Consider the following 57,592-nt stretch of genomic DNA (forward strand, 5'->3'; position numbering starts at 1 on the left):
GCAACTGCTGTATTCCTGATCTACCCCATCGGTCAAGGTTCCTTCTCTGACGGGATGCCCTTGGGTATCTCGGGTACCTTCAACTTCATGTTCGTGTTCCAGGCAGAGCACAACATTCTGATGCACCCCTTCCACATGCTGGGTGTAGCCGGTGTGTTCGGTGGTTCTCTGTTCTCTGCGATGCACGGTTCTCTTGTGACCTCTTCTCTGGTGCGTGAGACCACCGAGACTGAGTCTCAGAACTATGGTTACAAGTTTGGACAAGAAGAAGAGACCTACAACATCGTGGCAGCCCACGGTTACTTCGGTCGTCTGATTTTCCAATACGCTTCTTTCAACAACTCTCGCGCACTGCACTTCTTCCTGGGTGCATGGCCTGTAGTGGGAATCTGGTTCACCGCGCTGGGTATCAGCACGATGGCGTTCAACCTGAACGGGTTCAACTTCAACCAATCGATTCTGGATTCTCAGGGTCGGGTAGTGAACACCTGGGCGGACATTCTGAACCGTGCGAACCTGGGTATGGAAGTGATGCACGAGCGCAACGCTCACAACTTCCCCCTCGACCTGGCTGCTGGTGAGGCTGCTCCTGTCGCTCTGACCGCTCCTGCTATCAACGGTTAATTGCTAATCGTCTGATTGAAAAAGCGCCCCTAAGGGGCGCTTTTTTACTTTCTGATAAGCTCTACACACAGTTACAGCGCTTTGCGCTTGAATCAGCCACAGTTGTTTTTGTGAGAGCCGTGCGGAGCACGGCTCTCACAAAAACAACCAGATTTTAAGCATCTGAAAAGCGCTGTATGAAGCGATTTGGCGGTATGTACAAACAGGAGAGGGTCAGGGCTTCGCCTTGCCCCTCTCCTGTTTGTACAAGCTTTGCAACCACCTACCTAACCTGACGTTTTCTCGAGAGGTGCTCTGGGCTCAGCCCAGATTGAGGTTATTTAGAAACAGATATAGTGCATTAGTGACTCTGTGAGGGAAGGGGGAAGTTGAAGGCGCTGCTGTAGATCAGCCAGGTTGCGGTAAGCTCCTCGTTGGGTACGATTTTGAACGATCGCCCGCGCCAAAAATAGATCCACGGCTGGGATACGTCCCAACATTTCCACTGAAGCCGTGTTGAGATTGGTCAGGGGGATGGTACAGGGGCTACAAGGGTCGTAATAGCAAAACTGAAGCACAGGAAGCAGAGGCTGTATTCGCTGGGGTGAGAGACTTAGCGCCGCAGCGATGTCTTCCAGAGAATGGAACTGAATTCCCGACTTGCGCAGCGCTACTAGAGTTCGGGCTTGATGAATAGAAATTCCTGGTAACCGTAGCCAGTCGTCTACTTCTGCCCGGTTTACATCAATACCAATGCCTAACTCTGCGGCCAGGGTTACTTCTTCAAACGATTGGAAGCGGTAGTAAGGATCTTGCTGAAGGCGCGATCGCAGTGGTTGAAGTTGACGCCGGGTGGCTCCGTTAAGTTGAGTTAAGAAGTTAGACCAGGACATAGAGCGCAAAGCAGAAGGGGCTAGTGATGCGGTTTATATGCAGGGTTGGACAGTAACGCGGGGAGAACTTGAACTGCCAATTCTTCAGATAGCTTCCTCGATAATTTTTCTTTCCTTCAACCCTCGATTCTCTGCCTTTTTCCTCACCCAATTCGATCGAGTAACTGCCGACGCTTTTGTTCGAATTCATACTCAGAAATCAGACCATCCTGCCGGAGCTGGTCAATTTTTCGAAGAGCATCTGCAACAGCACCGATCTGAGCCGTATCAACAGGACGCGTTACAGAAGGTAAGGTTTCGCCATTAAAGTTACGATCAAAAGCTTCTTGCCCCTGAAAAAAATACCAGAGCGCTTCAAAAAAGCTAGCAGCTCTAGGAACCAGTCCTAAAGCTGATCCGCTTGAGACAATATAGGCTAGCCCCCATCCGGGTTGGCGCAAATAGAATTTATGCAGGCCAGGGAGGATGACACCTGCTAGAGCCAGGGCGATCGCCGTCCAACGGCTTTTTGCCTTTGTTTCCATAGAAGCGGGGGAAATGTAAAGGAGATTGTTACTGTCAGGAACTGGCTTTGATCATAGCGAAAATTCTAAAACTCTTTCCAAAAGGGATGTCTGGAGTTTTACGGTCGGCGTCAGGAAATAAATTTGACTGTTCTTCTGTTAAAAAATCCGTAAAATCCGCAATGTATTCAGTTTAATTTGAAAGCCCGCTTAGAATTTAGATAGGAATTCTGATTCTGGTATCAGGGATTATCTTTGTTGCAGGATTTTTCTGTATACTCCTATGTAGTTTTACGGTATGGATTCTGTCACTATCAGGGCAATCCATAAAGGTTATTTATCACCTCAAACCTTACTGACGCAGGTGTAATGTCGCAGGTCCCCTTTTCAACTGAATGGCTCAATCGCTTTCAAGACCCCTATGCGGTCTTGGGCTTGTCTGTGACAGCAGATGATCGCCGCGTATTGAAGCGCTACCGAGAAATTGCGAAACTGCTTCACCCAGACGGATATGTAGGGGCCGATGCAGAGGTTCGTAATTTGGCTACCCAACTCTTCGCCAAGATAGTTGGGCCTGCCTATCAGAAGCTAAAGCAAGATAAGGGGCGCGCCGAGAACCTGGCGATGCTTCGTTTCCGGGTTCGCCGCTCAATGCGCGAAACCCCTCTTGAGCCGAAAAGTGCGCTCGCCCTGGAACTGATGGGTACACAGCCATCCAACATTGACGTGTTTTACGAACAGGCGATCGCTCGTCTGGCGGAAACTCAGTTTATCCCGTTGGAGCGGTTTGATAGCGCCACCCTTCAGTTAGAGGAGCTGAACCTCGTTTATTTACGGTTGAAGATGGGAGAACCCATCATTCGTGAAAAACGCACGGGTCTGGTTTCTTCACCTCCGGTACAAGCACATCCCAAGGTTGCCTTTGTTGAGAAAAAGGAGGCCGAGGCCGAGGCCATCGATTATGCCGAGCGGCACTTCAACCGGGCACAATCTTACGCTCAAAATGCCAACTGGGCATCGGCAACCCGTGAACTGAAGGACGCTCTAAAAATTAACGCTAACCGCAGTAATTACCATGCGTTGTTGGCGATCGCTTACCTCAAACAAGATTTGCCCACGATGGCCCGGGTTCACTGCCGTCAGGCGTTAAAACTCAACCCTAAAGACACTCTGGCCCTAAAGTACGCATCCAAACTAGGCGTTGACGTTGAAGCAAGCAGCACCGGGAAGGGTACATCTGCGGCAAAATCCTCAGATAAATCTGCCAAAGCCTCTCCAGGAGGTGGTCTGTTTAGCTTTTTAGGCAAACGTCATTAAGAGAATGGTGGCTGATACCCTTCTAATTTGAAGCTGTATAGATTGGGCGGTATGTCGATGTGTGCGGCATACCGCCCAATCTATAGCCTTTCCGATGAGCCAGGGATATGCCTTTGCTCATCGGAAAACGTCCTTACACCGAACTGAATATTTGCAGCAATTCTCATTGGTTCAAATCGTATCGGTTTTGGTAACGCTGGCTGAATATTGCTGCAGCCGGATGAGAATCGACGTAAGCCATCTCTAGAGGTAGCCGTAATAGACTCCTTCCCTTACTGGATAGGAGTACCCAGAGATTTGATTCGTCAACCCATTCATTCCAGCATTTTCTATGAAACCGTCGCTTCGTTCTTTGTCACTCCTGGGCCTTCTCGTTATTCCTTTCGGGCTGATGGCCTGTGCTGATCTACAAATGCGTCCCCAACCCGCTCCACCTTCACCTGACGCCGTTTCGTCCCCCGGAAACACAGCTTCCGCTCCTGGGGCGGTTGCTCCGTCATCAGTTCCTGTTAGTTGGTCACAAATTTTAGGAGAAACTTCTGCTCCTGAGGGCTGGCGAGTTGAGCCCTGTGTAAACCCCACACTGCTCTGCGTCTATGAAGGAGATGAGATCGTCGGTACCGTCGAACTGTTTACGGAACCTGTGGAAGGATCACAATTTGGCAACATCCTGGCAGAGGAAGGAGGCCAACCTATCCCCGCTTTGCGGCGTTGGATTGAGTTGCATTATGAAATGATTCGGAGCGATCGCCAAATAGGGATGCCAACCACCCGTTTCACATCAGAGCCCCCGGAAGAGACCGCTGTTGGTAACCTACCAGGCTTACGATATGGTTTCACCACAACCCATGAAAATGGGGCATTGATTGATCGATCGATTGGATATATGGCAACGGATGGCACGACGTTATATGTCATTGCCACAGGGATGATTAGCCAAGACCCCGCAGGCTCCTTTTCTAGCCAAGAGAAGACCCAACAGTTTCTTCCCCACCTGGCTAAAATTATCAGTGGGCTAAATTTCAACTAACGCTACGTAACCTTAGTTCGGGATAAGCTGAAGTGCTCATTTTGGCGTGCACATAATGCACGCCAAAACGAGCCTTTTCGAGTGCCACGCAACGCGCGGCACTCGAAAAGGCCCTTAACCCGAACTCAAGTTATGCAACGATTCATGCAAGAGGTCTATTGTAAAAAAATATTAGGTTATGAAGGATCCTCCTCAGATTCCTGATGTTTGGGTGGTGGCAGCATTTTCAGGCGGTTTTGCCGGAAAAAACGCCCCGCCGAGAGGGGAAAACTACCTGGCAAAATAAACATGGCTACGGGCACCCCGAGCAACAGGAATGTGATGCCAGCATAGGTAAACGTCAGCACCCGAGCCTTTTGGGGCTGTTCGGGGCCAGGGGTGAGGGTCATTTGATCCAGGGGCATTGCCGCCATGTGCAGCCAGTTCGACAGCTTGGGTGGCACTTTAGTATTCAACCGCAGTTTTATGGCTTCGGTGGAAAAGGACTGGGCGTAAGCGGGGGTTAAAAAAGACCGATAGCGGGCAGCTTCGGGAGTTTCCTGCTTAGCAAAGGACAGGGCTACCCCTTGCAGAAGGCGTCGTAAAGCCTCGGTTTGATCGTTACCGCGCTCCCGAGCAAACAGACTGCGACTGAGAGCGGGATTTAGATTCTCTGGATCACCAACACTGAGATGGGTTGCGCCAATGGCCGTGAGCAAATAACGTTCATCTCCATGGAGATGGGTGTAGGGCAGGAGCTGCTGACTCACCGCAGGGGTAATGGCGTCGGCAGTAGAGGCCACCATCAGCACAGGAATGCGAACGTTTTTCTCCAGGCTAGATGTATCAAATAAACGGCCGATGAGGGGGTTGAGGGTGATAATACGGCGCACCCGGCGATCGCGCAGATCTGGTACATCTTTAGGCAAATCTACGGCTGTACATTGCAACCAATCGGCTACAGAAAGGCCAAACTCTTTCGACCCGTTGCAGAACTGGCGGAGATTATCCAAATTTAGTTCTGCCCCTGCCAGAGCCAGAGCTGTATACCCTCCCAGAGAGTGGCCAATCACAATGGTGTCATCGGTATTGAGCTTGCCCTGGAGATAGCCAGGGTTGTGATTGATGCGCTGTAACTCGCTGAGGAGAAAACTGACGTCCCGAGGGCGGTCAATGAATTCCGACGCGGGTAATAGATTAATAAAGCTATTGTTGAGGACGCGCCCACTGATAACGGCCGACAACCAGGTAACGTTACTACCGGGATGCTCCAAGGCCGCCACGGTAAAACCATGGGAAGCCAGATGATAGGCAAGGTAACCCATGAATCGGCGATCGGCCCCAAAGCCATGGGAAATGACCACGAGTGGCCCTGAACTGTGGCGTGACCAGTAAAGGTCAACGGGGATGGTGCGATGGCGATCGCGATCGCGCAGCACCATAGTTTGCCGCCGTACCCACAGGTAGCCGTTTTCAGTGGGGTCTAGTTCATGGGCAAAGGCCGCCGCCTGGGGCACCGTCAGTTCCCGCTCCAGAACCGAGCTGAGAGACTGGCTCTGCCAGTAGGGCAAGTTCATCTCAGAGGTGAGTGTGAACAGCGCCGTAAGGTCAACGGTTACCTCCTTCTGCGGGAGCTTTTGCATAAAACCCAGAAAGGTCAACCCTTCAGGCCGGGTAGCCGCTTCTGTCAGTGCCTTAAACAGATCAGCACGCTTGGTTTGGGGAAGAATGGTTTCGAGGGTTTTGAGGAGGCGATCGCCCGCAGAGGTTTGCAGCAAATCACTGACCACCTCACGCCCCACAGTCGGTTCTAGAGGAACCCGGCTGGTTAAAAGCTGCCGGGCCTGATCGTTCAAAAGCCAGCCATACAATCGCAGCGAATCGGGTACATCCCCCGTTTTGGCATACTGGCTTAGCTCTTTAACCGTCACGCTCTGTTGCAACGGACCCGCCTTGACCGTTAATCGTTCAGCGGCCCCAGCGGGTAGAGTGCCACCGAGCAACCACCCCAGCAACGTACTACAGGCTAGGGAACCGAGCGCCTTCACTCCCCACCGGAGTCGTCGCCTCGGGCAGGGCAATGTGCTGGAGGCTGCATCAGAGTCCGCAGCATGACAGGAGGTGTGAGAGTGAGCGTCAGGCCAGTTCACGGGCTTCTACTCGAATACGAGGGTGCGACAAATATCGGCCCTTGTGAGGCCGATAGCTTTTGCTCATTAAGAGCATTTGAGGATCAGCATTCCCCAGATTGTTTATGAACATAGCAGAAGTTCATTTCTGACCGGGGATGGGTTCTTTTACAAATAATTACGCCTAAGAGAGCAATTGAGCGTCTATCCCCTGAAGCATTAAGATTTGGCCTCTTGGGGGATAGCCAAATGCAAGGGTTAAAGCAGGGGGGAATCGGTAGCCAATCCCATCAATACTTTAACGCGCTCTGCTGTAGCTGGAGCTAAAAGTACCCCATTCCGGTAATGCCCTGTTGCCAGGATCACATTGGTCGCTCCCGGTATAACCTCGATTACGGGCGCAGGCTGCTGTGAGGGGCGAGGCCGTAGACCGGACCAAGTTTGCACAATCTCAGCCTGGGCTAAGGTAGGGCAGAGGGCGGTCGCCCCCTCCAGTACGGGTGTCAAATTCTCGGGATTGACAGCAAGTTCTCCCCCATCCGGGGGAAATTCCACTGTGGCCCCAACCCAATATTCCCCCTGCCCCAACGGAACGATATGAATGTCGTACCCGGTAATGACTGGCTGAAAGTCAGGATGGCCCATTGGTTGGGATAGCTTCAGGCGGGCGGCCTGTCCTAAGACTGGCCCTACAGCCAGGGGTGTCTCTAAATCCTGAGTTAATGAGGTTGTGCCCAGCCCTGACGCCAAAATAATCCAGTCTGCCTCCTGCAACCCCTGCCGAGTGTGTACCCCCCGACACTCGGATATATTCATATCGAGAGCCAGGGCCTCTACTGGAGTATTCAGCAGAAATGTGACTCCACGTCCTCTGGCTGCTGTTACCAGAGCCTCTGTCAGGTAAGCCGGATGCAGTTGTCGATCCTGGGGGGAGTAGACGGCTGGAACTATTGGGGCGACCTGAGGGCAATGGGTCTGCATTTGAGCCGCATCCCAAAGTTCCAGCGACCAGCCTTGTTGTTGGCGGGTTTCTGCGAGCGATCGCCAACCCGCCTCGTTGTCTTCGTCCAGGCGCAGCAGCACAATCCCTTGTCGGTTGTATGGGATATGCGTGCCGGTAGCGGTCTCTAATTCTGGAATTAACGTTTCATAACGACGCAGGCTAAACTCGCGCAACTGCCAGGCCCGTCCTCGCACCTTGTGGCTGATAGCCCCCATTAGAACACCCAGTGCGGCTCCAGTCGAACCTTGAGCAGGAGGCTGCTGATCCAGCACCGTAATCGTGAGGGAGGGAATCTGGGAAAGCTCGTAGGCGATCGTCGCTCCGATGATGCCGCACCCGACGATGATGACTCGTGTCATACACATGTCCTAACCAAACTGTGTAAGGCTATCTAACGATTAAAAAATCAGACAGGAGATGCCTCCTGCCTGATGGGAATGCCTTGCTGAACCGCAAAGGTCGGCTGCAAGACAATTAAGATGCTGGCCTAAGCTGTTGGAATCAAATTCAAGAAGGTATCAAAGTCACGAAGTGCTTCGTTGTAGTTCTTCAATGCCTTAATGCGATCATTGGAGACAGTTGCTTCATCAATGGTATTGAGATGCTCAAATACATCACGGGCTGCTTCCAGAGCTTCCTTTTGAGCTTTCTCAGGACGTAACTGACGAGCCAGACTGCTCATCTTAAATCGCAGTTCCCCTAAGGGGCCATGAATGTATGTTTGTACGTCATTCCAATCGCCCTTTTGCACCAGACTGGGAATTTCTAACATCCGTTCCCGTAAGTCTTGAACCGTTGCCAACGACGTCTCGATTTGGGTCAGTTGGTCGGTCGTATAAAGCGGGCCTTTAGCAACGGGCTGACCACTACAACTAACCATGAAGATGGCGAGTGCCGCCACCAGTAACATCAAAACTGACCGAAAACCTTTCATAGAACGAAGTCTATCCATATATAAGGTGTCACCCTTATAGGGTATCGGGTGGAGGGAATTGGGTAAAGGGGTGGATGAGTGGATGATTGGATGAGGTGAATTTAAATTCACCTCATCCAATCATTACACCTCCTCACTCGGCTTCTCCAATCAGGGTGAAGGCGGCCCATTCTCGGGAGGAGGGATATTGTTGCATTGTGGTGAGCATGGCCTGACGGAGGGCCTGTGCTTTGTCAGGGTTTTGCTGGAGATTGCGGTAAAACGCGGTCATTAGGACAGCCGTGGCGTCGTCAGGAACGGCCCAGAGGGACACCACGACGCTTGACGCGCCAGCAGCAATGAATGAGCGTGAGAGGCCCAGAACTCCATCTCCGGTGATGCGGCCTCGACCAGTGTCGCAGGCGCTGAGTACAACCAGATCGGCGTGCAGATTAAGATTGAGGATTTCGTTGGCGGTGAGCAGGCCATCATCGCCTGGATTGGGAGCGAGGGCGATCGCCCCCGGTACGCCCAACCCTTCTACGTCATCTAAAAACCCATGGGTTGCCAGATGAATGATGCGAGATTGCCCCATCTGTTGCACCACTCGCCCTTCTGTAGCCTGCGCCCCCACCAGTGCTGAATGGTGTAAGAGTTGGCTAATTTCCCGTGCTTCCGCTTCCGCGTTGGGAAGGGGGGGCAGGGTTTCTGGCGGGCTACCGACTGTGGGCATAACGGGATTGCCAACTACCAGGGCAGGATTAGCGGCGGGTTGGGAGGCTAACCGCTCTTGCTGGGTGTGAGTCAGTCCTAATACCTGAATGGCTGGGGCAGTGAGTAATGTATGGCGCTCGATTAGATAAGACAGGTTCTCATCCTGAAGGGCTGCAAAGGGGACGAGGAAGAGAGAACCCTGGGGAATAAAGATGACCCGTTTCTCGGGATCTGTGGGCAGTAGATCAACGATGGGATCGATCAGCAGTTGATGAAGCCGTTGCAGGCGTCGGCTAGAGCGGCGAGAGGTGCTTGCATCGGGAGGTGGGCCAGTAGCCCGGCTATTATCGGTGTTTTCCAAGACCGCTTCCCGCGTGCCCCGAACTAATCTGTCCAGGATGGGGGCTGTGGCAGCTCGACCACGCCCCTGAGCGGCGGCTACCCGGGTGTCTTCCACGAGTTCTTGAACGGAGGCATCCTCTGCATCTACTGCGGCCAGGCTGGTTTCCCGGTAACTTATGGTGCCGTCGGGCTGGATAACCCAGATGGCAATGCGATCGCCCACTAACAGCGAATACTGCACCAGGGTTGCGTCTGCTTGCCGGGCAATCTGCCGAATCTCCTCCAGGTTTGGGGGTGCCGTGTCTAGTTGTTCTGCGGCTTGGGCCGAGAAGCGGCGGGCAACCAGTTCGACAAAGGTACGGGCTCGTCCTCGCTCGGAAATTTCCAGAGCATCGTCGTAGCGTTTCAGGTCAATGAGTACCTGCTGCAACACCCGGTAGGCCGACATCTGCGTCTCAAACAGTGATACTTGATCCGCCTCATTTAGACCCGGCCGCAGAGATTCCCAAATCTCAACGGCGTCCAGTAACGAATTGGCTGCATCGGTTAAATCTCCCTGTTCGTACTGAGCAATGCCCAGGTTGCTGAGGCCCTGCCCTTCCCGAACACGATCGCCCACTCCCCGCGATAACTCTATACTTTGCTGATATAGCTCAATCGCTTTGGTATTGTCTCCAGCTATATCAGCGGCGAGGGCCAGGCTACCCAGGGCAATGCCTTCACCCCGGCGATCGCCCATTTGCCGCATCAGGCTAAGACTGCGCTCAAAGTAATCCTGAGCTGCGGGTAAATTGCCTTGATCGACAGCCACATTGCCCAGGCTAATCAGGGCTGTGCTCACCCCATCGCGTTCGTTAAGGCGCTCCAATCGTTCCAACGCACCTAGCAAGAGTTCCTGGGCTTTATCCAGTTCCCCCTCCTGCCGATATAGCTGACCCTGGCTACCCAGGATGTAAGCTTCCAGGCTAGTGTCGCGAATCGTTTGAGCCAACGTCAGGCTTTCGTCGTAATAGCTGAAGGCCCGACTAGGATTGCCCAGGTCTCCATACAGATTTCCCAGGCGTTGCAATACGGCGGCTTCCCCGGCTGTGTTCTGAAGGCCACGGAAGAGGGCTAAAGCGGCTTCGTAATGGTCAATTGCCTGCGGATAATTGCCGCGATCGGTGTAGGCGTTGGCCAGGTTGCCCAAGACGTTAGCCTCACCTTGACGGTTATTGTCCTGGCGGGCTAGTTCCAGGCTCCGCTCATAGGTGGCGATCGCCCGGTCATAATCTCCCGTGGATTTGTAAAGGATGCCCAGGGCATTTAAGGTGTACTGCTCTCCCTCGCGATCGCCCTGTTGCTCAGCCAGGGTGAGGGCTTCTTCCTGATAGGTTAGGGCCTCAGCGTAGTTCCCCATTCGCTCGTGGGTATGGCCCAGGTTATTGAGGGCGTAGACGATCCCCTCGTAGTCATCAATTTTGCGGGCAAGCTCCAGGCTCTCCTCAAAGGCGGCGATCGCCTGAGGGTAGTCTTGCAGGGCCTCGTACACCGCGCCCAGGTTTCCCAGAATGCGTCCTTCACCGACCCGATTACCCGATTGCCGATACAATCGCAGGGCTTCCTCCCAGGATTGTAGTGCTGCTTGCACCTGTCGCCGTTGCAATTGCTGAGCTCCCTGATTCATCAGGGTACTGGCTTGCTCATCAAGAGACGGCTGAGCTTGGGCTAGACGAATGGGAGTTTCCTCTAGGCTCCATCGAGAGGAGGCAAGAGCAGTTCCAGGTAGGCTTACGGTGAAGGCAAGGGCCAACCCACCGAAAAATAGGCGACGGACGCTGCAAGAACCCATACGCTTAATCCTGGAGAAAACGAGAGTCTGTTCTTTGGGGTCGAAGCGCACGAAGAAACACCTAAAGCACGCTCCAAAGTTAAAGTTCCCGGAACGGCAAATGGTTTATCGTGGGTTCTCAGTAGATGTACTAAACTTCAGTTCGGGTTAAGCTGAAGTGCTCATTTTGGCGTGCACTATGTGCACGCCAAAATGAGCGTTTTCGAGTGCCGCGCAACGCGCGGCACTCGAAAACGCCCTTAACCCGAACTCAGCGTTACTAAGGATTACAAATAAACAACCTGCAATTCTTTTGTGGGAGGGATGTAAAGCCATCACTCTTACAAAAAGAATTGCAGGTTATAGATGCAGGATCATTAGAGGAGAGAGCTCAGCTCTCACCTTCTCTCAACGAGCGATCGCAAGATTCAGGAAACAGGCGTGGCGTCCAGGTAGAAGCGCCGGCACATGGTGACGCCAGAATCTTCGCAGCCGTTTAGGGGACAGTCGTGGTTGGCACAGAGGGAGCAGTCGGCCCGGGTTTGGAGGGCAAGTTGTTGGGCGGTGTAGATACTAATGCCCTGGCTGATGAAACCTCGGGTTTCCAGCTCTGAAATTTCGTCACAGATCAGAATGGCATGGGTGATCCCCAGCTGAGTGCGTGCCAGGTTGATGTGATCTAGAGTTTTTCGGAAGCTGCGCTGTTCCGTTTTGATTTCAATCAAGACCCGTTCTTCCTGGCTGGTAAAGACGGTGGGTTTATTTTGAGCGAAAAAATCTTTATAGTGCAGCTCGAACGTGCCATCGGTGAAGCGGATGGTCCGCATCATCCGCATGAACGGTTCGGTGAAGTTACCAAACTCATCGGGGCCGTACCACCAGGAGCGGTGCCAGGCCTCAGCGGGTAAGTTGATAATGTCGTCTACCTGTTCCTGAGAGAAGCCGGACGTGCCAAGTATAGTAATCGCTTGAGCCAACGAAAGCTTTTTCCCTAAGCAATGAGTTTCTGACTCACAGCGGGTTAGCATCAGGTACTCGCGCTTCACCAGATGGGGGGCCGTCGTGGCAGCAATGTGCTCCTCAATTTCTTGAGGAGATTCCGCCAGGACGGAGTGAATGACTTCGAATTCGACCACTCCATCCACTGTGCGGCGTGCCTCAAAGGGCACCCCAATGGATGCTTTCACCGATCCCAGACGATGAGGCTGAGTAAGCGGTGGTGTGCAGTGGGTCAGCAGGGATTTGAGGAGAGGAGTATCGGCGATCGCCAGGGCTATTTGAACACGGTCATGAAGGGAAATGGCCTCTGGGCGATCGCTCGACAAATGGGTCAATGCGTGATCCAGCATGGGAAACCTGCCCCAGACTTTTAGATTCTTATTATGGAGAGTTCAACCTGAAAGCAGGTAAAATTCCGTGGATCTCTTAAGAAAAAGAGATATAGTCTTCACCAGCAAATTTCTAGAACTCGTTATACAGCACTGTGCAGATACGTTCATTACGGAAACGGTGGTGTAGGGCACAGAATGTCCTACACCACCATACTTAGTAAACTTGTGACCGATTGAACTATGCCTGAATGACAAAGTCAGCCGCTGTCAGTGCGGCCTGATTTTGTAGAAGGGCAAACTGCCCACCCGAGCCAAATCCGTTTTGGCGCCCGTTGGCGTTGTAGAACAACGCCCCCTCACTCCGTACGTAGGTGATGAGCGCCCGGCTACGGGCAGCTTCTTCAAGGTTTCGCACCCTTGTAAAGCTGGGAGTGTTGCTTCTGAAATTGGTAAAAGTCGTACGGTCGAGCACGATTTTATCGATACCCACACGGAAATCTACAACCCGGTCAATACCCATGCGAGTGCGGCTGAAGGCCTCTCTCATGCCGAAGCGGAAGCGATCGCTTCCCCCGTCGCCCTGGAGCCGATCGGCACCAATATCCCCCCATAACTTATCACTGCCAGCACCACCAACCAGGTTGTCGTTGTTGCTGCCACCAACCAGGGAGTCATTGCCATTTTCCCCAATCAGCTGGTCGTTACCTGTGTTGCCCCCAATCTGATCGTCTCCGGCGCCTCCGAAGAGGGTGTCAGCCCCAGCCCCACCAATCAGGCGATCATTATTGCCAAAGCCTCGGATGCGATCGCCACCGCCGTTGCCCGTAATAAAGTTACGCACGCCACTGCCCAGCAGCTGATCCTGGAAATTACTGCCCCGAATCCCTGTGTAATTCGCGAAGGCGCGGTCTATCAGACGGGAACCCACGAGAATCTGTAGCTTTCCAGTTTCCAGATTGACATTGATGCCCCGATCCAAATCTGTAGCATTGACGGTTGGTAATTCAAACACCAGACCTGCAATCGGTCCGGGCTGCCCATAAATGACATAGCTCTCGCCAGCGCTGGAGTTGCCGTCGGGATCTGCATTGGGGGCACCAATAATCAGATCGTCAACGCCGTCGCCGTTGACGTCGCCGATGCGGCTGAGCGATCGCCCCGACTCATCTCCTGCACTGATGCCGTTGATCTGAAACCCATCGGCACTATCTAAATCACTTAAATCAAGTTGGGCTGAGTAGCTACCAGTCCGTCCAAACACGACATAGCTTCGACCGGAGGATAACCCATTGGGATCTGCCCCAGGGGCTCCGATCAGAAGATCATCAAAACCATCATCATTGATATCCCCAGCAGACGAAATGGCAGCTCCCACCTGGTCTTCTCCAGCGGCACCATTTAACACAAAACCATTCGTGCCATTTAACTCCGATAGGTTAAAGGTGGCTGGAAAACCTCCCGATCGCCCAAAAACTACATAAACGCGCCCCGATGCCGTGGTGTTACGGTCAGCATTTGGGGCACCTACCATAAAGTCGTTGATACCATCGCCATTAAAGTCGCCAGCACCACTGACCGCAGAGCCCAGCCTGCCTTCCTCGCTGAGGCCGTTGATGCGGAACCCAGTGCTGCCGTTTAAGGCAGACAACCCCAGGTTGGCCGGAAAACCACCGGAGCGCCCAAATACAACATAGGCTTGCCCCGAAGAAAAACCGTTTGGATCGGCACTGGGAGCGCCAATGAGCAGGTCATCAATCCCATCGTTATTCACATCGCCAATTTGGCTTACCGCATAACCAGCCTGGTCTTCTGGGCTAATGCCTGTAATTCTGAATCCATTGGAGCCAGTTAATGCTGAGAACGTGAGGTTTGCTCCAAATCCAGCTTGCTGGCCGAAGACCACATAGCCCTGGCCAACGAGGGAGGAATTAGGATTGGCTCCATAGGCTCCGATGAAAAGGTCATCTAGACCGTCACCGTTCACATCCCCGGCTCCACTGACCGAGAAGCCAGAGAAGTCGTCGGCGTCAATACCATTCAAAACAAAACCGTTGGTGCCATTGAGGGTCGATAGTTCCAGGTCACCAGAAAATCCTTCACGCTGTCCAAATATGACATAGCTGCGGCCTGCACTGGCAGCCGTCGTATCGGCCCCGTAAGCTCCAATGATGATGTCGCCCAGGCCATCACCATTGACATCTCCTGCTCCACTAACGGAGTAGCCCGTTAAATCGAGTTCGGCGAGTCCGTTGATCCGAAACCCATTGCTACCGTTAAGAGCTGATATGTTGAAGTTATTGGGGAAGCCACCCTGACGACCAAATAAAACATAGGCCTGGCCTGAACTAAGGCCATTGGGATCGGCAGTACTGGCTCCCACGATAAAGTCTTGCAACCCATCACCATTGACATCCCCTGCACCGCCAACCGCAGTGCCGAGCTGATCGCCAATCTGAACGCCGTTGATAGCAAACCCGTTCGTCCCGTCGAGGTTTGCTAATTCAAGTACTAATGGAAACATAGGAGATACGTGCAGGAGGTGAAAAAAAGCAATGGATGAGGGAATCGCTCAACGCTTTCTGAATGGATGAAATAATTTCGACGAGTTTTGTAAAAATAAGTTGATCTGGAGTTCCCCCTGCCACAGGGGCTACGCTCCTTATGGGAGCAAGTTATTCTTACAAACCGTTTTTATCCAATAGCAGCACTTAAGCGAAAGGCTTAAAAGCACTGAACCAAAGTAAATGTCGTTACGCCATATACCCTGCTGCAAATGATAATCTGACACTCTCAAAAAGGCTCAACTTTTTCCCTATTGTTGAGAACGTATAGAGGGCTTTAGAGAGGTGGAGACTAAAACTGGAAACATGGTACTGAGTAAGGAAGATTACCTGATATTCAGTTTTTGGCACTGACTTTTCAGTATACTTATCCAGATGTTCAACTAGATTGAACTTTGTAGGCTGAAGAACCTGCTACGGCTGAATTACAGCTGAAAAATCAGAAAATTTACTGAGCTGGAAAATCCCAGACCTGAACTCTCCGCAGGGAGTATCCATAAAAACTGCTGCAAGCACTACAGCAATGTGCAAGTGCATTAAATACAGCGACGGTGTTTTGGGTGGGGGATGACGTGCCCCACAACACCGTACTTAACCTCAGTTCGGGATAAGCTGAAGTGCTCATTTTGGCGTGCACTATGTGCACGCCAAAATGAGCGTTTTCGAGTGCCGCGCGTTGCGCGGCACTCGAAAACGCCTTTAACCCGAACTCAGGTTACTTAATCAACGCGCACAGCGCTATAGGGTGACGGAGGTGCAAATTGGAAGGTTTGCACTTGCCAGGGCCGTAGCGAAATAGTGCTCTGAGTATCTGGCGTCTCGTCAGATGTTTCCAGGAGGGTGATAGGTTCTAGCGTGAGAGGTTGAGGATTCGAGACATCTGCTGTTCCAGTTGGTATAGCCCACTGTGCTTCTAGGCCAGCGCCGACCTCTCCGAGGCATTCATAACATCGTAAAATCCAACGATTTGAATGCTCCTCGCTCAGCTTCAGGGCTGACAGGATGAGATTTTCTCCAGGAAGTTTAAGCAGGGTATGGATGGATGGCAGGGTGGGGGAAACGGCTGGGGTGTTTTTCTCTACAAAAGCCACCATGGGCTGGTTTAATTCATAAGCCCGCTGAACAATTTGTGCCGTTTGCCAGGAGCCGGAGTGGGGGGCGATCGCATACGTAAACTGATGATGACCGCGATCCGCTATCGGGTTGGGAAACAACGGGCTGCGCAGTAAAGATAGCCGCATTTGCCCCGGCTTTACATCCACCCCATGCTTGTACCCGGTTAGCAGGCTGACGCCAGACTGTTGATCACTCATGTCTACCCAGCGCAGAGCCGGGACTTCCCACTTGGCTTGCTCCTCGGGAGTAACGGGCTGGGTGGGGTGGGTCATGGCCCCAAAAGGTATTTCGCGGGTGAAGCGATCGCCCACAACCGCAATTGGAAATGCTGCCTTCAGTAGCACATGAGTTTCCTGCCAATCCACCTCGGTGTCGATGTACAACACCGCCGAATGAACAGGTAAGCGATACCGTTGCTCTAATTGGGATTGGCCAAGCTTCCAGACGGCGCGAATGCTAGAACCTAAGGCCGTCTGATGCACCTCCTCCAGTTTTGCCAGTTGGGGGGCGGGGAGGCGGTGTTGTTCATAGGCGGGGTCAATGTTCCAGGCGTCCCAATACTGGCCACTGTCTTGAAAGGCTTGAAGTTCATTGCCGGGGCCGCTTAATACTTCCCGTCCCTGGCGTTTGTCGAAAATGCTTGCCAGGAAACCGGTACGGGGATCAACCTGAACCCGTAAATACTGATTTTCTAATTGAAATGAGGGAGGAAATCCAGAGGGCTGCGTTTCTGCTCCCTGCTGGCAGGGAATTAACCAGAATGACCGATAGCCGACACCCGGAACCGCACTGGCTTGAAAGGAGAGTGTTAGCTTGTCGGAAGATGGCTGACCGTGGGAGGCGATCGCTCGTCCCTCTAAATCCCACACTTGCCAGTCTTCTCCGGTTAAGGGTAGGTCCAGGGTAACGACCTCAGAACGTACCCAATTTAGCCCGTTGAATACTACAACAGGACGGGCTTCAGAATGAGGTGGGTCAGGTAGGGCAATATGCTGAGCGATCGCCCGCAAAGCTTCCTGTTGAATTTGGCTTGCTGTCTCCGCCGCTGCTGCCCACTCGGGGTTGGCATCGTCGTAAACCTGGGTAATGGCTGAACCTGGCAGAATGTCGTGGAACTGGTTGAATAAAACTTGTTTCCAGGCGGTTTCTAATGCCAGGGCAGGAAAGGGTTGGCGATCGAGGTAAGTGGCGATTGAAGCCCACAGCTCTGCTTCATACAGGCTTACTTCACAGTGAGTGTTCCAGGCTTTCTGGTCGCCGTGGGTGGTGTAGCAGCCACGATGGTACTCCAGGTAAAGCTCATCGTTCCAGAGGGGCAGGTTTTCTGGCTGGATGGCGGCCTGGGCGCGATCGAGAAACGCTTCGGCGGTATCGAACACGAGTTGGGGGAAGAAGGGCGATCGCTGCCAGCGGCGAGCCAGGTGCAGCATGTCCCGACTGGGGCCACCGCCATGATCACCCACTCCAATGAGCCAGAGGGCTTCTGTCAGCCCAGTCTTACGTTCCCATGTGCAGGCGTAGTCCGTCATTTTAATAGGGTCAATGCCTTCCCCAATGGGGGCAGAGTGCAGGCTAAAAATAGGGGTACCATCGGGAGCTTGCCAGATAAAGGCTTCGTGGGGAAAGGGGTTGCTGTCATTCCACCGCAGCTTTTGCGTGACGAAGTAACGGACGCCGCCCTGTTGCAGAACTTGGGGTAACTGCCAGCAGAACCCAAAACTGTCGGGCAGCCAGGCGATCGCACTCTTGCGCCCAAACTTCTGCTCCACATAGCGTTGCCCGTACAACACCTGCCGCACCAGGGATTCGCCACTAATGACATTAAACTCGGGTTCTACCCACAGTCCCGCAGCTACTTCCCAGCGGCCTGTCGTTACCTGCTGCCGAATTGCCTCAAACAGCGCAGGACGATGGGCCTCCAACCAGGCATACAAGGCGGGAGAGGAATGACTGAAGATGAGCTCAGGAAATTCTGACTGCAATTGCAGCACTGACTTAAAGGTGCGTTCGGCTGCATCCCAGGTATCGCTGACGGGCCATAACCAGGCGAGATCCAGGTGTGCGTGACCGAGCAGCGTGATCTGTCGCTGTTTCAGCGCCCCACTGAGGGGGAGGAGGCGATCGCGCAACCTTACCAATTCCTGATCAAATTTGTGGCGATCGCCCACACAAAGCCAATCGAGCGATCGTACAGCCTCTTCCAGATTTACCCGATCAGGGGCAAACGCTTCAGTGTAGCGCTGTAACACGGCCAGCTCATCGGCTACAAACCCAGGTTCCGGGCAGGGTTCCAGGCTATGGTCGGGCCGCTCGTATAAGCAAACGGAGCGCACCAGAGCGCCATCATCATGGCCTGGACTGATCAGGCGCAGGGCAACAGCGATCGACTCCCCCGGCCGCACTGCCTCCCGCAAAAGAATTCGGGCGGAGCAGTCAAATAAATCGCCCTCCTGTACCAACTGCCCATCGATAAAGATCTGAGCTGACTCTGCCCACCAGGTTAGGGCCAGGCGCAGGGTTAATCCTTGTAGGGGATACGCCGCCAGGGTTTCCGGTACCTGGAGCCGTAGCCCCAGCCACCGCACCCGACGTCCCTTTTCCCAGGCGACATGACGGCGGGCATTGAGAGTAACGGATGCCCACTCACTCCACAGGTCGGATTGAGTGGCCTGCTCGGAAGAGAGGTTCTGGCCACTCTCGCGCCAAAACGACTGGACGTCCTGTTGGGTGAGAGCTCGCAGGTGAGCGATCGCCTCCTCTACGCCCCGAGGGGAATTTGCGACATCAAGGTTCGGCTGTCCGGCAGTTGATTGAGTCATTAATCTTGTAGGGTTAGGGCATTAGGGTGGGTGGAGGTATTGCCCCACTCACGTCTGATGCCCTAACTAACCCGCCAAAGGTTATAAGATCAGGTCAGAATGCGCTGTAGGGCGCGGACTCGCACTCAAGGGAATGGTTGAAGCGTTGATCGTGGCTTTGCCCAACAAACAATCAACGCCCTGCTTGTTCAAACAAACTCTAAAGGGTTGCGGGAACCGTGTCTAGAGGCGAGGTCACCGCTCAGATTGCTTCCTATGCCCTCTTCTGGTCGTTTCCAAAGCCGTGTGCTGAGCGAGATTTCTCGCCAGAGTCTCAAGTTGCGCGATCGCCTCGAACGTTTGGTGCGTCATACTCGCATGGCTGCTACCTGGACTGCGCAGGTGTTGCTGTATCCCATTTATGTTGGCTTCCAATCCCTGCGCATGGCCTCTCGTCAGCTGAGCCAGGCGAGCCATAGTCCCCGCTCCCCGCTCAAGGCTTTGGTGGCAGCTTTTCGCCGTGTCACTGGGCAACCGACCTCTCCTCCGGCAAAACCCCTATCTGCTTCAACCCCCATTTTTAGAGCCCTGGCGGCCGTGGAAGAACTGGGCTTACCCCTGGCTTTGCCGCTTGCAGATGAGGTTTTAGGGCAACTTCCATCCAGGCAATCCCGAGCCCTCCCTGGCACTTTAGCTATGGCGAAAGGCCAGGGATCGTCTGCTGTGGCAGCCCCTACTGTCACAGTCCGTGCCCTTGCCTCTAGTCTGGAAACCCGTTCCCTGGTGTTGATTTCTCCGGAGAACGAAGTTCTGGATGTGTTGACTCCAGACCAGCATGATTTCTTGCGACGGCGCATTGCTGATGCCCTGGCAGATTATTGGCGCGATCGCCGCGAACTAACCCTGGCAGAAGCTCGAGTGCTCCCCCTTCCTCCGCCCTTGATATCGGACAACTTGCTGGCCCCGGTGAAGTGGTTTTATCAACTGATGACCTGGGAACAGCGGAGTGCTGTGGCGATCGCCGTTGATCTCTTTCAGGAAGCAACCTTAGCCTTTTATTTCTCCACCCTTGAGAAAGCAGAACTCGCCGCTTTACCCCATGAGCCTGTCCAGAATTCCCAAGCGCTAATATATTCGCCGTCCCGGTGGCCTGTGGTTGCTGCTGGCCCCGGTGCCTTGCTGAGCCAGGAGCCAGAACCATCGGAAACGGCATTGGTGTCGGCTACAGGGCAGGGAACGGTTATACCCCATAGCCGAGAAAGTACAACGGTTTCAACTCAAATCAACAATGCCCTGCAACCCTACATTGAGACGCAGGCTCAATTAGTCGCCTATGAGCAGCACCCTCTAGAGCGCCTGCTGCAATGGTTAGATCGGGGTATGTTGTGGCTGGAGAATCAGGTGACTCGATTGCAGCACTGGTGGAAACAATTTCAGCGCTAAAGCGTCCTAAAGCATGTCCTGCAAAATCAGGCCCATCTTCCTATAAGATAAGGGAGCCTGTTTTTTGAGAAGATCCCATGCTGACGCTCAAAGTCGTTGTTTATATCGTTGTTTCTTTCTTTATTGCGCTGTTTGTATTCGGTTTTCTGTCAAATGATCCGGCTCGCAACCCAAATCGTCAGGATCTGGAATAATTCCAGAGAGCTTGCGATCGCAGACCCCTAACCATGGTTCTGCGAAACTTCCAGGCCCTATCTTTAGGGCTATTTTGTTGTCTGTGTGTGTGAGGTATGCCCCATTCGGTTCCGCCGCCAGCGCCACCCCCTATTGTTCATGTCCTGTCCCCGGAGACGGCCAACAAAGCCTTTACGGCGGCCCATCAGCCTGCAGCACCAGACACTCCTATACAGGATCCTCTGGTGGTGGAGCGGGTGCATGTCCCTGAACCTTCAGCCCCAGCCAGTGCAGTATCCTCTGCTCCTGCTGAGACACCGGCTGCACCCCGTCCCCGCTACGATCGACCTGATACACCCCGTACGGTTGCGATCGCCCCTGAGATCGCCGCGCTAGACAAATCAACGAACACGCCGTCTGCTCGCGCTCGCTACCGCCGCCCTGAGGCTGTGGATGCGGCGATCGCGCCTGAAGTGGCCGCGCCTGAAGCCAGCACCTCCGGTGATAGGCTTCGGTCTCACCATGGCCAGGAGGCGGCAAATGCTTCGGTGGTCGCCCCAGCAGCACCTGTCATTCCAGAGGCACCTTCTGAGCCAGACGCCACCGTCCTGAACGAACCACCACCGCGCCGTCGCGATAACCGGGCTGAAGCAGTGCCTGCGCTGGCCACCTCTACAGAAAACCCGGTAGACATCGCATCAAGCCAATCGCAATCCGTTCCCCGGCAGTTTGGGAGCGGGCCCATCCCGTCCCTTTATTCTGAGGCAGGCGCTCCGGCCCCTGGGGAGCCGGTGCCGGCAGAGGAAGCTTCGCCACGTCAACGTCCTGTTTTTCGGCGGCGCGAAAGCTATCCCATTCCGCCCTTGTATTCAGAGCAGGCGAACCTGGCGGGCGATCGCAGTCGAGCCTCTGAGTTGGGTGGGCCCATTGGAATTAGCCTGGATGATCTTTTTCCAGTAGCGCCACCTCCCGAGATCTCTGTTGGGGTTACCCCCATTGCCGCCCCCCGCCAAGAGTCGCTGGGGGAGGAACAGGTGGTGAGCCTGGCTGGAAGCACAGTGTTATTACCGATGCTGCAGGAATTGCAGCAACTTTCGGGTGCTACGATTGTGGCCCAGAGCCGACAGGATGTATCCCAGCGACAAATCCTCACCATTCCAGAGGAGGATGAACCCGGTTCAGCAGAAACGGGGATTCCCGAAGATTTGCAGGTGCCCGATGACGAAACCTCCGACACGGAGACGCAGGAACCGAGTCCAGATGATAGCGAAACGGTCTCCCCTGACGGAGTAGATGACTCTCCCGAGGGAAATGCTTCAGAGGAAAATACTGCCCCTGATACCGATAATGCAGAGAATGAGGATAGCGATCCTACGGCCGCTTCACCCACGGGCGAGGCGACAGACGAAGTAACAGTCGCCCTCCCTCCCGATGTTCTAGAGATAGATTCCGACTACCTGGACTATGACACCCTGCGAGAGGTGTTTTACGCCGAGGGTAATGTGGAGATGCGCTTCCGGCAGGCAGTGCTGACGGCCGATCGCATGCGCATTAATATGAGCAATCGGCAAGCGGTAGCGGAAGGCAATGTCGTCTTTACCCGAGGGGATCAGATCCTGCTGGGCAATCGCCTGGACTACAACATCGTTCAGGGTGCAGGTAACGTTACCGGGGTACGGGGAGAAGTATACCTGCCGACCTCAGGGCAAGATCTGACAATTCTTCCGAATGACGTCGGCGCTCAGGCTCTGCCGAGTCGTCCGTTGTCGGGTACGATCACCCAGGGGCAACCCGATAATCCGGTTGCTGGGCAGGGTGGGATTCAGATAGGAGTTGGGACGGCAGGTCGAGGCAGCGGGGCTCTGGGGTTGGGCCAGTTTGGTGGAGAAATTCGGCGTTTTCGATTTGAGGCAGACACGGCAGAATTCTATCCCAATGGCTGGACTGCCACCAATGTACGCCTGACCAACGACCCCTTTTCGCCGCCCGAACTAGAGTTGCGATCGCCCTATGTCACCTACACACGGCTCTCACCTCTACGTGCTGAAATACGGGCTCGTAACCCCCAAGTTGTCTTTGACCAGAATTTTCGGCTACCTCTATTTCAAGACCGCATCATTATTTCCAGCGAACGGCGCAATAATACGCCTCTGGCTCAGATTGGCTATGACGATAACTTAGGCGGATTCTTCCTGGAACGGCCAATCAACCTCATATCTACAAGCCGCGCGAATTTTTCTATTTCGCCGCTGATTTTGGTGCAGCGGGCTGTTGAAGATAATGGCTTCAACATTTTCGACCCTAGCAGCTTGGGGCTGACCACTCGCCTTGATTATGAGTTTGGCCCCCAAACCATCCTCACTTGGCGAGCCGTATTGGAGAGCTTAGCCTTTGACAATCTGGAGGAACAGGTGCGCACTAGTCTGCGCTTGCGTCAGGGCATTGGCAACCACCAACTCAGCTTAGAGTATGCTTACCGCAATCGATTCTTCAATGGTTCTCTTGGTTTCCAGGAGGTCGATAGTAGTCTTGGCTTCGTCCTCACCTCACCAAACTTTGTGCTGGGGGACTCGCGTATCAACCTGAGCTATCAAGCAGGTGCACAATACATTAGAGCTAACACAGACAGAGACGATTTGATAGAAAGTCGCCGACGCATTGCTCCTGTTAGATTGTACCGGGCTCAGGGGAGTGTGGCATTGAGTCGAGGGTTCTCCCTTTGGCAGGGGCGGCCGTTACCCAGCACTCGGGACCAGGGGTTACGCTTTACCTCTGTGCCTGTTGTTCCGTTCCTGCGGTTAGTCGGTAGCGCGCGGGGTGTCTTTAGTGCGTACAGCAGTGATGATACTCAGGCGACTTTGACCGGTAGCCTGAGTCTGCGAGGGCAGTTTGGCCACTTCGCACGAAACACACTGGACTATACGGCATTTAATGTGACCTTCTCAGAAACTCTTGGGGAAGGGGAATCGCCGTTCCGATTCGACCGGGCTGTTGATCGGACCGTGTTGTCTCTTGGATTTTTGCAACAAATCTATGGCCCTTTCCGTTTTGGAGTTCAAGCTTCCTTTAACCTGGATCGGAGCGATCCTATCGACACCGTTTATACTTTGGAGTACAGCCGTCGAACTTATTCCATAACGCTCCGTTATAGCCCGATACGAGAATCGGGTTCCCTCAGTCTACAAATCAATGAATTTGATTGGAATAACCTACGGGATCCCTTCTCAGGGCCGACGGGGGCTGTTACGGTAGAGTCGGGTGTTCCGCTCTCGAACGATTAATCTGCATGGGCCATCGCAATTATGATGGAAGCATCCCAGGATCCAACGGCGATTGCGGCAGCCGATTTACTTGATCGGTATGGTTTTGATGTGGGCGCTTTTAGTGCCCAACAACTGGTCGGTTATTGGCTGCGCAGCTATCCGGCTATCTGGGTACGGGCAGCAGTGGTAGAAGCTCTGTATCAGGGCCGCTATAAGTCTGTTTCGGTGGGGCAGATCTTAGCCATTTGGAAGCGGCGCGGCCAGCCTATTTATCACTTCAACTTCGAATTTGAGCGGATGATCTGTGGGAATATTTCCCGTATTTCTACCCAAGAATTGCTATCTGATTTCTCTGCAGCTGATACAACTGGCACTCCTGCTGAATCGGGAGTTTCCGAAGAACCATCGGTTGTTAGCGAAATTGTAGCTAATGAATCTCAGCACTCTGAGCTACCAGAACCTATCGAACTACCCTTATCTGAGGGGGTCTCTCCACAGCGGGAGTTGGAGGCAATTTCTCTGGGAGCGTTAGAGCAGAATGCTGACAGCTCTATCCCAGCGACAGACGACTCGTCCTCTGGCCTGGAACTCTTAACCCGTGAAAATTCATGGGGGAAGAACCAGGAAGGGGTTCAACATCCGATTCACCAATTTGTGCCCGATCCCGAAATTTCGATGTTTTACGAAAAGTTACGGGCCGTTGCTCAGGATCAACAGAACTAATTCTCCTGAGTTCGCGTTCAGGACTTTTTCAAGGGGTGCGCAGACCGCACACTAAATGAGCACTCAGGATGCTTTAACCGAATTGAGGTTGATTCGGTTAAAGCATCCTGAGTGCAATGGGTATTCTGAAGACAGCCATTCCCCTTCGCCGATTCGGAGCCTTTTCCCTATGACGGTGCATGAGTGCCCAAAGTGCTCCCGGCCAATCGGAGCGCCTCTGTCGAGCGGGCGACAGGTATGTGCGGGATGTGGTTGGGCCAGCCACTCCAAGGTATCGGAAACTCAGAAGCGGGCAGCCGGGACGTCTATTTACCCCAATACCCCCCGGAATCTACTATTCTATGGCGTTGGCGTGTTGGTGGCCTTGCTGGCCGCGCTTTATTCATCAGATGGTTACCGGCTGACGTGTGAGAGGTCGCTCTCTACTCAAGGAGGGGTATGCCGGATAACTCAGTACAACTATTTAGGGAAGACCCAAATGGTACGTGGTTTTCCGTCCTCGTCCCTGGTGTCGGCCCAGCTCCATGAAGAACGACGGGTTCGCCGTCGAAGGCGTCGAAGCGATTCCTCTTACACGCTCTACCACCTGATTTTGACAACCAAGGGTGGGGAGATCACAACTCCCCTCAGTTCCCGTAATCGCCACGAGATTGAAACCGATGTTCAACAGGTGCAACGGTTTACAAGTGATCCCATTCAAACCCTTTTAAAGGTAGATGATCGCGGTACGCCCATGACCACTGCTGCAATTTTTATAGGGGGGGGCAGTTCTTCTGGTCCACTACGTCCTATTACAGGTTCAAAAAGGGAGCTTTCCATTTCTCAATCAAAGCAACTCCAATTAAACCCTCGCCATCTTTCTCAAGCCCTTGGTTTTGGGTGCGGGACGTGCATGCAAAATCAATGGCTTGAGAAAAATGGCGAGCATGTTCAAATAAAATAACCTGTAGTTCTTTTTGTAATTACAGGTCGTTAAATGCATAATCCTAAAAACCTGTTTGAAAAGCTTGAGTCTCTACCGAAGAGTATGAAAAACCTCACCTTTTCAAACACTTTTTAATCAGCTTTTTAGAGAGAAATGAATTTATGGATGAGTGGCAGGCGATCGCCCAATTTCTAGATGAATCTGGCTGTGTTACAGCGTGGCCTTCCAGACGCAATCGCAAAGCTCAACGCCTGGTTTTGCAGTATCTCATTTCCAAATTTGACCCGACTCTGTTCTATACCGAAAAAGAAATTAACTACATTCTCAACCGGTATCATCGCTTTCAAGATCCGGCTCTACTCCGACGAGAAATGTTTGAAGCAGGCCTATTAAATCGCAAATTGAACGGTTCTGCGTACTGGATTCCATTTGATATGTAATGCGACCTCTGGTTGAAGAATCATCCGCTTTGAAATCGAGTTATGGCAGTGGAGCTGCATCAAATCCTAGATGATTCGCTACAGGTCGTTCTCGCATAGGAATTTTGGTGTGAATGGGAGCATTTAGCACAACCGAACGCTCTCCTTCTGCCATAACCAATGTTGTAGACCCGCCACCATCTAAATTTAACGCTGTATCAACCCCCAATTCCATTAGCAACTCTGCCATTTCGGCGGAGGTTACCCCTTCGCTGTAGCGAGGTTGCTTATCGTCAATCGCCACCAACCACAGCGTTCTTCCTGCAGCATCCAACGCCACAACGGTTCGCGAATGTAATCCCTGGTCGATGTCATACTCGCTCAGTGGCATTGGCTGACCATCCTGAATAAGCAAATGACTGCCTGCAACCCCCTGATGTGTTCCTGTAGGACAGGTGTCGGCTTGGATCTGTGCGAGGTTATCGGCTGCAAAGCACAGAACGGGCCAGGATGGCTCGGCTTTGGAATAGGGGGTACCGTTGGCGATCGCCTCTCCCACCGCATGCACTCGCTGCCCTGACTGGGGATAAAAATTCCACGGGGTTGCCTCTCGAAACTGATAGAAGAAGTTGGCATTTATCGCCAGCTTCAAACGAAATTCCTGCAAAAATTCGCTGGTTGTGCGGGCCGTTACTTCCGTCCGATCCTCGGCTACATTCCCCGGCGTGACCTGCACGCGGATGCCTGGCTCCATCAGATCAATCTCAACAATGTGAACCATAAGCGGACGAGGGAGCGATCGCACTTCTCTGCGATAGGTTATTCCCCGAAATAATGGCCGCTCCACATTCTCCCGCTCGGGTCGTTGCCCGTGCTTCCAGGCAAACCCCATCAGCGGTAACACTGCTAGCAAGGCTCCCAACCCTAACCCAATCCAACGGCTCACCATAATCCTCACTTAGCTAGAAAAGGTAGCGGGCCAACGCTAAAGCTGCACTGCCTACTCTATATTGCTACTGTCCGGTTGATTAGGGCATCAGGAGCGATTGAAGGCATTGCCTTCAATCGCTCCTGATGCCCTAATCAACCGGGCCAAGGCTATTAGTCTCACCCCTCCACTACCTGATCCAACCCCTCCTCGATAGGCTAAACCCCTGCTCCCCTGCCCCACCACCCAATCCCTTGCTAAACTCAAATTCAGCACGTATCCCTAATTTCAGTACCATGCCAACGACTCGACGTATCCGCGACATCCTCCAGAACGGGCAGCCCGGCGAAACTCTGGCCATCCAGGGTTGGGTGCGCACGAAACGGGAGCAGAAAGAATTTAGCTTTGTGGAAGTGACTGATGGGTCTTCCATGAACGGATTGCAGGCCGTTGTTGGCCAGGATTTGCCGGGGTACGCCGATACCATCAAGCAGATCAACACCGGAGCTTCTGTTGAGTTGACTGGAACCCTGGTGGAGTCCCCTGCGAAAGGTCAACGGGTCGAGCTTAAGGCAGAATCCATCCAGGTATTAGGGGAAGCCGATCCCGAAACGTATCCCTTGCAGAAGAAACGCCATAGCTTTGAGTTTTTGCGGGATATTGCACATCTGCGATCGCGCACCAATACCCTCGGTGCCGTCTTCCGGGTTCGTAATGCCTGTGCCGCTGCTGTCCACCAGTTCTTTCAGGAGCGTGGTTTTCTGTGGGTACACACGCCCCTCATCACCGCCAGTGACTGTGAAGGCGCCGGGGAACTGTTCACTGTCACCAATTTGAATTTAGAGAAATTGCCTAAAACCAAAGATGGGGCCGTTGATTTCAGTCAGGATTTCTTCGGTAAGCGCGCTTACTTAACCGTGAGTGGTCAGCTGGAAGCAGAAATTATGGCGATGGCTTTTACCAACGTCTACACCTTTGGCCCCACGTTCCGTGCTGAGAATTCCAATACCTCGCGCCACCTGGCTGAGTTCTGGATGATCGAGCCTGAAATGGCCTTCTGCGCACTGGACGGCAATATGGAGTTGGCTGAAGACTTTCTGAAATACGTCTTCCGCTACGTGCTCGAACAATGCCCTGAGGATATGCAGTTCTTCAACGATCGCATCGAAAACACTGTTTTGGAGACGGCTCATAACATTATTAATAACGAGTTTGCTCGTATCACCTATACCGAAGCCGTAGCTCTTCTCGAAAAAGCCGACAAAACCTTTGAGTTCCCCGTGGAATGGGGCGTAGACTTGCAGTCAGAACACGAACGCTATCTGGCGGAGGAGCATTTCAAGAAGCCGCTGATTGTAACCGACTATCCTAAAGACATCAAAGCCTTTTACATGCGGCTCAATGAGGATGGCAAGACGGTGCGCGCGATGGATGTGCTCGCTCCCCGCATTGGTGAAATCATCGGAGGTTCTCAACGGGAGGAGCGCCTGGACGTACTGGAACAGCGCATTGAAGCCCAGGGTATGCCGAAGGAATCCCTCTGGTGGTATCTGGAACTGCGGAAGTACGGTACCGTACCCCATGCAGGCTTTGGCCTCGGCTTCGAACGGCTAATTCAATTCATGACCGGGATGCAGAACATCCGTGACGTCATCCCCTTCCCCCGCACGCCACAGAACGCCGAGTTTTAGATTGGTTCCAGGGGTTAGGAAGCCAATGTCTCGGAAGCTATAGCCTCTGTTGTTCCACCTATTCCACAGGGAACACTAGGAGAAGTGTGTTTTCCTAACGCCCTGATGACTTCTCCTGTTCAGAAGCCGCGAAAAGTACCGCTGAAGCTGGTATTAATCCTACCCTTCATGCTTCAGATTTCTGCGGCTGTTGGGTTGACAGGATGGCTTTCTCTACGGAATGGGCAGAATGCTGTCGATAGTCTGGCGGCACAATTGGAAAACGAAGTGATTGAACGCATCGATCAGCACCTCTCGAGCTATCTAGACGTTCCTCAGCGCTCAACACAAACTCAGGCAGAAGCTGTACGTTTGGGCCTACTAAACCTGGACGACCCGAATCAGTTGGCACGTACCTTCTGGCAACAAATTCAACTCTACCCCTCCATCAGCTACCTCTATTTCGCGAAGGAACGAGATGGGGGTTTTGTGGACGCTGGCCGGCAGCAATCGGGTCGATTGGTCATCGAACAAACCGAAAACTATGTAGCCGGAAACTTTTATACCTACGGTACCGATAACAATGCGAACCGTACCGAGGTCTTGAGTATTAGCCCAGACTATGATCCACGAGTTCGGCCCTGGTACACCATCGTGAAAGGGGCATCGGATTCTGCCTGGAGCGCAGTTTATACTGTCTTCCCCGAGAGTATTTTGGTGATCACGGCGTCTACCCCGGTTTATAACGAAGTCGGGGAATTCCTGGGCGTGTTTGGGGCCGACCTAACTCTGTCCCAACTGAGCCAGTTTATGCAGAACCTACGAGTTGGGCAATTGGGACAGGCTGCCATTCTGGAGCGATCGGGCAAAGTTGTAGCTCTCTCGACTCCAGAGGATCCCTTCAAGTTATGGAAGCCTGGAGCAGAACCAGAACGATTGAATCTCTCAGAGGTTGAGAGCCCAATGTTACGGGCTGCTGCTCAGCATTTAACGCAGTCTTTCGGCAAGCTAGAGGATATTCATTCTGTTGAGCAGATAGATTTTAGAGTCAATGGTGACGCGACCCTCAGTGGTCAGTCGGAGCGTTATTACCTCCAGGTTGCCCCCTACCGAGATGCCCGAGGGTTAGATTGGCTGATTTTGGTGGTAGTGCCGGAGTCTGATTTCATGGCTCAGATCCACGCTAATACGCAACAGACAGTTGTACTGTCGCTGATTGCCCTGATGGTGGCGATCGCTCTGGGTGTCTACACCTCCCGCTGGATTAGCCAGCCCATGGAGGAATTGAGTGAGGCCAGTGAGGCGATCGCCAGCGGGGAATTAGAGTACACCGTCAGACCTCAAAATATTCGAGAAATTGATGCCCTGGCTCAGAACTTTAATTACATGACCCGTACCTTGAAAAAGCTAGTGGTGGAATTAGAGGCGGTCAACATGGAACTGGAGGACCGTGTAGACCAACGCACCGCCGAGCTAACCAAAGCTATGGAGGAACTGAAAAAAACACAGTTGCAATTGGTTCAAAGTGAGAAAATGTCGAGCTTGGGCCAATTAGTGGCAGGCATTGCCCATGAGATCAACAATCCTGTCAACTTTATTCACGGTAATTTGAGTCATGCATCACACTATGCCAAAGGTTTACTAGACTTACTGGCCATCTACGAACAAAGCTATCCCAGTACTACCAGTGATATTCATCAAACACAGCAAGCCATTGATTTAGACTTCGTTCGCGAAGATTTTCCTCGGCTAGTCAACTCTATGCGTCTCGGGGCCATCCGAATTCGTGAAATTGTGGCATCCCTGCGCAACTTTTCCTGCCTGGATGAAATAGACCTACAACAGGCAGATTTGCATACCGTTATTGAAGAAGCTTTCATTATTGTAGAGAACCGTCTGAAAACTTCCCCTCAGGATAAGAGCTCAGTCGTTAAGGTTATACGACAGTATGGAGAAATTAAACCAATTGAGTGCTATCCCAGCCATTTAAACCAGGTATTTCTCAACCTCTTCACAAATGCCTTTGATGCTATTGGCGAACGGCTAGCTTTCACTGCCAACGCGTATCCTCCCTACATACCCGAAATTCGGATTAAAACATGGATGGAAGATCAAAGATGGATACGAATCAGTATTCAAGATAATGGTTCTGGTATTCCAGAAAAGTTCCAGGCTAAATTATTTGATCCCTTCTTCACAACTAAACCTGTGGGCAGGGGAACAGGCTTGGGATTGTTTATGTGTTACCGCATTGTTGTGGATCAATACGGGGGAGAACTAATATTTACCTCTGTTCCTGAAGTGGGAACCGAATTTATTATTAAATTGCCAGCCTAACAAGTCGCCCAACGCGGCTAAGCATAAACTCTAAAATGCTGTGCTACCTACTTTAGGGCAGCACAGCATTTTAGAGTTTACATTTAATTATGACTACCTACTTAAAACTCTTATATGCAATGTCCAAGTGCGTTAAGTACAGCAACGGTGGTGTGGGGCACTTCGTGTCCCACACCACCGTACTTAATTGACGTGCACAGCACTATAAATAAGAAATTAGGACTCAGGAAGTGTGGGCAAAGCTTACGTTCTCAAAGGGCTAACCCACTTTATAAGCAGGCTGCATAGTCTTTTAGCTCTTACGTTTAATTGAGTTCAGCTATTTACTCCTCCAAATCAGAGCTCGGTATTAAAATTTATTTGATTTTGTGCCAAGCCCAACCCCTTCTTTTTACCGCCGTAAAACGACAACAAAAAGAAGGGGTTGGGCTTGTTTTCGAAAAGGTATAACGTAAGAATCTGTAAGTCTATTAAATATAATTACGTCTGTACAGTGCGATACAAAGGTAATCAGAATTACATTCTTTACTTTTCTACATGGTTTGGCTCCGGATCGCTTTGTCAAGTGGCTGTAAGTTTTATTTGTTAGAAGATATAACGTATATAGGCTGATCCTCTCTGGTTCAGACTGAGCGATCGCGATCCCTCAAGTCTGGCATCATTATTTACGGCATACGGGCAAAAACTTAACCCCTCTACGTTGTGTCCCGTGACTAGTATTGCGGAACTAATAGGCTGTTTTCTGAACCCACCCTGATTGCTGAAATAAAATTTTATCTATCACGCTGGATTCAGAAAATTTCATCTTTATGGGCACCAATTCCCTACACATTGGCATTGATTGTGCATCGATTCCGTGCAGCCAGTTCAGCCTTTGTTGAAAGGGTTCCTTGAAGGAATCACGGGTAGTTCACCAAAAATTTATTATTTGTCAAAGGGTTTTACTAATTACTCATGTCAATTGGTCCTAGGAAAGATAGGATGAATAGTAGCTTCATAAGTAGCTGATTTTTGCCTAGTTCCTTTTCGTCTCAATAGCACAACGCTTCGTTGGCCTTTTACGGCAATCTTATTCAATCATTACAAATCTGATTGGAAAGGATTGCTAAATTGACCCAATTGCAACGGCCCTCTCCTCTCTCCCATCATGTTCAACTTCTTCTCCAAACCGTCCAATATCTATAAAGAGTTAACCCGTGCAGCATCTAGTTACATGATGATCACGGTGTCTGAAGGTAAGTCTGTCCCCGACATCTCTGAAACTTACTATGCAGGGAACTATGGCATTGCACTCTGGTCACGCGATGGTGATTCAGGTTTTGTTGTTTTACAGTCTGTTGCAGGGGTATGGGCTACGCTCGGTGCTGAAGCTGGAGTTTGTGATGTAATGCAGCTTTGCAGTCAATTTGCCGTTCCGCAAAAAGAAGCTGAAAGCCTCTGTCAGCAACTGGCTGGAATTCCTGCAAGCCAACGTTTCCCGTTGTCCAACGGCCAATTGGGAGATTTGAGCTTCAACGAGATCTAATCTCAGATTTATAAAAGAAAAGTACGAAGCGGATGATATTCAATGTCGCCCCCTTCCTATTTTTCTCTCAAATCCAATAGTTCTTGGTAGTTCAAGTTGACCTATGTTTGGAGGGGGAGGGTATGAAAGACTTTCCATCTTCAAACATGGGTTCCTACTCAGTAGCTCCACCTAATCAAACGTAAGGCCCAAAAGTCAGTGCCGCCTGTTTTACAGGCGGCACTGACTTTTGGGCCTTACGCGAAAAATTGGCCTTTAAAGCAGATCCTAGATGCTTCCAGAGAGCGATAAGGGCGATCGCCCTATAAAAAAATCTTCTCCCCCCTAGACATTCTTGTATTACACGTGTAGCATTAGTCTGGTTGGTAATTTTTTGCCCAAAAAATCTTCGATGTTATTCAAAGCCCTACTGATACATGTGTGTGCGATGCAAAAGCGACCTCAAGGCGGCTTGAGGGCGATCGCATCCGTTGTCATGGGTGTCTCTCGTGCAAGCAATGCGAAATCCTATGAGTTGTCCGCCTATCTCCATCTAGATAGTTTTGCCTTTGGCGGCAATGTTACTCAGCTTTGGCTGAAGCCTGGATTTGTACAACTTAAGAGCGGGAGGATCGGGAGTACCTGACCTCACCATCGGGTAAGCCTATCGCAACTTTCGCCCCCCGCTCCTGGTAATTCAGAGGCGGGGGTTGTTTTTTAGGAGTGTCACCCATGCAAGCACAGCAGCGAATTTAACCTTCTACAACCTTCGGCTATTTCAAATCGGACTTATAAACGTGATTTTTGGGCGCGCCCCAAACAATGACCCTGGTATTTCGGGTTCGCTAAGCCCCTTTATTTCGAAGCGAGAGAGGCTTCTCCGTCATGCTGAAATTGACGTATATCGAGGATGGATTGTACATGGAGCAGATCGCTGCTCCTCTGGAAATGCTGGTAGCTCAACGGGTAATGTTGGCTTTGCGGGGTGGACAAATCCTCCATGTTGAGCCGGGACGTGCTGCATTTCTGATCGCCCATGATGTTCCCGCTCTAACCCATCTGGTCACAGAACTGCGAGTGGCACAGGTAAGTGATGTTGTCCTGACTCCCGTAGATGACGAGTTCATCGAAATCAGTCTATATGGTCATTGGATTGCCGAAAACGCGCAAGCTCACGAAGGTATGTTCATCTGCGCTTTGCCTGCACGCTTGGAGTACTCTGTCCACAAATTGTGGAAGGTGACTCAGGAGCAGATGATTTCGCTGCAATGATATCTACCTATGTTGGTTGAATACCTATAGAATGTGTGCGGCATGTCGCACACATTCTACAACTTGGCTCAGGCAGCCAATCAATGTATGGAAGTGAATGATTCAACCCCAACTTCTCATTCACCAGATCTTCAGGTTGAGCTAGCAAAGGAACGCAATCGACTGGCCGCTGATCGCACGTTGCTCACTTGGATTCGTGCCACTATATCTTTTATTGGCTTTGGCTTCGGCATCGATCGCATTTCAACCCTACTTCATACTGGCTCCGGTAGCTTCATCCGTCTTTTAACTCCTCAAGCCGTCAGCTTATTTTTTGTGGCTTTGGGCATTCTGACAGTTTGTTTAGCGCTCTTCGATTATCAGGGGGAATTTAATCGGTTTCGGCAACCTGCTTATACGTATACTGCCAGGTTTTCAGTGGGAATGCTTATTGCCGCAATCCTTCTCGTTATTAATATCTTTGTCTTACTGTCAATGAGATAACTCAAACCTAATACTGTTTTTATATGAAGCTGCACAGAATGAGAGTGGCGGCGCGTACATGCCGCCACTCTCATTCTGTGCAGCTTCATATTGATTGGTATAAGAACTCATTAAAAGAGTTTGGTTTTCTATGTCATTCGGGCACGAAAAAGCAGACTTTCTAAACCCTTTTTAAACACTCAATCTACCTTCCAAAAATACTTCACGAACTATGTAGAAACGCTACAGACCGAGAAATATGACCAATACCCCAACAACGCCAAACCCAATAACGGTTGCAGTTGCTATGAGATTGAGCTTGGTGCTTGATATAACACTATTGTCATCTCGCTCAAGAGATTGAACCGAGATGGAATGTTGAATCATGGCGATCGCCAGCATAATAATGCTCACCACCATAAACACCAGGCTAATTTTCTGAGCCAAACGTTCAACGATCAATGGATCTTTGTCTGGCAAGGTATCAAAGACTCTTATATAAATTTGATCAATTGCAATGCCGAAACCAATTAAATGAATGCTACTGGTAATCCATGCTCCAAGGGTTCGTTCCGCCGCTGCCCGGTTGCGCTCCTTCGCCAGCTCATTCACGGTTTCTGAAAGTTGCTCTAGACTACGCATCGTTCGATAAACCCAATTTATTTAACCTGAGTTCGGGTTAAGGGCGTTTTCAAGTGCCGCGCGTTGCGCGGCACTTGAAAACGCTCATTTTGGCGTGCGCTTCGCGCACGCCAAAATGAGCACTTCAGCTTATCCCGAACTGAGGTTATTTACTCATATCCTGCACCTTTCTAAAACTAAAACCTAGAAGGATGATTTTTCACCGCTAAGCGGCGAAAAATCATCCTTCTAGGTTTTAGTGCAAGATATGAGTTTACTTACATCTTGCACTAAAACCATGAGTCAGCTACCCCTAGCTACAGAACTGGCGAAAGAACGGAACCGAGCTGCAGAAGAACGTACATTGATGGCTTGGATTCGAACCGCTCTTACCCTCATCAGTTTTGGCTTTGGCCTCGATAGCATCATCTCTATGCTGCATCAAAACCTAGGTGGTGCATTTGCCTCCCTCCACTTCTCTCGCATCCTTGGGCTGGGGTTTGTTGCCTTGGGTACGGTCGCCATGCTCTATGCGGCTTCTGATCACCGTTATCAACTGAGGCGTATCCAACGGAACGACCTGACCTATAGGCCACGTACTTCAGCGGCTTTGCTTGTTGCCTACTGTCTGATTGTTTTTGGAGCGATCGCCTTTTTAGGAATTTTGATTGGCCGTGTGGAAATGCCATAACTCATGCAGAGGGAAGGTTTCAAAAAGTACCCGTTTTCTTAAACTAGTCAAGGCTTGCATATAGCGACTTGCGTGCAGCACAGGTTACCTTCGTGCATGGGTTCCATTTATGCGAGCAGCAGTGGTTTTACAAGGAGTACCTGACCCATGAATCCAGCGGCAACCCCGACCGTTAAGCCGCCATCTCGCTCTTTTTCTCAGCAATTGGATGCTTCTGAAATGACCCGCACTATGTGGTTGCTTTGGGGGCTATCCGCTGGATTAATTGCCTTGGATGGATTCGACTTTTTTATTATTGGCGTAGCGCTGCCGTTTGTGGGACAAGACTTTCACCTCAGCCCGACCCAAACGGGGGCCGTTGCTGTCGCGGCACTGCTGGGTTCTCTGGTCGGTTCTCTCACCCTTGGCCCTATTACCGACAAGGTTGGGCGACAGCGAATGCTGATGGTGGATGTAGCGCTCTTTGTGCTAGCAACAGCCGGAACCGTGTTTGCCTGGAATGCTCTATCTCTGATTGGGTTTCGCTTCCTGGTTGGGGTGGCGATCGGAGCAGATTACCCTATTAGCGTCGCCTATGTCAGCGAAAATGTCCCCTCTCGATTACGGGGGCGGATGGTAATTGGAGCGTTCACCTTTCAAGCGATTGGTGCTCTGCTAGGAGCCCTGACGGGCTGGGGGATCATTTATCTCTTTCAGATGCTTTATCCTGACTCAGTACAGCCCGCCATCCATTACGCATGGCGGTGGATGTTGGGGATCGGATTGGGGTTGGCGATCGCCATCGCCCTACTTCGCTTCCGCTGCCTGCTCGAAAGTCCCAGCTACCACATCCTTCGCGGAGAATACCAGGAAGCCTCCCAAGCGGCTTCTGCGCTCTTGAATACACCCATTAACCTCACCCCCGAGACCGATCCACCTCCCCAAACGTCTCATGTGCCCTACAGTGCGCTTTTTTCTCCCCTTTACCGGCGACAGACCTTGCTGGCTTCGATTCCCTGGTTTCTGCAAGACATTGCGACCTACGGCGTTGGTATCTTTACCCCAACGATTTTGGGAGCACTGGCCTTTGCCCGAGTCGACAGTTTCATGGCTCGAGAAGCAGCTTCGGCAAAAGGCGCAGCTCTGGTCGATATCTGTTTAATTGCGGGTTTTCTTCTGGCTATTCTGCTCGTCGAACGGGTCGGGCGCATTCAGCTCCAAATCATGGGCTTTTTGGGGATGGCGGCGGGGCTCACGATCCTGGCTGCCTCCGATATGCTGGCAGTGGGGCCAAAGGTGGCGATCGCCCTCGTATTCATCGGCTTTTTCGTGTTCAACCTGATGATGAACGCTGGTCCCAACGCCACAACGTTTCTGCTATCTGGAGAGGTCTTTCCAACGGCCATTCGGGCTAGTGGTGCTGGTTTTGCTGCTGCTGTCGCGAAAGCCGGGGCAGTGCTCGGTACCTTTGAGCTACCCATTCTCAAAACAACCCTGGGAATTGCGCCTCTTATGCTACTTCTATCCCTTTGCTGCGTTCTAGCTGCTGTTGCAACCTACCAATTTCGCATTAAAACTCAACCCTCAGTCTCCTAAATCCAACTGGGTTCGAGTTAAGAGTATTGTAGAGGGCTGTGTCTTGCGCAGCACTTGAAAATAACTGCTTCCCTACTCCTTCACCTTTTCTCCTTCCTGTCTTTCCTCCTGACTGCTGCCCTCCTGTTCCTGCTGCGCGGCCTGACCTTCCTCATTCCCGGCTCGTTCTGCTGCGCGGCTTTGGTTGTCTCCTCCCTGCGCTTCTACTGGTTCACGCTCTTCCCCTTCCTGCTGTTCTGTTCCCTGTCCGGTTCCTGCTTCAGCGGGGGGAGCCGCCGGCTCAGCGGAGGGTGGTGCTGGTTCAACGGGAGTTGTGGATGCAGGAGGCGAGGGTTCAACGGACTCAATTGTGGGTTCTAAATCTTCAGGGGATAGATCTTTAGAGAGAGTAGTATTGGACTCGTCCCTTGATGAAGACTCTGGTAATGAAGGCCTAGGCTCATTGATGACTGGCGAAGGCCTTACCGTCGCCGGTGTAGGAGAAGCAGAAGGACTGGTGATGACGGGTGTCGGGGCTGTAGTGGCTGGAGCCGTAGGACTACTGGATGGTTTTTGGGCGCTTAGCAATGCAAACCCCAGCCCAAACGGGACAAGCGCTGCAAGCCCTATAAGCCCAATGTGCCAGGGACGCAAACCGCTTGGCTTCGCTAAAGGAGTCACGGCGACCGGTGCAGGCTCCGTCTCAATAGGGCGGTGGACTGGAGCGACAGCAACCGTCGCTATCTGGCTCATAGGACGATTGGGTGTAACCGTCGCCATCTCATGCGGCACCGTGGCAATATCGGGAAGAAATGCTAACCATTCATCAACGCTAGCAGGACGATGATGGGGCTCTATTTCCATGCCCCGCATGACGGCCGCACTAACACTGGCGCTGATCCCCGGGTTCACGTCCCGAGGAGAAGCGAGTGGGAGGCGATCGCGTAAGGTTGCCGTAACAGGAACCTGAGCGGTCAGCAACGTATAGAGTGTAGCCGATAACCCATAGATGTCGGTTGCAGGCGATCGCTTGGCTTGTGGGAGGTACTGCTCAATTGGCGCATACCCCTCAGAAACAAGGTGGGTATGGGTCTGCGTCAATCCAGGGGTAAACTCCCGGGCAATGCCAAAGTCAATCAAAATAACGTTTTGGGTGCCCTGTTGCAAAATCAGGTTCTGGGGCTTGATGTCCCGATGCAGTAGCCCATTTTGATGGATGACCCGAACCGCAGCACTGACCTGTCTGATGTAGTGAAGCGCGATCGCCTCAGGCAGCGGATGGTTGGGCAAAACAAGCGTATCCAGAGTCTGCCCAGGGATGTAGTCCATCACAATGTAGGGCAATCCGTCTTCTACAAAGAAGTCATTGACCCGAACAATATGAGGATGAGCAAATCTTGCTAACCGCCGCGCCTCATCCTGAAATTGGCGCTCGGAGCTAGCAAATCGTGGGTCTTGCCGTAAGGACTCGTTCAGGGTTTTGACGACAACGGCTTGGCCCAAAGCAGAATTGACAGCTTTGTAGGTAACCCCAAACCCCCCGCGGCCTAACTCCTGCTCGATAATGTATTTACCGTTTTGAAGAGATTTACCCACGACACACACCGACGAAATTGCAGTTAACAACTCTTCCAATCATCAACAATAAGGCTCTGGACAGTTTTTGGGGAGACTTCCCATGAGATGCTTCATAACTTTCCAGTTTGGCTGACAAGAAAACCAATCTTCTCATCCCCTAGATTGAAGACTATAACGTTTCTCCACAATTTGTGAACTGCTTTTTGAAAGCTAGGATAGCTGTGCTCGCCCTACCGTTCGAAAATCATTGAGAGTTCTTATCCTTGCAGATGAGTAGGTGAGCATAATTAAACATAAAATCTCAAATGCTAGGCTACTCGTATAGCGGGTGACATGGTATCTGAGATTTTATATTTAATTGAGTTGCGCTACTTGTGTTTAAGCCGATCGCTCAGAAGGCTACTTAAGGAGTGGTTGAAGAGATTGATGTTTCATACCTATAGCTAGAAAAAATTAACCTCTTTGAGCAATATTCTAATTATTACCGTACCTATATCCTCCGCTAAACTTGAAATCCACTTTTGCTACTGTAAAGTGATGGGAGAAGAGTTTAAATTTGATGAAAGCAAATTATGAGTCTGTGGATAATTAACAGCATTTCCCTATCAGGTGAGGTACGAGAGATAGATGGAGAAATAAGCCATATATCCATCTCCCGCACCTCGTCAGAGTGGAGGGAGTTATATCAGTAGCGTAGGTGAATTCTTTTTGTGGAAATAGCCGCTTCTCCACCACTTCTATAAAAAGAATTACAGGTTGAATTGTATTGCTAGAAAATACACGGATGCACCTGCTCTGAGAAAATGTTATAAAAGTATAGGAATACCTGTCCATTAAAGAACTATCATCATTAGCTTCAAAGATCTTTGAGAAGTTAATTCTAATGGGTGTAGCATACGAAAAATCAATTCTTGTTGAAACTTCTCATATATTCTTTTGAACATGCTTTCTTAAAAAATGGATTTTGTCAGCAGGACGTGCGTACAAATCTGTCTTTTTAGAACGCCTGTTGAAGGTATGAGATAGTTAGATGGGTACTATGGTGTATAAGCGCTTCAAACCATTCTTAAGAAAGATTAAATAGGGTTGCCCTATTGTCCCTATGCAACCTCCCCTCCACCTCCTGCTGCTAGGAGAAACTCTATCCCATTCTGATCTTCAGTCATTTCTCGTGCCGCTTTTTCAGAAACCCCAGTGGGCAACCATTCAGGTCAGTTCCATGGGCGAGGCATTGGATTACCTGTATGAAGCTTCTTTTGATGGAATTCTGATAGATCTGACGATTCCTTATGCACCTGATTTAGAGGCGATCGCCCACCTCTGCCGCACCTTTCCTAGCGTCGCTACGATCACGCTGATAGGAGCAGATCAGGATTTAGGATTGCAAGCTATTCAGCAGGGAGCTCAAGATTACCTGTTTAAGGATGCGACAAGCTATGAGGTGTTAGAGCGATCGCTCTACTGTGCCATTGAGCGTGTGCGTTATCAAGGCCGGAGCCGCTCACTTGATACACCCAAATTTGTTGAAGGTCGTGATCTCGCCAACCGTAAGCGTGCAGAAATTGCTCTTCACCATAGTGGACATATTTATGATGCGTTGATTCAGCCACTTCCCGATCTGATCTTACGCATGTCGGGGGATGGCAAATACCTTGATTTTTTTCCAACAGACACTTTTCAGGTGTTGGGAAGTCCCGATGTTGTGGGCAAAAGCATTTTTGATGGTAGCTTGCCTTACGAACTCGCCGTTCAACGAATGCAATATATTCAGCAGGCTCTAGAAACTGGGGAGTTGCAAGTTTACGAGCAGACACTTGAGATTGATGAGATTGTTCACACGGAAGAGGTACGCATTACAGTCTGTGATGACCACGAAGTTCTCATCATTGTGCGAGATATTACCGATCTCAAGCAAACAGAAGCTGCCCTTTATCAGTTAAATCAAGAACTTGAAGCACGGGTTAAACAACGCACTGGAGCTTTACAGGAGAGTGAGGAACGATTCCGCCAAATCTTTGAGCAAAGCCCCTTGGGCATTGCCATTTCTGACTTGAATGGTTGCATCAGCCGACTCAACGCGAGTCTGTCAGCCATGTTAGAATGCCCTGCCTCTGAGTTGTTAGATCAGTCTATTTATGACTTGCTGCAATCGCCCCAGCAAGATGACATTCCGCAACTTCAACAAATTCTAGAACATACCCTCACGATTGTTTCCTTTGAACGCCAACCTATTACGAAAACCGGCAGGAAACTATGGGTCAATGTGACGAGTGCCCTAATTTTTAATGCTTTTGGTCGGCCTTCCAGTATCCTGCACTTAATTGAAGACATTAGCGATCGCAAACAGACCGAAGAAAAACTCCAGCAAGTCAACGAGCGGCTGACATTGACCAATGCTGAATTATATCGAGCCACCCGCATGAAAGACGAATTTCTAGCGGTAATGAGTCATGAGTTACGTACGCCACTCAATGCAATTTTGGGCATGTCAGAAGGCTTGTTGGAAGGTTTTCTGGGAGAGTTAAACGATCGCCAGAAACACTCTATCTCGGTGATTGAGCGTAGTGGCAAACATCTCCTTGACCTCATTAATGACATTTTAGATTTATCTAAAATTGAAGCGGGAAAGTTGGAGATTCAGCTTGCCCCTGCTTCGGTAAAATCCCTATGTGAAAATAGTCTGGCTTTTGTCAAACAGCAAGCCTTTAAAAAACAGATTCAGCTCACTGTCGACATAACGGAATCCTTACCTAACATCATCGTGGATGAACGGCGGATTCGTCAGGCTATCATCAACCTTCTCTCAAATGCCGTGAAATTTACTCCAGATAGTGGCAGTGTCATACTAGAGGTTCGCCCCCTGCAACAGGCGGCCCAACTCTGGCTGCAATTTGCGGTAATTGACACGGGGATTGGCATTGCCCCGGAAGATGTCAAGCAGCTCTTTACCCCCTTTGTCCAGGTAGACAGCAGTCTCAACCGTCAATATGAGGGAACAGGATTGGGATTGGCTTTGGTTCGCCGCCTTGTTGAGCTACACCAAGGCAAAGTAGAGGCGACCAGTACCCTTGGGAAAGGCAGTTGTTTTACTATCTGCCTGCCCTACACGGTGCAGTCTTCAGCATCTACGTCTAAATCTCTGATAGAAGAGTTACCTTTGGCATCCATACAAAGGATTGGGCAGGAATTTCAGGCATCTGGGGAGGCGATCGCCCCCCTAAAATTCCAGCCCAGTTCCACAGTTACGACGCTGTCTACTACAAGAATTCCCAGCATCCTGCTGGCAGAAGACAACCCTGCCAATGTGGATACATTGTCCTGTTATCTCGAAAGCCACAGTTTTCAAGTAAAAGTGGCAAAGAATGGACGAGAGGCGATCGCTCTGGCCCAACAACAGGCTCCCGACCTCATTCTGATGGACATTCAAATGCCCGACATCGATGGCCTGGAAGCCATTCGTATTTTGCGGGCCGAACCCCAATTTGCCGCCATTCCCATTATTGCCCTGACGGCTCTTGCCATGGTTGGCGATCGCGAACGTTGCTTAGCCGCAGGCGCAAACGATTATCTCGCTAAACCCATTCCCCTCAAAGCCTTAGTAGAAACAATTCAACAGTTTTTGTCAGCCTTTTGATGCCCATTCAACATGAGGATGTGTGTGGCGTGTGAAGCACACCTTACACAACAGAAATTCACCAAACATAGTGAACTCGCGTCTTAAAAATATAAAAATTTTGAAGGTTATTGAAAAAGTTGATTGGAAGTGTGCGAACAGTACCCAAAATTAACCTTTCTCAGCGAGTTCCAGGATAAATGGACCGTGAGTAGTGCAAGGCACTTCTTACACCTAATAGACTAAGGAGGTTTCTGCATAAGAATTTACTCAGAATGTTGGTGCTTTGCCCGCGAAGCGGGCAAAGCACCAACATTCTGGGGGTAATTTCATTACTGGAAATCTCCTAAAACCTCTACGTTAGAGCCGTTCTATAGCACAGCCCTAACGTAGAGGTTTTAGCCTCTCATATTCAATAGCCCTCATTACTTTGCCAAAGCAATAACCTCAGCAGGGGCAACAATTTGAGGCAAAGTTGCTCCCTCTAACTTGGCCGTATTCAGGCGAGTACTGCTGAGGTTGGCATGGCTCAGGTCGCTAAAGCGTAAATTAGTCACTTCTAGGTGTGCACCTCGCAGATTAGCGTAGTACAAATCGGCTCCACTAAAGTTAGTGCGAGTCAGGATGCTCCCAATCAGATCAGTACCAACGAGGGAGCTACTGAGCAGAACTGCATCAGTCAAATCTGCACGAAACAGGTTAGCCCCACTCAAATCAGCCATTGGTAGACGGGTTCGATATAGGTTGGCCCGTGTCAAGTTTGCGCCAATTAGTCGGGCACTGGTGAAATTACTGCCGGATAAATTTGCCCCAATGAGTTGAGCACCGGACAAATTGATGCCATACAAATCCAATTCATTGAGTGAGGCGTTGCTCAAATCCACATCTTCAAAATCTCGTTCTCCGGCTTTATATCGTTCCAATAACTCGCTTAGTATCATGACTTTGTGTCCTGCTTATTTATGCCAGGGTCTGTTTTAAACGTTGCTTTTTCGTATGCGAGACGCCCGAAAAAGCAACGTTTAAAACAGACCCTGGAGCTGGCGCATACATGAGGTGAATTAAGATTGTCCACGCATGCATCAGGCTTATGGATGCTGAAGTGTGTCAGCACTCCTGATCAATCCCATTCCACGGAAAGGCTTGGCATTAGCCGTTGTAAGTTTTTGAGCGATCGCGTTTGCCACAACACTTTCTGGCTCCCTTGGATGCAGAGATGGGTGTTGCGTTCGTGCCGCAATTTGACCACAAATCGCGACAACATACTAATTCCAGAGCTATTCAAAAACTCTAGCTTACGTAGATCCATCGTGATGTTGTTCTGATCTTTTGAAGCATCAAGCATTGAACTGATCGGCGCGTAGTCAGTGAGACTTGGTAATTTGAGCAAGCCTTCAAACACCACAGTTGCACAGGTGGCATCATACCAGACACGGAAGTCATCGCCTTGAAGCGTATAGTTCATAAAGTTGGTCGAGAGTTAGTAAGCCAAATACTTATCCACTAAGGCATCATTGCTGTGAATGTTGACATGAGTGGGGCTGCAATTCATCGCAATGATGTGATTTAGTCTTAAGAGTAAATTGGTTTACTCTTAAAAATTACCAAGCACTAAGAGGCTGTTTGAAGAGTTATTTCTTTGTGCGCGTAGCGCACAAAGAAATAACTCTTGGCGGACCTTTTCACATAGTCTCTAAGATTAATGAACCAGGAAAATCACTTTAGGAAATCGCAGAAAATGCTGAGATTTTTTGAAATTGCAACTTTGTTATTGGTTTATCTCCGCTAATTCTCTAGCTAATCTTTGTTACGCCCATTAGTTCGCCGCTCTATGGGTGGCGTGAGGTGCTTCACATCTGAAGATGGGCATGGTGTTCCACCGATGGTTTGAGTGATAATCGTGGCAGAGTTTCCGGTTGAGGTGAACGTCTCATGACTATCCTGACTCAGTTACCTACCCCAGCCCATTTTGATCCAGCACGGGTTGGCGAAGTATGGCGTGTGCCCTATCAGGAGCGGGCTGTGGAGGCGATCGCTTGGGCCAAACGACATAATCTACCTCCTGCTCAAGTGGATGGTATGCGCATTTGCTTGTTAGCTATTGATGTGCAAAACACCTTTTGTATTCCCGATTTTGAATTATTTGTGGGGGGACGATCGGGGACGGGAGCTGTGGAAGACACGGTACGGCTCTGCCAGTTTATTTATCGCAACCTAGAGCAAATCACAGAAATTGTGGCCACGATGGATACACATACGGCCACCCAAATTTTTCACTCTGTTTTTTGGGTTGATGCAGCGGGCAATCATCCCTCCGCTATGACCATGATTTCGGTGGAGGATGTGAAGAGTGGGAAATGGCGGGCCAATCCGGCGATCGCTCCTCATCTCTCCATTAAAGATGTCGACCAGTTACAAGCCTATGCATTGCATTACGTGCAGCAGCTTCAGTCAGCAGGCAAGTACCTGTTAACGATTTGGCCCTATCACTCAATGTTAGGGGGGATCGGCCATGCCCTTGTACCTGCTTTTGAAGAAGCCTGCTTCTTTCATGCCATAGCCCGTCAACGGCAGACGCGCATTGAAATGAAGGGAAGTAACCCGCTCACGGAGAATTACTCGGTGTTGCGACCTGAGGTCATGATTGATCCGAGCAGTCGGGCGATCGCTCAGAAAAACCAGTCTCTTATTGAAACGCTGCTTACCTTTGATGCGGTGGTAGTCGCAGGGCAAGCGAAAAGCCACTGTGTTGCCTGGACCGTAGCAGATTTACTGAGTGAAATTAAGGCAATCGATCCATCATTAGCGCAAAAGGTTTATCTCTTGGAGGACTGTTCGTCCCCAGTGGTAGTGCCAGGCGTTATAGACTTCACGGATAGTGCGGACGAGACGTATCAAATGTTTGCTGATGCTGGAATGAATCGGATCTGCTCTACGGATCCGATGGAGTCCTGGCTGCGATTGTGATACCTCTTCAATGTGAAGCTACAGCTTATGTTCCGCGTCTCTAACGTGTCAGGACGGAGAATATAAGCTGTAGCTTCTATTGAATTGGATAAGAGACTTTTAGGTGACTTGAGTCCGGGTTAAGGGCGTTTTCGAGTGCCGCGCAACGCGCGGCACTCGAAAACGCTCATTTTGGCGTGCGCTTTGCGCACGCCAAAATGAGCACTTCAGCTTATCCCGAACTGAGGTTAGGTAAGGCACTTCGGGTTACTCCCCGTGTTTAAGGTTGCCAGTGCTATCCTGATCTTGGGCGATCGCCCCACTGGATCGGGCCTTGCTGATGCTTTCATCCTTTACGGCTCCATGGTTTCAGTCCTTATCCCCAAATGAAAACTGAGTTTGAACGATGGTGAATTTTGTAGTGTCAAGTTTGACGGCAATTTGGGTGAGTGCGATCGCCCTGCTGTCAGTGCAAAATGCAACCCCGGTAACACTGCGCCTCCTGGGGTTTCAAATGGTTCCTATCCCTATCGGCTTGCTAATGGGATTTAGTGCATCTGCCGGCTTGGTAGGGACGGCTGTTTTGACGGCGGGTAGTCGTTCTGCTGCGCGATCGCTCGATCGGGATGATGATTTTGAATAACTACTTGCTCTCTACAATTTTGCAACCAACGGGAGGGTATTGCTCAACATGCAATACCCTCCCGTTGGTTTTAGAAACCCGAAAGTTGATCTAACTCTGCTTCGCTAAGAGGTTCCTCTGTGTTGAGGTAGCGGGTGCTGCCGTCTGGAGTTGAAACCATATTTAGGTAGTACTGGGGTTCATTGCCCTTTTCAACGGCAAAAATGCGTCGTCCAGTAGTATTCGAGAGCCGCTGTTCGGTAATGTCATTAAGAACATAACCTTCGGCTTGCAAAGATTGCTCAAAATCTCGGAACAGTTGTTGCCAGCGGGATTGGGGAGCCATCCAACAATTTTCTACACCATCGCAGGTTGCAACACCTTGTGGATGGGGAAAAGTGGCCCATGCGGTGGGTGGTGGGGTTTCTTCGGGAAGGGGTGAAGACTCGACCGGGGAAACCGGTGCGACGGGGGAAGGAGCCGGTGTGGTCGGGGAAGGTGATGGGGTTGATAGAGTTGGTGGGGCTGCTGGGGCCGGGCTCATGGGAGAAGGAGCAACGACTGGAGCCACGGAAGGGGGTATGGGAGCGGCAGCCACGGGCTCCGGAGATGGAGCCACAGAAACCATTGGAGATGGTTGCGAAGAAGGAAGTGCTGGGGGGGAGGCGGGGAGCGATCGGGAAACCTTTGGGATGTCTGTCAGGCTAACCTGTTCATCTTCCGGAACTTCAAGCACAGGTGGGGGATCAGACGGCATAGGTAGCAACATCCATAGACCATGCAGCACCAGGGACAGTATGAGCCAGGGGCGCAGACATAGCCGTAAAGGGACCGGGAGATTTTTCCAGAACAGTACCCACAGGTTGGGTGAGTCAAGAGTTGTCATTGCATACCATCTCGATTCAGCGATTCACTATTGAAAAAGATTGCAAGATAGTGACAGGCATAGTCGCTCTGACAGGTCAAGAAAAACATGACTAATTCTGAATGAGCCAGTAACCAAAGGCAGGAAATGCGCTTTAGTGGAATTAAAGCTCCTAAGTAATTAGGAATTACTTTCAATAGTGTACAATGCTTGTGGTTTATACCGTACAGCCTGACCTAAATTATCTGGGATCGCCGTTCAGAAAACGGTGGCTGTCGTGCGATCGCGTTTCATTCATTAGACGTCGTTACGAGGAGTCGTAAAACATGGGTAAGATGACGCGGCGGGTATTTCTCGCCAGCGGGGCAGCGACAGCGGCGATCGCCGCCGGAGCGTGGAACCGCTCTCAGCGGGCCGTAGCCCAAACAGGAGTGGTGAACCTCTACAGTTCACGCCACTATGACACGGATGAGTCGTTATATCAGGGCTTTGCAGATCAGACCGGAATTCGGGTGAATGTGGTCGAAGCCGAAGCTGATCAATTGATTGAGCGGATTAAGAGCGAAGGAGCCAACAGCCCGGCAGACTTGCTGATGACCGTTGATGCGGGCCGTCTCTGGCGCGCTGAGCAGGAAGAATTGTTCCAACCTGTTTCTTCTTCTGTATTAAGCGGGGCTATTCCTGCTAGCCTTCGCCATCCCGATGGGCTGTGGTTTGGCTTTACCCGGCGGGCACGAGTGATTATGTATCACAAGGATCGGGTGAATCCAGCAGACCTCTCTACCTATGAAGATCTGGTTGATCCCAAATGGCGCGGTAAGATTCTGGTTCGTTCCTCCAGCAATATCTACAACCAATCTCTGACGGGTTCGCTGCTGCATCACTTAGGTGCTGCTGAAACCGAAGAATGGGCCCGGGGTCTAGTTGCGAACTTTGCTCGTCCACCGGAGGGCGGCGACACTCCTCAGATTCAGGCGGTTGCTGCTGGCGTTGGCGATCTAGCGATTTCCAATACCTATTATTTAATTCGGTTGCTGAAGTCTGAGAACCCTGAGGAGAAGGCTGCAGCCGAGAAGGTTGGTATTTTCTTCCCGAATCAGCGCGATCGCGGAACCCACGTTAATATTAGCGGTGCGGGGGTGCTGAAGACCTCTCCTAACGCTGAAGCTGCGACTCGTTTCTTAGAGTATCTGGTAAGCCAGCAAGCTCAGGAAATCTTCGCTTCTGGGAACAATGAGTACCCTGTTGTAGAAGGAACGTCGGTAGACCCAACTCTGAATAGCTTTGGTACATTCAAGCAGGATGAGCTGAACGCTAGCGTCTTTGGGCGAAACAACGAGGAAGCTCTGCGGATTATGGACCGCGCAGGATGGCGGTAGGAATGTTCTGGTACAACATTCCTACCCGGTGAAGCGTGAACTCATCTAATTGGAAGCTGTGCTCACGTCATCATTACTATAGCGCTGCACGCTTTGACTCAACGGGTGGAGTGGGATATTAAGTGCCTCACTCCACCTTTTCAAAACCCAGGAATCTATTCGCCGTTACAAAATAACAGCCAAATCAGATGTCTGGGCTTTAAACAAAAGGTAAGCCTATAACAATACTCTGGACAGTTTTTCTGAAATCCTTGATTTTGCGTGCGCGAAGCGCACGCAAAATCAAGGATTTCAGAAAAACTGTCCGAACTAATGTATAAAGAAAGCGCAGTTTTTAAACTGCGCTTTCTTTATAGGCTTGGTACAGCGTTACCACGTTTACTTGTGAAGAGTTATAGATTAACCTTCAGAAGATTCTTGGCTGGCGGTGTACTCAGATTGGGGGTGAATGGCGACAATTCTGCCACCCAGACGGGTAATACGGCGCATTTCTTCGTTCATACGGCTGTAAGGAACTTGAATTGCGATTGTGCCACTATTGCGCACAGGGTAGCGATTGTTATCCGTTTGATCGCTTTGACGCAGGCCTTCTACTTCGTATACAAAAACACGGTTCTCAGAAGGGGCGCTAGAAGCACTAACGAGAGCTGAACGTCCTAACATGATGATCCTACTTTTATTCCTAGAGTGTGGTTGTAACGTTGATTATTCGTATCTAGTTGATTAGAAGCTAGTGTACGAAAAATCAACTCTTCATACAACCTCGATTGTTACAAAATGGGTAATTTATGCGTCATAAAACCCATAAATTACCCGTGCACACGAGCGCTTATTGAGCCACGGTAATGCTGGCTACTTTACCGCCCAGCTTGTTGATCCGCTGAAGTGTGTCAGAGAGTTGCTCATAGGGTACAACAAACTCTTTGTTGCTGCGGCGAACTTTGGGATAGCCGGGCAGATTGGTACCAGATACTTCAATGCGATAGAGGCGATCGCTCGACCCTGCACTGGACCGACCAAATACGCGAGTGGGAGCTGTCGCACGCTTTGAAGGACGATAGGCAAACCCTTCACCCGCAGGGGCTACCACAGCAGAAGCGCTGTTGCGAGCCAGTTCGCCAGCGAGGCGGGAGCTGGTGCCTTCCAGTTGGGAGCGATCGCTGTTCGCATAGCCACGGTAGAGACGGAACATGCGGGTGAAACCAACGGTTTTTTGGTTGGTTTGGGTGGCGAAACCACGGTAGTAAGGCACGATATTGTCGCCGAAGCTAGAATCGTATTCCGCAGAGTCGATGTAGGAATCGATGTCGGCTTCAAAGCCCTGATTCTGGTAGCGATCGAGGTGCTCAATCACTTCAGCTTCATCGTAAGGCGCGCGGCCTAGAAGGTGTTTGAAGTTCAGCTCGATAACGCGGGTTTGGAAGTTGGGATAGAGAAACTTGGTTTTGTACAGATCCGATTTGGCAACGGCCCGCACAAAGTCCCGAACCGAAAGCTTTCCGTTGACGAGGAGGGACTCCAGTCCGGTCAGACGCTCAGATTGCATCAGGTAGTCGTTACCCAGCACCTGACGATAGACCGCTTGCACAATAGCTTTGGCATCTTCTTGGCTCCAGTTGGGACGGAGTTCCATGGGAGATACATTTTCAAAAGCGGTTGTTCCGAGACGGGATGCAGCAGTCGTAATTGCCATGTAGGATTCTCCTAGCTCACATGTTAGTTAGGCGTGTAAACGCTGTTTGCTGATGGTTTGCTAAAACGCCTTTTGAGACGTAAAGCACTCAAAAAAATGACCTTCAAAACACGTCCTAAGCCGGGGTCACACTCACCACACGGCCGCCACGTTGATTGAGTCGTTGCAGAGTGGGTGAGAGGTCATCGTAGGATACGATGTATTCGGACAGGCTCCGACGTACCTGAGGTCTACGGGTGTTAGCCATCTGCATAGTTCGGATGCGGAACAGTTGGGAGCGATCGCCCCCACGGGTTCCCATTAATCCCTGACCAAAGGTTGCCGTGTGTACAGGAGTTGCCAGATTGCGGCCCAAGTCCTGGGTTAACCAGGCAGCATTGTTTTTGCCCTGGGCGCGATCGCTATTGGCATAACCCCGATACAGTTGAAACATGCGGTTAAAACCCACCGTTTTCTGACCCCGTTGGGTTGCAAACCCCCGGTAGCTTGGAACGATGGATTCACCAAAGTTTTCTTGATATTCGAGCGAATCAATATATGAATCGATCTCTGCTGCATACCCTTCGCAGGTATAGAGATCGACGTGAAATGCGATCTCTGCTTCGTCGTAGGGCGCACGGCCCAGCAGATGCTTGTAATTCAGCTCAATAAAACGTACTTGCGGTGTGGAATGAAAAAACTTATTTCGATAGAGCTCGGATTGAGCCAGTGCCCGCACAAAATCGCGCACTGAAATGCTGCCCTGGCGCAGGAGTGATTCTGCCGTGGTAAGACGCTCACTCTGCATCAGATGATCATTGCCGAACACCTGACGGTAGGCGGCTGTGATAACCGCTTGCACATCACCTTCCGTCCAGTTAGCCCGCAACTCTACCGGAGACACTTGAGCAAAGGGCTCAAAACCAAGCTGCCGAGCTGCCGTAGAACTTGTCATGGAAAAATCCCCTTAATTAAAAAAGGACAAACCGACAAATACGACCAGAACCCCAGAAAACTACCAGGGGGTTGCCCTGGACAGTTTCCTGCGGTTCTGGATTGGCAGAGCAATTAGCTCAGAGCGTTGATAGCGTAGTCGATGTAAGAGTTCGCTTCAACAGCGGCGTCGCCAGACAGACCGTGGTTAGCTTTAACGTGCTTCAGAGCTTCAACGTACCAGCTGGGGGAGAGGTCGAAGGTCTTGTTGATTTCAGCCAAACCAGCGATCAGGTAGTCATCCATGGGGCCGGTGCCACCTGCGATGAGGCAGTACGTAACCATGCGGATGTAGTAGCCGATGTCACGAACGCACTTGTCCTTACCACGCTGGTCAGCAGCGTAGTTAGCGCCCTGCATTTGGGTGGTGTAAGGGAACTTCTGGTAAACCGCGTTAGCAGCACCTTGAGCCAAGCTGTTAGATTTGGAAGCCAGAGCCTTAGCAGCATCCAAGCTAGCAGCAGCTTGACGGAAACGACCGAAAGCTACTTGCATCTCGGTGGAGCTCAGGAACCGACCTTGAGAATCAGCGGCGGCTACAGCTTCTGTTAAAGGCGTTTTCATTTTGATAATTCCTTGTCTTTGCTACGAAATGGATGAATGTCGTTCGTCAAAACTTGTTCAAGCTTTGAATTAAGCTAACGTCGGGCTTAGCCTACAGCAGAAGCAGCGCGATCGAAGTAGCTACCCAGTTCAGCCATCAGGCTGGAGCAATCGCCCTGGGTGATGTTGTTACGATCGTTAGCGATCGCGATCGCAGCTTCTTTCATCTTTTGAACACCAGTAGCAACGGAACCACCAGGTACGCCCAGTGCCAGGTAGGTCTCACGCAGACCGTTCAGGCAGCGATCATCCAGAACGCTAGCATCACCGGTGAAGGCTGCATAGGTTACATAGCGCAAGATGATTTCCATGTCGCGCAGGCAAGCTGCCATCCGACGGTTGGTATATGCATTACCGCCAGGAGAGATCAGTTGAGGCTGCTCAGCAAACAGAGCCCGAGCGGCATTGGCAACGATGGTGGAAGAGTTGGAGGTGATCCGGTTAACCACGTCCATCCGCTTGCTGCCTTCAGCAACCATTGCTTTCAGAGCATCGATTTGAGAATCGCTAACATAATCGCCCCGGGTATCCGCTTGAGACACCACTTTGGCAAACGCATCTAACATTCAAGTAGCTCCTAAAATCATGTTGATGGGCATTCGATTCAATCAGGCGTACGCTTAAAATCGTCTGAGGGCGGGCAAACGAAACTATTCCAACAGAAAAACCTGTAGGCTAGGACAAATGCAACGAAGCGTAAATCCTATATAAATAGTTGTCGGTTTGCTCAGAAACCTCAGTTCGACTTCGGCAATCTTGCGAACATCTGTAACGATGCCTCTCTTCAAAACCCGTCAAGTTCAACCAATCAATGGTCTCTTGAGGAGGGAAGAGATATGAACCTTGGCTCCTTTCCGGGCTTTTGGTTCAGCGCCTCTCGAACCGATGCCTACGATTAAACCAATCCGTTTGTGCAAAACCTGTGCAAATTGAGAGGTTTCACTGATGTTATAGATTAAAAAATGTTAAGCGATCGCTGAAATTAGTATCAGGCTTAGCATTCGGCATGTTGTGACTGGGATTACGGACAAGGTTGTTTGAAACAAACGTTTACATTTGGTTACATTCTGTCTCAGGATTTTGCGTGAAAGTTCAGATTCAGGGCGTGGAACTAGTAGGCTACGGCCTAAGTCCGCAACCTATGTTTTTGTGTAGGGTGCGAAGCACCCTACACAAAAACATAGGTGATGGATTTCCGCCTCAGCGTACTAGCAGCTTCCACGCTCTGAATCTAGATTTCTATCAGGGTTTTATCCAATTCTTAAGATAGGGTGAACACTCTGGATGTGGGGGAACTGCTTTACGATCTGCATTTGCACAAATAAACCGTTTCGACGAGGATCCTGAGAAGTCTGGCTCAAGTGTTGCTAATGGTTTCTGCGCGTAAAGCCATATTGCAGATGGGATCGTAGTCCGAGTTGCTGACGGTCGTGCAGGCGATGGCCTCATCGTTCTGAATTTGCTTCCCCTCTGGATTGATGTGCAGATTGAGGAGCGATCGCACTCGTGTTCCCTTGCGTTGTGTGAAACTGCCACGGAAATAACCCAGGGTGGGGTAAGGTAAGCCACAGATCCAACAGCTATCGATGTCACCGTCATCAAACTGCTGTTCTCGTTTCTGCCAGGATATATCGTTGGTAAAGCGAGTCACAACACCTAAATGGCTTCTCAAATAACGGGTGATAACATGACAGGTTGAATTAGCATTCTGAGTCATGCGAAAAGCAAATTCGAGAATATCTATCAACAGATATTTATGGTTTATGGCATAGGCTTTAGATGTTAAAAATACAAAATATTATTTGGTTTGAAGCGGTGTTTTGGATATTCTTTGTAACTAAAGCTCGAAATAAACGAGACAACTTTTTGAAATGTCTGAACATATTGGATGAAGGCGTAGGGGCGGGTTTTGACACAATCTCAACTACTAAAGTGAGATTTCCAATCAAACCCTGTCCTTGCGATCACCATCAATGGCAGGATCGCAAAGCGGGTCTTGTTGTCATGACAACGGTGGCTTGCTTGTCACCCTATGTAGGCGCGTAAACGGTGTAAACGGCTAACGATTCGGGCGGCTAGATCGGCACCAATGATGGGTTTGTAGAGGTAGTCATCGGCCCCAGCCGCAAATGCCTGGTTTTGGCTTTTAAGGTCGGTAAAATCGCTCAGAAATACAACGGGTAAGCGTTGCCAATAGGGGTCGCAGCGGAGAATTTGGCAGAGTTCGTAACCCGTAATTTGAGACATGTGAGCATTTAATACCAACACATCGGGATTGACTGCTTGAAGTACAATCCAGAATTGCTGGGGATCATCTAGTGTGGTCACCTTAAATCCCCAGGGTTTAAGCAGCGTAGGAAGGGCGCGCAGCCAATCCACATCGTTGTCTACGATCATCACCTTGGCAGGAGAATCCGGTACATTAAGGCGATGGGTAATGGCACTAATGGTCTGCTCAGGAGGTGTCACGGCTGGAAGGAATAGATGGCTGCCATGCCGAAGTGCATCCAGGCGATCGCTCAACGTATCGCGATCGCCCATCACCAGAATGGGTAAATTGGGAAACCGTTGGGCAAAGCTCTGAACCATTGTTAGCACCGCATTCCGGTTCTCTGCTAACTCGGGGCGAGATTCCGAGGGAAGTTGTACCAGCAGGGCATCGGGAGGTTTGATGGGGAGGCTGGCGATGGCTTCAGGCGTGAGCCAGGAAGCAGCACTGGTGGCAGTGGGTAGGGTGACGGTACGGAGCTGGCGAGCTTCAGCAGAAGCGGCGATCGCCTGAGCTTGGCTTGATCCCAGCCCTACCAGTAGAAGCAACGGTCCCTGGTTACTGGGTACCTGAGAGGAATGGACAACGGTACTGTTTTGAATTTCTTGCCGCAGAGCTGTGACCAGAGGGAACATCAGGCTAGCCTGGCGGGGAAGCAGAGACTCCTGGCTTCCCATCCAGTTTTCCAACTGGCGAGTCAGGTGTACAGCTTTGTGGAAGCCGAAGAGGCCGAGGGTTCCAGCCAGTTTATGGGCGATTTGTTTGGCCTGTGTTTGGAGGGGAGGCGTAAGGCGATCGCTCTGCAAGGCTTCCACAGCCTGCTCAAGCTGTCCAACTTGCTCCAGGGTTTTGGGCTGGGTGATTTGAACCCAGTTTTGGTTTAGAAAAGCAACGTATTGTTCTTGAGCCTCGGGGGTGATAGGAGCGAGGGCTGCGGTTGCTGGGGCGAGGGATGACGGCCCTGGATCCGGTAAAAGGCAGACTAACTCTTCTACGGTTTCTGCGGGTTTCAGATAGTAGCCGCGCCCGTGCAGGGTGGCGACGAAATCCGGAGGGGCACCTGCGGCGGTGAGCTTATTACGAACTCGACGGATGTGCGATCGCACCGTCGCTTCTGAAGGAAACTCTTCGGATGACCAGAGGCGATCGAGAATTTCTTCGGTGCTAAACACATGCTGGCTGTCCCGCAGGAATAGCTCCAACAATTCGTATTCCTTGCGGGTCAAGGTGAGGGGTTGGCCGTCATAGCTAACGTCGCAGGTGCCGGGATTTAGCATCAAGTCTCGCCAGATTAAAAGTGGCAGGGGATTGGTGCTACTGCGACGCAGGAGGGCTCGAATGCGAGCGATCAACTCCGCTCGATCGAATGGTTTCACGACATAATCATCGGCCCCGGCATCCAGACCCTGTACTTTAGCGGTGCTGGTGTCTTCAGAAGTCAGCAGCAATATCGGGGTTGTGTAGTCCTCGGCTCGAAACTTTTTGCACAGGCTGATGCCATCCAGCTTGGGCAGCATGACGTCCAGCAGGATCAAGTCGTAATCAAAGGTAGAACCGTAGCTCCAGCCCATTTCGCCGTCGGGCACAGCATCCACGACAAAGTTTTGGGCCGTCAGGCTGCGAGTCAGAGCTGCCGCCAGGGTTTCATCGTCTTCTACGAGCAGGATCTTCATATTCAAATTCTGCACTAATTGGGCCTCGTGCAGGTTTTAGATATGTGAATGGGTGCATTCCCAGTTTTGTGAGCGGGAATGCAGCTTGCGTAAATGGCCGTTCAACGCTGGCTCAACTTGTGTCGATTCACCTGAGCCTGAAGGCCATACGGAAACACTCGAATTCTTGCGGTTTAATCGTAGGTAAGTCTTAAAACTTGCCTACCTACCTGAGAAGGGATGTAGCGCATTATCCACCTATTTCCCCACCGCCTATGCCTTCCGTTCAAATTTTTAGTGCCAACGGCTGCCCCTACGCCCAACGTACTCGATTAACTCTGCTAGAAAAAGGCATTCCCTTCGAACTGATAGAAATTGACTTGCAGAACAAGCCTGATTGGTTTCTGGAGGTATCTCCCTATGGCAAAGTGCCTGTCATTCAGCATGAGGGAAATCGGGTCTGGGAATCTGCTGTGGTGAATGAGTACTTGAATGAGGTGTTTCCAGAGCCGCCGCTATTGCCAACGGACCCAGGACAACGGGCGATCGCCCGGATCTGGATTGACTTTGCCAACACCAAATTTACGACCGCCTTTTACAAACTGCTCCTCAGTCAGGACGCTGACAAGCAGCAAGAATGGGCCGCGGAATTGCGAAAGCACCTGCTATTTCTGGAAACGGAAGGGTTACAAAAACTTTCTGATGGACCGTTTTGGTTCGGAGATACCCTCAGTTTAGTGGATTTGACTTATTACCCCTGGTTTGAGCGATGGTCTGCGTTGGAGCATTACCGGGGATTGGCCTTGCCGGAAGAGTGCGATCGCCTCCGTCAATGGTGGGCTGCCATTCAGGCTCGTCCATCTATTCAAGAAACCATCAGTCCTGCCGCTTACCATATTGAGCAGTATGCCAAATACGCAAACAATACTGCTTCCGGTACCACTGCCCAGGAACTACGCAAGTACTAGGGCTGGTTTCAAAAGTTGTTTTTTTGTGTGCTTTGCGCATGAAAAAACAACTTCAGCTAAAGACGAGCTTCAACCAGAGCGCGAATTTCATTGCGAGTGAGCTCAATGGGATTATTGCGGTTCTGTGTTTGATCCAAAATTTTGTTCAAATCCGATGTCTGAATGTCGTACTTATTCAGGCGGGGCAGCTCAAGCTGTTCCGTCCAGTCTTCCAGAATGGCAACTAACGCGTCGCAATAGTAGGCATCAGATTTGCCAGATTCCTTTGAGAGGCGCTGTCCCAAACGAGCCATTTTGGCAATTGCCTCATTCCCTGGCTCTCGTGCCTTCATCGCTTGCCAGTTGGCCCGCACTGCCGCTGCCATTAACGTTCCACACACCACTCCATGGGGAATGGGGAGGAAGCCACCCATAGGAGAGGCGAGCCCATGCACGATGCCTAAGCCCGCATTTGCTAATATCATGTCGCCTTAAATGCACATAATACTCACTTTTGCACAATGACGATTTAGCAAGCACTCCAGCGTTTTTCCCTGACCTTATATCATGTGCATTTAACCAGACATGATATAAGGCAATACCGGAGCACAAAGACGCATAGGCCATGCTTTCTCGGACAGCAATCTCGGTTGCACCTTCACCACAGGCAAGAAGTAGATTGTCGGCGATCGCCTCTAATCCGCTCCAGGCGATCGCATCGGTCAAGGGAGAAGCGGTTGGGGATAAGTAGGGCTCCAGCAATTGGGTAAAGGTATCCAGCCCACAGGCCGCAGTAACAGGCTTGGGGCAAGAGATGAGTAACGTTCCATCCACAATCACCGCATCGGGAATGAAATTATCGTGGCGCAGAGACTTTTTGTAGCCGTTCTCGCCAACCTCACTAATGACAGCATTTTTGGTTACCTCGCCCCCTGTTCCAGATGTTGTTGGAATAGCAATGTAAGGGACTTTAGTTCCGCTATGAGGGAGATTACGCCCAACTCCTTCCAGGTGGTCAAAGATGGAGTTTTGATGGGGCAGCATGGCTGATAAAGCTTTGCCCGCATCGATAACGCTGCCACCGCCAATTCCAATGACGACGTATGTCTTGAGTGTTTGGGAACAGAATCTTCGTGCGATTGCGTTTTACCGTAGATGGGGTTGTAATGCCGTCGATACACAGGCGTTTCAGATTGGCCGTGATACTCAAAGTGATTTCTTGATGCTTCGTAGTGCCAATTCCTAAAACTGTGAAGTTAAAGGATACCTCTACCATTTTTCTAAAGTCATTACTTTTGTATGTGCGATGGGCCTAGGTACAGGACAAAAATTGAAGGACGTGGAAAAACTCATCGATGAATAACTCCAGATTCAGTAGGATTTGACGCAGGTGGTCGAAACCATAGCGAAAGATACTCTTGGCTT

The 57,592-nt window shown here is 50.9% G+C and carries 45 protein-coding genes and 1 pseudogene; 21 read left to right on the forward strand and 25 right to left on the reverse strand.

The window, feature by feature from the left end:
• Positions 1-624 (forward strand): annotated as a pseudogene (locus H6F91_RS07180) (photosystem II q(b) protein); the annotation flags it as partial.
• A 320-nt stretch (positions 625-944) separates the two neighbouring features.
• Here the strand turns inward: H6F91_RS07180 and H6F91_RS07185 are convergent.
• Positions 945-1,496, reverse strand: a complete 552-nt coding sequence (locus tag H6F91_RS07185; protein WP_190772152.1) for a ComEA family DNA-binding protein — start codon at positions 1,494-1,496, stop codon at positions 945-947.
• 143 nt (positions 1,497-1,639) lie between these two features.
• Positions 1,640-2,020 (reverse strand): SHOCT domain-containing protein, encoded by a 381-nt coding sequence (locus H6F91_RS07190; protein WP_190772153.1) that lies wholly within the window; start codon positions 2,018-2,020, stop codon positions 1,640-1,642.
• A gap of 348 nt (positions 2,021-2,368) precedes the next feature.
• On the opposite strand from H6F91_RS07190, the gene H6F91_RS07195 reads away from it, so the two are divergent.
• Together H6F91_RS07195 and H6F91_RS07200 are read left to right on the forward strand one after the other, a co-directional pair.
• Complete coding sequence (locus H6F91_RS07195; protein WP_190772154.1) at positions 2,369-3,316, forward strand: J domain-containing protein; 948 nt, start codon at positions 2,369-2,371, stop codon at positions 3,314-3,316.
• 331 nt (positions 3,317-3,647) lie between these two features.
• Complete coding sequence (locus H6F91_RS07200) at positions 3,648-4,346, forward strand: hypothetical protein (protein ID WP_190789276.1); 699 nt, start codon at positions 3,648-3,650, stop codon at positions 4,344-4,346.
• 176 nt (positions 4,347-4,522) lie between these two features.
• Here H6F91_RS07200 and H6F91_RS07205 read toward each other — a convergent pair whose 3' ends face one another.
• The 7 genes from H6F91_RS07205 to H6F91_RS07235 form a co-directional block, all read right to left on the reverse strand.
• The gene (locus H6F91_RS07205; protein WP_190772156.1) at positions 4,523-6,475 is read right to left on the reverse strand and encodes an alpha/beta hydrolase; all 1,953 of its coding nucleotides are present in this window, start codon (positions 6,473-6,475) and stop codon (positions 4,523-4,525) included.
• Between the two features lie 237 nt (positions 6,476-6,712).
• Positions 6,713-7,816: an FAD-dependent oxidoreductase gene (locus H6F91_RS07210; RefSeq protein ID WP_190772157.1), complete on the reverse strand. Its 1,104-nt coding sequence runs from the start codon at positions 7,814-7,816 to the stop codon at positions 6,713-6,715.
• Positions 7,817-7,944: 128 nt separating this feature from the next.
• Positions 7,945-8,409 carry a photosystem II protein PsbQ gene (gene psbQ, locus H6F91_RS07215; protein ID WP_206754912.1) on the reverse strand — a complete coding sequence of 155 codons (465 nt, stop codon included), beginning with the start codon at positions 8,407-8,409 and terminating at the stop codon, positions 7,945-7,947.
• A gap of 115 nt (positions 8,410-8,524) precedes the next feature.
• Entirely contained in the window at positions 8,525-11,257 is a 2,733-nt protein-coding gene (locus H6F91_RS07220) for a CHAT domain-containing tetratricopeptide repeat protein (protein ID WP_190772159.1), read from the reverse strand.
• A 407-nt stretch (positions 11,258-11,664) separates the two neighbouring features.
• Positions 11,665-12,585 (reverse strand): hypothetical protein, encoded by a 921-nt coding sequence (locus H6F91_RS07225; protein WP_190789277.1) that lies wholly within the window; start codon positions 12,583-12,585, stop codon positions 11,665-11,667.
• Positions 12,586-12,805: 220 nt separating this feature from the next.
• A complete protein-coding gene (locus H6F91_RS07230; protein ID WP_190789278.1) occupies positions 12,806-15,088 on the reverse strand; it encodes an FG-GAP repeat protein in 2,283 nt (760 codons plus the stop codon).
• Between the two features lie 759 nt (positions 15,089-15,847).
• On the reverse strand, positions 15,848-19,063 hold the full coding sequence (locus tag H6F91_RS07235) for an alpha-mannosidase (RefSeq protein WP_190772162.1): 3,216 nt from the start codon (positions 19,061-19,063) through the stop codon (positions 15,848-15,850).
• A 255-nt stretch (positions 19,064-19,318) separates the two neighbouring features.
• Here H6F91_RS07235 and H6F91_RS07240 point away from each other — a divergent pair, with 255 nt between their 5' ends.
• The 6 genes from H6F91_RS07240 (at position 19,319) to H6F91_RS07265 (ending at position 26,010) form a co-directional block, all read left to right on the forward strand.
• Positions 19,319-20,485 carry a hypothetical protein gene (locus H6F91_RS07240; RefSeq protein WP_190772163.1) on the forward strand — a complete coding sequence of 389 codons (1,167 nt, stop codon included), beginning with the start codon at positions 19,319-19,321 and terminating at the stop codon, positions 20,483-20,485.
• Between the two features lie 77 nt (positions 20,486-20,562).
• The gene (locus H6F91_RS07245; RefSeq protein ID WP_190772164.1) at positions 20,563-20,679 is read left to right on the forward strand and encodes a photosystem II reaction center protein I; all 117 of its coding nucleotides are present in this window, start codon (positions 20,563-20,565) and stop codon (positions 20,677-20,679) included.
• Positions 20,680-20,775: 96 nt separating this feature from the next.
• The gene (locus H6F91_RS07250) at positions 20,776-23,940 is read left to right on the forward strand and encodes a DUF3769 domain-containing protein (protein ID WP_190772165.1); all 3,165 of its coding nucleotides are present in this window, start codon (positions 20,776-20,778) and stop codon (positions 23,938-23,940) included.
• Positions 23,941-23,961: 21 nt separating this feature from the next.
• Entirely contained in the window at positions 23,962-24,645 is a 684-nt protein-coding gene (locus H6F91_RS07255; RefSeq protein ID WP_190772166.1) for a hypothetical protein, read from the forward strand.
• A 55-nt stretch (positions 24,646-24,700) separates the two neighbouring features.
• On the forward strand, positions 24,701-25,588 hold the full coding sequence (locus tag H6F91_RS07260; protein WP_190789279.1) for a hypothetical protein: 888 nt from the start codon (positions 24,701-24,703) through the stop codon (positions 25,586-25,588).
• A 143-nt stretch (positions 25,589-25,731) separates the two neighbouring features.
• A complete protein-coding gene (locus H6F91_RS07265) occupies positions 25,732-26,010 on the forward strand; it encodes a DUF2087 domain-containing protein (protein WP_190772168.1) in 279 nt (92 codons plus the stop codon).
• 40 nt (positions 26,011-26,050) lie between these two features.
• Here H6F91_RS07265 and H6F91_RS07270 read toward each other — a convergent pair whose 3' ends face one another.
• Positions 26,051-26,938, reverse strand: a complete 888-nt coding sequence (locus tag H6F91_RS07270) for a phosphodiester glycosidase family protein (RefSeq protein ID WP_190772169.1) — start codon at positions 26,936-26,938, stop codon at positions 26,051-26,053.
• A 275-nt stretch (positions 26,939-27,213) separates the two neighbouring features.
• Between H6F91_RS07270 and asnS the strand changes: the two genes are divergently transcribed.
• The 5 genes from asnS (at position 27,214) to H6F91_RS07300 (ending at position 34,183) form a co-directional block, all read left to right on the forward strand.
• A complete protein-coding gene (gene asnS / locus H6F91_RS07275; protein ID WP_190772170.1) occupies positions 27,214-28,608 on the forward strand; it encodes an asparagine--tRNA ligase in 1,395 nt (464 codons plus the stop codon).
• Positions 28,609-28,713: 105 nt separating this feature from the next.
• Positions 28,714-30,924 (forward strand): ATP-binding protein, encoded by a 2,211-nt coding sequence (locus H6F91_RS07280; RefSeq protein WP_190772171.1) that lies wholly within the window; start codon positions 28,714-28,716, stop codon positions 30,922-30,924.
• 1,213 nt (positions 30,925-32,137) lie between these two features.
• Entirely contained in the window at positions 32,138-32,449 is a 312-nt protein-coding gene (locus H6F91_RS07285) for a hypothetical protein (protein ID WP_206754913.1), read from the forward strand.
• A gap of 864 nt (positions 32,450-33,313) precedes the next feature.
• The gene (locus tag H6F91_RS07295; protein ID WP_190772174.1) at positions 33,314-33,700 is read left to right on the forward strand and encodes an alr0857 family protein; all 387 of its coding nucleotides are present in this window, start codon (positions 33,314-33,316) and stop codon (positions 33,698-33,700) included.
• Positions 33,701-33,742: 42 nt separating this feature from the next.
• Entirely contained in the window at positions 33,743-34,183 is a 441-nt protein-coding gene (locus tag H6F91_RS07300; protein ID WP_190772175.1) for a DUF202 domain-containing protein, read from the forward strand.
• 222 nt (positions 34,184-34,405) lie between these two features.
• On the opposite strand, the gene H6F91_RS07305 is transcribed toward H6F91_RS07300, so the two are convergent.
• Positions 34,406-34,804 carry a DUF202 domain-containing protein gene (locus tag H6F91_RS07305; protein WP_190774635.1) on the reverse strand — a complete coding sequence of 133 codons (399 nt, stop codon included), beginning with the start codon at positions 34,802-34,804 and terminating at the stop codon, positions 34,406-34,408.
• 277 nt (positions 34,805-35,081) lie between these two features.
• Here H6F91_RS07305 and H6F91_RS07310 point away from each other — a divergent pair, with 277 nt between their 5' ends.
• Both H6F91_RS07310 and H6F91_RS07315 read left to right on the forward strand, forming a co-directional pair.
• Positions 35,082-35,474, forward strand: a complete 393-nt coding sequence (locus H6F91_RS07310) for a DUF202 domain-containing protein (RefSeq protein ID WP_190774636.1) — start codon at positions 35,082-35,084, stop codon at positions 35,472-35,474.
• Positions 35,475-35,621: 147 nt separating this feature from the next.
• Complete coding sequence (locus H6F91_RS07315) at positions 35,622-37,049, forward strand: MFS transporter (RefSeq protein WP_190774637.1); 1,428 nt, start codon at positions 35,622-35,624, stop codon at positions 37,047-37,049.
• Positions 37,050-37,121: 72 nt separating this feature from the next.
• Here H6F91_RS07315 and H6F91_RS07320 read toward each other — a convergent pair whose 3' ends face one another.
• Positions 37,122-38,624: a protein kinase gene (locus H6F91_RS07320; RefSeq protein ID WP_199307685.1), complete on the reverse strand. Its 1,503-nt coding sequence runs from the start codon at positions 38,622-38,624 to the stop codon at positions 37,122-37,124.
• Positions 38,625-39,708: 1,084 nt separating this feature from the next.
• Between H6F91_RS07320 and H6F91_RS07325 the strand changes: the two genes are divergently transcribed.
• The gene (locus H6F91_RS07325; protein WP_190774638.1) at positions 39,709-42,240 is read left to right on the forward strand and encodes a response regulator; all 2,532 of its coding nucleotides are present in this window, start codon (positions 39,709-39,711) and stop codon (positions 42,238-42,240) included.
• A gap of 404 nt (positions 42,241-42,644) precedes the next feature.
• Here H6F91_RS07325 and H6F91_RS07330 read toward each other — a convergent pair whose 3' ends face one another.
• Positions 42,645-43,160, reverse strand: coding sequence for a pentapeptide repeat-containing protein (locus H6F91_RS07330; protein WP_190774639.1), 516 nt, complete (start codon positions 43,158-43,160; stop codon positions 42,645-42,647).
• 179 nt (positions 43,161-43,339) lie between these two features.
• Complete coding sequence (locus H6F91_RS07335) at positions 43,340-43,684, reverse strand: hypothetical protein (RefSeq protein WP_190774640.1); 345 nt, start codon at positions 43,682-43,684, stop codon at positions 43,340-43,342.
• A gap of 467 nt (positions 43,685-44,151) precedes the next feature.
• Here H6F91_RS07335 and H6F91_RS07340 point away from each other — a divergent pair, with 467 nt between their 5' ends.
• Together H6F91_RS07340 and H6F91_RS07345 are read left to right on the forward strand one after the other, a co-directional pair.
• The gene (locus H6F91_RS07340) at positions 44,152-45,186 is read left to right on the forward strand and encodes an isochorismatase (RefSeq protein ID WP_190774641.1); all 1,035 of its coding nucleotides are present in this window, start codon (positions 44,152-44,154) and stop codon (positions 45,184-45,186) included.
• Between the two features lie 385 nt (positions 45,187-45,571).
• Positions 45,572-45,808 carry a lipopolysaccharide assembly protein LapA domain-containing protein gene (locus tag H6F91_RS07345; protein WP_190774642.1) on the forward strand — a complete coding sequence of 79 codons (237 nt, stop codon included), beginning with the start codon at positions 45,572-45,574 and terminating at the stop codon, positions 45,806-45,808.
• 70 nt (positions 45,809-45,878) lie between these two features.
• Here the strand turns inward: H6F91_RS07345 and H6F91_RS07350 are convergent, their stop codons facing one another.
• Positions 45,879-46,673 carry a hypothetical protein gene (locus tag H6F91_RS07350; protein WP_190774643.1) on the reverse strand — a complete coding sequence of 265 codons (795 nt, stop codon included), beginning with the start codon at positions 46,671-46,673 and terminating at the stop codon, positions 45,879-45,881.
• A 305-nt stretch (positions 46,674-46,978) separates the two neighbouring features.
• Between H6F91_RS07350 and H6F91_RS07355 the strand changes: the two genes are divergently transcribed.
• Positions 46,979-48,031: a Fe(3+) ABC transporter substrate-binding protein gene (locus H6F91_RS07355; RefSeq protein ID WP_190774644.1), complete on the forward strand. Its 1,053-nt coding sequence runs from the start codon at positions 46,979-46,981 to the stop codon at positions 48,029-48,031.
• Positions 48,032-48,430: 399 nt separating this feature from the next.
• Here the strand turns inward: H6F91_RS07355 and H6F91_RS07360 are convergent, their stop codons facing one another.
• The 7 genes from H6F91_RS07360 to H6F91_RS07390 all read right to left on the reverse strand — a co-directional run bounded on the left by H6F91_RS07360 (position 48,431) and on the right by H6F91_RS07390 (position 55,241).
• Complete coding sequence (locus H6F91_RS07360) at positions 48,431-48,694, reverse strand: phycobilisome linker polypeptide (RefSeq protein WP_190774645.1); 264 nt, start codon at positions 48,692-48,694, stop codon at positions 48,431-48,433.
• A 166-nt stretch (positions 48,695-48,860) separates the two neighbouring features.
• The gene (locus tag H6F91_RS07365) at positions 48,861-49,724 is read right to left on the reverse strand and encodes a phycobilisome linker polypeptide (protein ID WP_190774646.1); all 864 of its coding nucleotides are present in this window, start codon (positions 49,722-49,724) and stop codon (positions 48,861-48,863) included.
• 115 nt (positions 49,725-49,839) lie between these two features.
• Positions 49,840-50,658, reverse strand: coding sequence for a phycobilisome linker polypeptide (locus tag H6F91_RS07370; RefSeq protein WP_190774647.1), 819 nt, complete (start codon positions 50,656-50,658; stop codon positions 49,840-49,842).
• Between the two features lie 113 nt (positions 50,659-50,771).
• Positions 50,772-51,260 (reverse strand): phycocyanin subunit alpha, encoded by a 489-nt coding sequence (cpcA, locus tag H6F91_RS07375; RefSeq protein WP_190774648.1) that lies wholly within the window; start codon positions 51,258-51,260, stop codon positions 50,772-50,774.
• Positions 51,261-51,346: 86 nt separating this feature from the next.
• Positions 51,347-51,865 (reverse strand): phycocyanin subunit beta, encoded by a 519-nt coding sequence (locus H6F91_RS07380; RefSeq protein ID WP_190774649.1) that lies wholly within the window; start codon positions 51,863-51,865, stop codon positions 51,347-51,349.
• A gap of 791 nt (positions 51,866-52,656) precedes the next feature.
• Positions 52,657-53,016, reverse strand: a complete 360-nt coding sequence (locus H6F91_RS07385) for a hypothetical protein (protein ID WP_190774655.1) — start codon at positions 53,014-53,016, stop codon at positions 52,657-52,659.
• A 308-nt stretch (positions 53,017-53,324) separates the two neighbouring features.
• Positions 53,325-55,241 (reverse strand): response regulator, encoded by a 1,917-nt coding sequence (locus tag H6F91_RS07390; protein WP_190774650.1) that lies wholly within the window; start codon positions 55,239-55,241, stop codon positions 53,325-53,327.
• Between the two features lie 254 nt (positions 55,242-55,495).
• Here H6F91_RS07390 and H6F91_RS07395 point away from each other — a divergent pair, with 254 nt between their 5' ends.
• On the forward strand, positions 55,496-56,188 hold the full coding sequence (locus H6F91_RS07395) for a glutathione S-transferase family protein (RefSeq protein WP_190774651.1): 693 nt from the start codon (positions 55,496-55,498) through the stop codon (positions 56,186-56,188).
• Positions 56,189-56,244: 56 nt separating this feature from the next.
• Here H6F91_RS07395 and H6F91_RS07400 read toward each other — a convergent pair whose 3' ends face one another.
• From H6F91_RS07400 to H6F91_RS07410, 3 genes are read right to left on the reverse strand one after another with little or no spacing between them, the layout of a single operon-like run.
• A complete protein-coding gene (locus tag H6F91_RS07400) occupies positions 56,245-56,601 on the reverse strand; it encodes an iron-containing alcohol dehydrogenase (RefSeq protein WP_242035678.1) in 357 nt (118 codons plus the stop codon).
• Positions 56,495-57,211 carry an iron-containing alcohol dehydrogenase gene (locus H6F91_RS27855; protein ID WP_347280017.1) on the reverse strand — a complete coding sequence of 239 codons (717 nt, stop codon included), beginning with the start codon at positions 57,209-57,211 and terminating at the stop codon, positions 56,495-56,497. Before H6F91_RS27855 ends, H6F91_RS07400 begins: the two co-directional genes overlap by 107 nt.
• On the reverse strand, positions 57,183-57,443 hold the full coding sequence (locus H6F91_RS07410) for a hypothetical protein (RefSeq protein WP_190774653.1): 261 nt from the start codon (positions 57,441-57,443) through the stop codon (positions 57,183-57,185). The genes H6F91_RS27855 and H6F91_RS07410 overlap by 29 nt, the downstream gene beginning before the upstream one ends.
• Positions 57,444-57,592: the final 149 nt, after the last annotated feature.

Source organism: Leptolyngbya sp. FACHB-8, assembly GCF_014695575.1.
Taxonomy (GTDB): domain Bacteria; phylum Cyanobacteriota; class Cyanobacteriia; order Elainellales; family Elainellaceae; genus Vacuolonema.

What these genes read in the sequence shown, in the direction of transcription:
- H6F91_RS07185 (WP_190772152.1), bottom strand. Translation starts at nt 1,496, where the DNA reads ATGTCCTGGTCTAACTTCTTAACTCAACTTAACGGAGCCACCCGGCGT.
- H6F91_RS07190 (WP_190772153.1), bottom strand. Translation starts at nt 2,020, where the DNA reads ATGGAAACAAAGGCAAAAAGCCGTTGGACGGCGATCGCCCTGGCTCTA.
- H6F91_RS07195 (WP_190772154.1), top strand. Translation starts at nt 2,369, where the DNA reads ATGTCGCAGGTCCCCTTTTCAACTGAATGGCTCAATCGCTTTCAAGAC.
- H6F91_RS07200 (WP_190789276.1), top strand. Translation starts at nt 3,648, where the DNA reads ATGAAACCGTCGCTTCGTTCTTTGTCACTCCTGGGCCTTCTCGTTATT.
- H6F91_RS07210 (WP_190772157.1), bottom strand. Translation starts at nt 7,816, where the DNA reads ATGACACGAGTCATCATCGTCGGGTGCGGCATCATCGGAGCGACGATC.
- psbQ (WP_206754912.1), bottom strand. Translation starts at nt 8,409, where the DNA reads ATGGATAGACTTCGTTCTATGAAAGGTTTTCGGTCAGTTTTGATGTTA.
- H6F91_RS07220 (WP_190772159.1), bottom strand. Translation starts at nt 11,257, where the DNA reads ATGGGTTCTTGCAGCGTCCGTCGCCTATTTTTCGGTGGGTTGGCCCTT.
- H6F91_RS07225 (WP_190789277.1), bottom strand. Translation starts at nt 12,585, where the DNA reads ATGCTGGATCACGCATTGACCCATTTGTCGAGCGATCGCCCAGAGGCC.
- H6F91_RS07230 (WP_190789278.1), bottom strand. Translation starts at nt 15,088, where the DNA reads ATGTTTCCATTAGTACTTGAATTAGCAAACCTCGACGGGACGAACGGG.
- H6F91_RS07235 (WP_190772162.1), bottom strand. Translation starts at nt 19,063, where the DNA reads ATGACTCAATCAACTGCCGGACAGCCGAACCTTGATGTCGCAAATTCC.
- H6F91_RS07240 (WP_190772163.1), top strand. Translation starts at nt 19,319, where the DNA reads ATGCCCTCTTCTGGTCGTTTCCAAAGCCGTGTGCTGAGCGAGATTTCT.
- H6F91_RS07245 (WP_190772164.1), top strand. Translation starts at nt 20,563, where the DNA reads ATGCTGACGCTCAAAGTCGTTGTTTATATCGTTGTTTCTTTCTTTATT.
- H6F91_RS07250 (WP_190772165.1), top strand. Translation starts at nt 20,776, where the DNA reads ATGCCCCATTCGGTTCCGCCGCCAGCGCCACCCCCTATTGTTCATGTC.
- H6F91_RS07255 (WP_190772166.1), top strand. Translation starts at nt 23,962, where the DNA reads ATGATGGAAGCATCCCAGGATCCAACGGCGATTGCGGCAGCCGATTTA.
- H6F91_RS07260 (WP_190789279.1), top strand. Translation starts at nt 24,701, where the DNA reads ATGAGCACTCAGGATGCTTTAACCGAATTGAGGTTGATTCGGTTAAAG.
- H6F91_RS07265 (WP_190772168.1), top strand. Translation starts at nt 25,732, where the DNA reads ATGGATGAGTGGCAGGCGATCGCCCAATTTCTAGATGAATCTGGCTGT.
- H6F91_RS07270 (WP_190772169.1), bottom strand. Translation starts at nt 26,938, where the DNA reads ATGGTGAGCCGTTGGATTGGGTTAGGGTTGGGAGCCTTGCTAGCAGTG.
- asnS (WP_190772170.1), top strand. Translation starts at nt 27,214, where the DNA reads ATGCCAACGACTCGACGTATCCGCGACATCCTCCAGAACGGGCAGCCC.
- H6F91_RS07280 (WP_190772171.1), top strand. Translation starts at nt 28,714, where the DNA reads ATGACTTCTCCTGTTCAGAAGCCGCGAAAAGTACCGCTGAAGCTGGTA.
- H6F91_RS07285 (WP_206754913.1), top strand. Translation starts at nt 32,138, where the DNA reads ATGATGATCACGGTGTCTGAAGGTAAGTCTGTCCCCGACATCTCTGAA.
- H6F91_RS07295 (WP_190772174.1), top strand. Translation starts at nt 33,314, where the DNA reads ATGCTGAAATTGACGTATATCGAGGATGGATTGTACATGGAGCAGATC.
- H6F91_RS07300 (WP_190772175.1), top strand. Translation starts at nt 33,743, where the DNA reads ATGTCGCACACATTCTACAACTTGGCTCAGGCAGCCAATCAATGTATG.
- H6F91_RS07305 (WP_190774635.1), bottom strand. Translation starts at nt 34,804, where the DNA reads ATGCGTAGTCTAGAGCAACTTTCAGAAACCGTGAATGAGCTGGCGAAG.
- H6F91_RS07310 (WP_190774636.1), top strand. Translation starts at nt 35,082, where the DNA reads ATGAGTCAGCTACCCCTAGCTACAGAACTGGCGAAAGAACGGAACCGA.
- H6F91_RS07315 (WP_190774637.1), top strand. Translation starts at nt 35,622, where the DNA reads ATGAATCCAGCGGCAACCCCGACCGTTAAGCCGCCATCTCGCTCTTTT.
- H6F91_RS07325 (WP_190774638.1), top strand. Translation starts at nt 39,709, where the DNA reads ATGCAACCTCCCCTCCACCTCCTGCTGCTAGGAGAAACTCTATCCCAT.
- H6F91_RS07330 (WP_190774639.1), bottom strand. Translation starts at nt 43,160, where the DNA reads ATGATACTAAGCGAGTTATTGGAACGATATAAAGCCGGAGAACGAGAT.
- H6F91_RS07335 (WP_190774640.1), bottom strand. Translation starts at nt 43,684, where the DNA reads ATGAACTATACGCTTCAAGGCGATGACTTCCGTGTCTGGTATGATGCC.
- H6F91_RS07340 (WP_190774641.1), top strand. Translation starts at nt 44,152, where the DNA reads ATGACTATCCTGACTCAGTTACCTACCCCAGCCCATTTTGATCCAGCA.
- H6F91_RS07345 (WP_190774642.1), top strand. Translation starts at nt 45,572, where the DNA reads ATGGTGAATTTTGTAGTGTCAAGTTTGACGGCAATTTGGGTGAGTGCG.
- H6F91_RS07350 (WP_190774643.1), bottom strand. Translation starts at nt 46,673, where the DNA reads ATGACAACTCTTGACTCACCCAACCTGTGGGTACTGTTCTGGAAAAAT.
- H6F91_RS07355 (WP_190774644.1), top strand. Translation starts at nt 46,979, where the DNA reads ATGGGTAAGATGACGCGGCGGGTATTTCTCGCCAGCGGGGCAGCGACA.
- H6F91_RS07360 (WP_190774645.1), bottom strand. Translation starts at nt 48,694, where the DNA reads ATGTTAGGACGTTCAGCTCTCGTTAGTGCTTCTAGCGCCCCTTCTGAG.
- H6F91_RS07365 (WP_190774646.1), bottom strand. Translation starts at nt 49,724, where the DNA reads ATGGCAATTACGACTGCTGCATCCCGTCTCGGAACAACCGCTTTTGAA.
- H6F91_RS07370 (WP_190774647.1), bottom strand. Translation starts at nt 50,658, where the DNA reads ATGACAAGTTCTACGGCAGCTCGGCAGCTTGGTTTTGAGCCCTTTGCT.
- cpcA (WP_190774648.1), bottom strand. Translation starts at nt 51,260, where the DNA reads ATGAAAACGCCTTTAACAGAAGCTGTAGCCGCCGCTGATTCTCAAGGT.
- H6F91_RS07380 (WP_190774649.1), bottom strand. Translation starts at nt 51,865, where the DNA reads ATGTTAGATGCGTTTGCCAAAGTGGTGTCTCAAGCGGATACCCGGGGC.
- H6F91_RS07385 (WP_190774655.1), bottom strand. Translation starts at nt 53,016, where the DNA reads ATGACTCAGAATGCTAATTCAACCTGTCATGTTATCACCCGTTATTTG.
- H6F91_RS07390 (WP_190774650.1), bottom strand. Translation starts at nt 55,241, where the DNA reads ATGAAGATCCTGCTCGTAGAAGACGATGAAACCCTGGCGGCAGCTCTG.
- H6F91_RS07395 (WP_190774651.1), top strand. Translation starts at nt 55,496, where the DNA reads ATGCCTTCCGTTCAAATTTTTAGTGCCAACGGCTGCCCCTACGCCCAA.
- H6F91_RS07400 (WP_242035678.1), bottom strand. Translation starts at nt 56,601, where the DNA reads ATGGGTGGCTTCCTCCCCATTCCCCATGGAGTGGTGTGTGGAACGTTA.
- H6F91_RS27855 (WP_347280017.1), bottom strand. Translation starts at nt 57,211, where the DNA reads ATGCTGCCCCATCAAAACTCCATCTTTGACCACCTGGAAGGAGTTGGG.
- H6F91_RS07410 (WP_190774653.1), bottom strand. Translation starts at nt 57,443, where the DNA reads ATGGTAGAGGTATCCTTTAACTTCACAGTTTTAGGAATTGGCACTACG.